Below are 56,405 nucleotides of genomic sequence, written 5' to 3'. Positions count from 1 at the left end.
CACACCTGCCATGCTTTACGATAGCCGCGTTAAAATATAAACAAAAAAGATTAACACCCGGCGTACCTGCCCCTGGTGATAAAAAAAACCTATCCCCGACGCGTCATTCTCATCCTAAAGAACGATGGATTTCTGTTTTTTTTCACTTATACCCTTAACAGGATGCAATTAATTTTCGCCGCGGCGTAATCATGTGATGACGCCTGACCCGCTGTTGCCGAAATAATGAGAACGGCGCCCTGTGAGAGAGATCCATTAACCGCCACGGCTATCGTTCTTCCGGACGATAGCCGGGACCTGACGCGCTTTTTAAGGTAATCGAAGACCCCATAACAGGAGAGAGCGAATGGCGAGAGTCGTGGTGATCACCGGCGGTGGAACCGGAATTGGCGCCGCCTGCGCGCGGCTGATGTGCGCCGCGGGCGACCGGGTGTTTATTACCGGACGGCGCAAAGCGCCATTGCAGGCTGTCGCCGATGAGACCGGCGCCACGGCGCTGGTGGGCGATGCCGCCGACGGCGAGGTCTGGGGTCAGCGGCTGCTGCCGGCGATCCTCGACCAGGCTGGCGGTATTGATGTCCTCATCTGCAGCGCCGGCGGGATGGGCAACAGCCCCGCCGCCGAGACCAGCGACAGCCAGTGGCGCGAGGCGCTGGACGGCAATCTCACCAGCGCGTTCGCCAGCGTTCGCGCCTGTCTGCCCTCGCTCATTGCCCGCCGAGGCAATGTCCTGTTTGTCGCCTCCATCGCCTCACTCGCCGCCGGGCCGCAGGCCTGCGGCTACGTCACCGCCAAACACGCCTTAATTGGCCTGATGCGTTCCGTCGCCCGCGATTACGGCCCACAGGGGGTACGCGCCAACGCCATCTGTCCCGGCTGGGTCACGACGCCGATGGCGGATGAAGAGATGTGCCCGCTGATGGAGGCAGAAGGGCTATCACTGACGGAGGCTTATCAGCGGGTCTGTCGCGATGTTCCGCTGCGCCGCCCCGCCAGCCCCGAGGAGATAGCCGAGGCCTGTCAGTTTCTCTGTTCGCCGCAGGCCGCCATCATCAGCGGCGCCACGCTGGTCGCCGACGGCGGCGCCAGTATCGTCGATGTTCCCACTCTGGCGTTTGCCTAACGCCCTACTCTGTTCAGGAGCCCCTATGACTTCAGAAGCCGTATTTATCCAGGTCGGCGCGCTGGCCGATGGTTTTGCGCCACACGGTAATTTACTCGCCACCACCAGCCTGCCCGCCGGCGAAACCTTTACTTTTTATGTCGCGGGCAGTAAGCCGCAGCAGTTGGTTATCGAAGATGACCAGACGCTCAGCTGGAACGGCAAGCGCGCGCCCTGGCGGGCAACCGCCCTGCGCCCGGACATTCTGTTTATCGACTTCCTTGACCCGGAGCGGGATAACGCCAGCATTAGCGCGGTATGCAACCTGACACAGCGCAACGCCACCCTGGTCTACGGCCAGCTGCCGGACGAAGCCGCCGCGCGGCTGGACGCCTTCAGCCGGGTGGAGCAAGGCCTGCCGCTGACCGCGGTAGAGGCACGGTTTGTTTTTGCCCGCCTGGATGAGCAGTCGGGGCCGCTGCCGGACTTTACCGATGCGCTTATTGGCATGCGCAATCAGTACACCTACAGCCCGACCGAGCGCTATGAGCACATCTATCTCAACGACAATTTTTACACCTGGCAGTGTCTGGACGGTGTGGAAAAGGGGCTGGCGGATGTCGATCGCTGCCACTATGTGCAGGTGGCTGAGGATCTCTATCTGTTCGTCTGGCGGGAGAAAATCATTCCCACGCTGGGGGTGATCCTGATCGATCTGCAGCAGATGCGCACCGACGGCAAGATCATGGGCTATCAGGGCAGCGATTTCGGCGCCCTCAGCAATTTCCCGGTCGGCGCCAGCGCGAAGATCCTCAACGTCACCCGCCATCAGGAATAAAGGGGCGCCGCCGGGCACGCTTTCAGGCACCACATCCGTCATTTCGCCGGGTGGCGGCTGCGCCTGACCCGGCCTACGGTCCGAGCAGCCAGTCATTAATTTACCCACTTGTGCGACTGAAACTGCCGGTGCTGACGGCCTCAAAATCGCTGAGACGTTCCCGGAAGGCCGCATGGATGCGGGCTGAGGGCCGTGTTTTGCACGGACGCTGCCTCGGCCCGACCCGAAGCCTGCAGGGAAAAGTCGAAGGTACCACGCAGTGGCGATTTTGCTGGCCGGAGCCCGGGGGTACAGGGGGCGGCGGCGACTGGCCGCCCCCTGTGCGCTCCCTGTGCCATGAGTGACATAACGCAGAAAAAATATCGGGAGCGCAATCAGCCCGGAAATAGCACAGGAGTGGTAGCCCTGCTAAGCGCAGAGCGAGCAGGGGCATTTCCGGTTGCGCCGTCATTTCGCCGGGTGGCGGCTGGCGCCTTAACCGGCCTACGGTCCGCGTCATGTATAGCCCTTCTCCTTCTCCCCGCCGGGGAGAGGGAGTGACTCAGGCGCTGGCGCTGTCCAGTCGCGCCACCTGCTCCGCGCTCAGGCTCAGCGCCGCCGCGCGGGCAAAACTCTCCACCTGAGCCACGCTGGTGGCGCTGGCGATCGGCGCGGTCACGCCTTCGCGGCCGATCAGCCACGCCAGGGCCACCTCAGCCGGCTTCGCCCCCTGCTCGTCCGCGACCGCCACCAGGGTATCGATAATCCGCATCCCGCGCGGATTCAGGTACTTACCAATCCCCCCTCCGCGCTGGCTCTGGGCCAGATCCGACGGCTGGCGGTACTTACCGGTTAAGAACCCGGAGGCAAGGCTGTAGTAGGTCACCACCCCGATATCGCGGCTGACGCAGAGATCGCACAGCGCGCCTTCAAACGCGGATCGGTGGTAGAGGTTATATTCCGGCTGCAGCACCTGCCAGGCAGGCAAGCCGCCTTTACGCGCTACCTCCAGCGCCCCCGCCAGCTGCATCGCATCCAGGTTAGAGGCCCCCATGGCGCGGATTTTTCCAGCCTGCTGCAGGCTGTGGAAAGCCTCCAGCGTTTCCTCCACCGGGGTTTGCGGATCCGGCCAGTGGGAGAAGTAGAGATCAATGTAGTCGGTATTCAGGCGGCGTAAGGAGTCATCTACCGCCTGTTGGATCCAGGCTTTGCTGAGCCCTTTATGGCCGGGGAGGCCTAAATCGGAGCCGACTTTGGTGAAGATTTTGACCTTATCGCGCATGCCGGGGCGCGCCTGCAGCCAACGACCGATGATGGTTTCGGATTCGCCGCCCTGGTTGCCTTCCGCCCAGCGGGAATAAACATCCGCCGTATCGATAGCGTCAAAACCGTGGTCAACAAAAGCATCAAGAAGAGCAAAACTGGTTTTTTCATCGATGGTCCAGCCAAAGACGTTGCCGCCAAAGACTAATGGGGCGATGGAAAATCCGGTTTTACCCAATGGACGTGTCATCATGCCGAGTACTCCTTAGCTTATATTCTGCTTCCCTCAGGTAACCGCAGGGGTCAGGAGAGGAGGTGATTGGATAATCAGAAAAGGAATCTTACGGCGGGCGCTCCACGCCCGCAGGTACACTCAGACATTATGTCCCGGAATAAACATCAAAGCTAAAATATTTGCCGGCTAATTTTTTATAGGTGCCGTCGGCCAGAATCTTCGCAATGGCACCGTTAATTTCCTGACGCAGTGCCTCATCGTCTTTACGCAAGCCGATCGCCGCCCCGGCGCCAAACAGCGTATCGTCCTGCAGATGGCCGCCGACAAAGGCGAATTCCTTACCCTGCGGCTGCTGCAGGAAGCTGTAGTCGGCCATCATCCCGGAGAGCACTGCGCCGTCGATGCGCCCGGACTCCAGGTCACGCACCACGCTATCGGCCCCCTGGTAGGCCACAATGTTAATCCCCTGCGGCCGCCAGTGCTGGTTAACATAAGTCTCCTGCGCCGAGCCCTGCTCCACGCCGATGGTTTTGCCCTTCAGCTGTTCCGGCGTATTGCCCTGCAGGGTATTTTTACGCGCCACGAGGAACACCGGCCCGTTATATAGCTTGTCGCTAAAGGCAATCTGCGCTTTGCGCTTCTCGGTCATGTACATCCCGGAAAGGATCGCGTCGAATTTACGCGCCTTCAGCGCCGGGATAATGCCGTCGAAATTGCTTTCCACCCACACGCATTTCGCCTGCAGCTGCTGGCAAATGGCGTTGCCTAAATCGATATCAAACCCCGCCAGCTTGCCCTGCGGATCTTTCCATTCAAACGGCGCGAAAGTCGGGTCGACGCCGAAGCGGATCTCCTTTCCCCCTTCGGCCAGCGCCGACGTCGACGCCATTAATGCCAGCCATAGCAACAGTGATTTTTTCATTCGCGTTCTTCTCCAGAGATTAGCGACAGTGCTTTTCCACCAGGCGGGCGAACAGCGTCGCGCCGGTGGTGATAATGTCATCGTTAAAGTCGTAGCCGGGGTTGTGCACCATGCAACCGCCCTTCTCCCCTTTCTCACCGTTGCCGAGCAGGAAGTAGCTCCCTGGGCGTTCGCGCAGCATAAAAGCGAAATCCTCGCTGGCGTTCATCGGCGAGACCGACTCCAGTACCCCTTCGCGGCCAAACACTTCCAGAGCCAGCGCCCGGGCGAAATCGGTCTCTTCAGGGCTGTTGGTTAATACCGGGTAGGAGTCGTACACCTCCACTACGCTGCTGGCGCCATAGCTTTTGGCGGTAAAATCAGCGAGCTCGTGAATACGCTTGATCAGCAGATCGCGAATGTCCGGCTTCATCGCCCGCACGCTCAGCTCCATCACCACGCTCTCCGGAATGACGTTGGAGGCGATACCGGCCTGGAAGGTGCCGACGCTGACCACTGCCGTTTCCCCCGGCGGCACGTTGCGCGCCACGATGCTCTGCAGGGCCATCACCAGCGCCGCACCGGCGACGATCGGGTCGACGGTTCGCTCCGGATGGGCGCCGTGGCCGCCGTAGCCGGTAATCGTAATTTTGACGGTGTCCGCCGAGGCCATAAAGTTGCCGGCATAGAAGCCCAGCTTGCCCACCGGTAGCCCCGGCATGTTGTGCAAGCCAAAGATGCGTTCGCAGGGGAACTGCTCGAACAGCCCGTCTTTAATCATTAAATCGGCGCCGCCGATAGCCTCTTCCGCCGGCTGAAAAATCAGATGCACCGTGCCGTTAAACTGGCAGGCCGGCGAGGCGATGTATTTCGCCGCCGCCAGCAGAATGGTGGTATGGCCGTCATGGCCGCAGGCGTGCATTTTTCCGGGTACCGTACTGGCCCAGGGCAAATCAGTAGTTTCATGGATCGGCAGCGCGTCCATATCGGCGCGCAGGCCAATAGTACGCGGCGAGTCGCCCTTGCTCAGGCTGCCGACGACGCCGGTTTTACCGAGGCCGCGGGTGACCTGATAGCCCCACTCCGCCAGTTTGCCAGCCACCAGCTCACTGGTATTAAACTCTTCCAGACTTAATTCCGGATTGGCATGTAAATAATGACGGATAGAAATCATTTCATCTTCCGTCGCTTTAATTTCGGGGATTACATAATCACTCATGCCGTTCTCCGGGAAATAAATTAAGGACTTAACACGGTAACGTGGTGGAAACTTTATGCAAGCAGCATTTCTAATACCTGGAATGAACTCATCTTATTTAATAATCCGCACATTACAGAGTAATAAATAATCAAAATAGTGAAATTTAAAAATAAACGTTTATTTTATGGAGGATTTACCGTTATTTAACCTACCATTCCCGACCATATTCAGATTTAAATAAAATAAACGTATATGAAATTACAGACGCTTTCCCTCGCCGCCATCGTCATGCTAGCGGGCTGCAGCGCGCAGGGCGATACCGCCAGCCAGCAGCGGGCCAGCATCCAGAAGATGCGCAGCGAAACCCTCAACAAGCTTTACGCCCTGCAGCCTGAGGCCCGCAGTGATATTCAGCATGCGAAGGGGTATGCGGTGTTTGCCAATAACAGCAGCAAGATCCTGCTGTTCGGGTTTGGCAGCGGTTACGGCGTGGTGCGGAATAAGGCCACCGGGAAGGATACCTATATGAAAATGGCCCAGGGCGGCGCCGGCCTGGGGATGGGGATGGGGATTAAGCAGCAGCGCACGGTGCTGGTTTTCCATGATAAAGCAGCCCTGGAGACCTTTATCCGCCAGGGATACATGGTTGGCGCCGATGCGAATGCCGCCGCAAAATATGATGACAAAGGCATCGCGCCGATCGCCGCCTCCACCAGCGGCGTGGCGTCAGATACCGCCTCCCTGCCCTCGAAGGTCAACGTCTACGACCTGACCGAAAAAGGGCTGGCCGCCCAGGCAATGATCAATGGTTATAAATACTGGCCGGATGCTGCGCTGAACCCGTAGCTTTCCGCGAGTGCGCCATCGCCGGTTCAGGCTTTCCCTGACCCGGCGTCGCGGAGCAGCGCATTTAGTGGCCGAGGGCGCCGCTCACCAGAATCGAGGTGATGATCCCGGTCGCCGCAGCGATCAGCACATAGTTACCGTCGATATAGGACCAGTGATGGCCTTCCGGCGGGGGCGGCAGGCCGCGGTCGCTCCAGTCGCGGACGCGATATTCATCGCCACGGAACGGCGCCGGAGCCGGGTGTCCTTTGCGGAAATCGTTCCCGCGCCAGGCGAAATGGTCCTGCTCATGACGTGCCTGATCGCGTTTGCCATGACCGTCGCGATCCGGGCCACGCTGGTCATGGTCGCCCTGATGATGCGCGTCAGGTCCGCCCTGCGGCGCATGCCCATCATGGTCCGGACCGTTCTGCCACACCGTTGGCTGCCCCGGGCGATGGCCGTCGTTCGGGCCATCGGCAAAGGCCGGGACGCTCAGCACACACGATAAAATTACTGCCAGAGAAATCATCTTTTTCATGGTACACCTCCTGATTCAGCTCCTTTGTACCGGGCAAATGTGAAGAAAGAGTGAGTAACTGGTTAACCAGGACGATTCTGGCATCGGCTGTCGGGAAGAGGTTGTGCTGATGGCGGGGCAATAAAAAAGGCCGCTTTCGCGACCTTGATTCAGACAGGTAAAAGGACTTATTCAGTCACTTTATTTTTTAACTCTTCGGCGCCGGTTTTGGTTTTATCCCAGCCCTTTTCCGCACCGGATTTGGTGGCATTCCAGCCTTTTTCACTGACCTCTTTGGTCTTATCCCACCCCTTCTCGGTGCCTTCTTTGGTCTTGTTCCAGGTTTTCTGCGCGCCTTCGCTCACCTGGCTGCCAACGCTGTCCTGCTTGCCTTCGGCAGCATGTTTCGCCTTCAGCTGCTGCTCTTCGCCCTCATGCTGGGCCTGGTGCAGCTTCTCTTTGGCGGTGTTGGCATTGGCATTCGCCGCCGCGACGGTATCATCTGTTGCATGTGTTGTCGCAGCAAAAACCGGAGCTGCAACCAGAATAGCCGATAACGCAATCATTGCTTTTTTCATAATATCCTCTCTCACGTGTCGTGTTATGAGTCGCATTCAGGATGGCACAACGAACCGGGGATGACATTAGGAATTAGCCTGAAAAACGTCTTCGACCTCCAGCCATGGCAGAAAATGCTGCCGCCGTGCGCGCCCTGTCGGCGTTGGCATAATTTCCAACATGTTTGTTACATTTTATGAAATTTGTCCTTGATATACTTGCCGTTGATGTTTGTTCGAGAATAATTCTCAGAATCATTATATTTATAAATTGGCAAACGGAACTCCTTTTATGGCAAGAAAATCAGTAAGATCGCTGTTACTTACTGCGCTGATCGCGACGCCCCTCTTCAGCTATGCAACCCAATATCCCCTGACGGTCACTGACCTCGACGGCCGGCAGGTCACCCTGGCCAAAGAGCCGCAGCGTATTATTTTGCAGGATGGCCGCGACATTATGACCCTCGCCCTGCTGGATCGGGACAATCCGTTTAAACGGCTGGTGGCATGGAATAATCTGGCGAAAAAGCAGGATGTTGCCACCTGGCAGATGCTGAAAACGACGTGGCCGCAGTCGGCCACGATCCTTGACATGGGCTTCAGCGACAAAGGGAACGTCGATCTTGAAAGCGTCATCGCCCGTCAGCCGGATCTGATGATCGCCCAGCTGCGCGCCAGGCCAGCGCTGATGGAGAGCGGCGTCATCGACAAGCTCAGCGCCCTGCACGTTCCGGTGCTGTTTGTCGACTATGAGATAGACCCGGCGAAAGATACCGCCCCCAGCATCGACCTGCTGGGCAAAGTCCTTAACCGCGAGAGCCAGGCCAAAGCCTTTACCGATTACTATCGTCAACAGCTGCAGACGATTCGCCAGAAAACCGCGGCCATCACGCCGAAGGCCAACGTCTTCGTGGAAGCGCTGGCCGGCAACAGCGACGCCTGCTGCTTTACCCACGGCCACAGCGGCTGGGGCGGGCTGGTGGAGGCGGTCGGGGCGAACAATATCGGTTCGCAGCTGCTGCCGGGCGCCTCCGGGTTCGTCTCGCTAGAGAAAATCATCAGCATGAAGCCCGACGCCTGGATCATGACCGGCTCGAAGCGCGGCAACAGCCAGGTGCTGCCCCTGGGTTATGAGGTTAAGCCGGAGGCGGTGAAGGCCCAGGCACAGATCCTGCTGGCGCGACCTGGGGTCAGCCAGATCCCGGCGGTACAGGAAAAGCGGGCCTATGGCGTCTATCACCACTTCTATAACCACCCGTGGAATATTGTCGGCATGGAATACCTGGCGAAAGATATCTACCCGCAGGCCTTCGGCGATCTCAACCCGGATGAGACTTACCATTATATCGTGCGCCATTTCACCGACCTGCCGGACCAGCCGTTCGTCTTCTCCTGGCAGCAGAGCGAGTAATCCGGCATGCGTTTAACCTCCGACTCCGTGCTCGACGGGCTGCCCGCCGGGACCTCTGGCGTGATAGATGACTATCGCCGTATCGTGCGTCGCCGTCTGCTGCTGATGCTCCTGCTGGCGCTGTTGATTGTCGCGTCGCTGCTGCTCGATTTTATGCTCGGCCCCTCCGGTCTGCCGCTGCAGAGCCTGTGGCAGACGTTAACCGATCCGGCCAGCGCCGATCCGGGCACGCGCGCCATCGTCTGGGATATCCGTCTGCCCTATGCGGTGATGGCGATTATCGTCGGCCTGGCGCTGGGACTGGCCGGCGCCGAAATGCAGACCATCCTCAATAACCCGCTGGCCAGTCCGTTTACCCTTGGCGTCTCCTCGGCTGCGGCGTTTGGCGCCGCGCTGGCGATTGTGCTGGGTATTGGCCTGCCCGGTATTCCCGGCCAGTGGTTTATCTCGGCCAACGCCTTTATCTTCGCCCTGCTGGCGGCCCTGCTGCTGGACGGCATCACCCGCTGGACCCAGGTGGCCACCTCCGGGGTCATCCTGTTCGGCATCGCGCTGGTCTTTACCTTTAACGCCCTGGTCTCGATGCTGCAGTTCATCGCCAACGAAGACACGCTGCAGGGGCTGGTGTTCTGGACCATGGGCAGCATCGACCGCGCCTCCTGGAGCAAAGTCGCCATCCTGCTGGTCGCCCTGGCGCTGGTGATGCCCCTGTCGCTGCGCAGCGCGTGGAAGCTGACCGCCCTGCGGCTGGGCGAGGACCGGGCCATCAGTTTTGGCATTAACGTTCGCCGCCTGCGCCTGACCACGCTGCTGCGGATCAGCATACTGTCGGCGCTTTCGGTGGCCTTTGTCGGGCCAATCGGCTTTATCGGCCTGGTGGCGCCGCATATTGCGCGGATGCTCTTCGGCGAAGACCATCGCTTTTATCTGCCCGCAAGCGCGCTGAACGGCGCTCTGGTGCTCTCCCTGGCCTCCATCGCCTCGAAGAACCTGATCCCGGGGGCCATTATTCCGGTGGGGATCGTCACTTCCCTGGTCGGGGTCCCGTTCTTTTTGAGCATTATTTTACGTCATCGGGGGCAGGCATGAGCGACCAGACGTTATCCGGGCTGTCGCTGTCTTACTTCAGCGCCGGCTACCCCAGACGCAAGGTGATCGAGAACCTGACGGTTCCCCATCTGCCGCGAGGGAAAATCACCGCGCTGCTGGGGCCAAACGGCAGCGGTAAATCAACGTTAATGCGGGCGATGGCGGGTCTGGGACCCTGCCGCGGCGAGCTGCTGCTGGAGGGGGAAAATCTGCTGACGCAGCCGTTCTCACGTCGCGCAGAGCAGGTGGTCTATCTTCCGCAGACGCTGCCCGCCGGCGTGCATCTGCATGTGCTGGAGTCGATTATCGTTGCCCAGCGCGCCGCCGGAGGACGCCACAGTCCGCAGCACCAGGAGGAGGTGATGGCGCTGCTGCGGCAGCTGGGGATTGCCCATCTGGCGATGAGCTACCTCGATCAGCTCTCCGGCGGGCAAAAGCAGCTGGTGGGTCTCGCCCAGTCGCTGATCCGCCAGCCGCGCCTGCTGCTGCTCGACGAACCGCTCAGCGCCCTTGACCTCAACTACCAGTTTCACGTGATGGATCTGGTACGCCGGGAGACCCGACGGCGCAACATCGTGACCCTGGTGGTGGTGCACGATATCAATATTGCCCTGCGTCACGCCGACCACGTGCTGATGCTCAAGGCGGGCCAGTTGCTCGGCGACGGCACCCCGGCCGCGGTCATCACCCCCGAGACCCTGGCGGCCGTCTATGGGGTGCGCGGGCGTATTGAACCCTGTTCGCAGGGGGTGCGGCAGGTCATTATTGACGGCCTGGTGGACAGCGAGACCTGACTGCGGCGCGGGGCGGCACGTCCGCCCCGCACCCGCCGGCTTAGTGATCGAGATAGAGGTAGTTTTCCCAGCTTTTCATGCGGATCAGGATCTTCCGGATCAGCGACAGCTCTTTCAGATGATCCGAGTAGACCGCCGCCTCGAGGGTAGCCCCCTGCGGCAGAGCGTATTCGGCAAAACGCGGATCGGTCACCTTCAGCACCACCAGCGCCCGGCCATGGGTATTGAGCGCGTCTGTGGTCAGCAGTTTGCCCTGCCCCTGGAACTGGCTCTCGCCAATCGCCGGCAGCACGTCGGCCACTTCTCCGCGAAAGACGGTGCCCGGGATAGCCGGAAACATCAGCTCCGCGGGCTCGCCTTTGTGCAGACGCTGCAGGGCGTTCTGGCGAAATGCCGCGACGTACTCCCGCGAGGCGACGCCCTCCACCGGCACAAAGGTCATCAGCGGGATCATCCCCAGGGCAGTGGACATGGTACCCGGCCGTAAGCCGACGGTACTGACATAGCCATCCTCCGGGGCACGGACGACGGTGTTCTCCAGCTGAAACTGCGCCTTTTGCAGCTGCGCCAGCAGGGAGGCCACGGTGGTATTTTTGCCCTTCACCACCGAGTCCAGCGCGTTGCGCGCCTGCACCACCTTTGCCTGAGCCGCGCTGACGCTGGCTTCATCGGCCTTCCACGTCTGCAAACGGGTATCAACCATTTGATCGGAGAAGGCGCCCTGGGCATGACCCTCCCGATAGCGGGCATATTCCCGCCGCGACTGGTCGCGCTGGGCCACCGTTCTGCTCAGCTCGGCCTGCGCCTGGCTTAACGCCGCGTTTAAGGAGAGCGCATCCTGACTGGCCGCTTTTATCTGCGCCTGCAGATCGTCTACTTTTGCCTGGAACGGCGTCGGGTCGAGGGTAAACAGCACATCGCCCTTATGCAGCATCTGGTTAGGCTTCACCGGTACGCTCTGCACCCGGCCGCGCACCTGCGACACAATCGGCACGGTACGAAATACCTGGTTACCAACGTCGGTATACGGGAAGTTGTAGTTCATCCCGAAGATCACCGCGCCAATCAGGGCGATACCGCCGAGCACCGCCGTCGGTACGGTCCACTTATTGAGCGGGATGCGGAATACTTTAAACACCACGATGCACAGCGCGGCGTAGGTCAGTAACATTAACGTTTCCATTAGTTTGCCTCCTCCGCTTTCAGCGCAGCCACCTCGCGCTGGACCTGTTCCAGTTGCTGGACCACCGTTTCCAGACGCTGATGCAGCGCCTGCTGATCGTCGGCAATGTGGCGCATTCCCCACCCGCGATCTTCGCGCCACAGCGTTGCCCAGATCCATAACAAAGGCCACAGGGCGTGCAAGGTAAATAAGCTAACCCAGCCGGCATAATGAATCGCATCCTGATGAGGATGGCGCCGCTCTTTGGCAATTTCATAAGGAATATCGTGAATAACAATCACGCCATAAAACAGTATTAAGGCCACGGCGATCAGAATGGCCAGCGCAACATAATCCAGGGTCATAAAATAACTCCAGAGTGAAAGGTTAACTTAATAAAACAGCCAGATTCAGACGTAACGGGGCCGGGGAAAAAGCGCGCTTAGCGCTTTCCCTGGCGGTGATAGCAACGTGATGGCGTGAATCTGCCGAATCGGGTTCAGAATTTCTCAGGAATATGACGGTCGATGGAGATCAGCTTGCCTTTTTTCACCGTGATATATCCCCCCTCGCGCAGCGCGGCCAGCACCTGGTACACATAGCTGCGCGAGAGATTGGTTCGTTTAATAATAAATGCCGACAGGCTCTCATGCTGACCACCATCGATTTCGCTGCGATATAGATAGCGCGACAGCATCGATTTAATGGTCTGAAAACTGGTCTGGCTGCCACGTTCATAGTGGGCATCAAGGGCAAATATGCCCATATAGGCCAGGATCGTGGTCAGCTCTTGCATATAGCCCGGCGACGAATGAAAGAATATTCGCTCAAAATCGCTGGCGGTTATTTTCGCCAGCTGGCACTCGCCCAGACACCGATAATAGAGCGCGACCGACGGACAATAATGTTCCAGTAATCCTAACGGCATATGCGCGATAACAATCCCGACCAGGTTCTGCTCATCGCCAAAGGCCAACGTCATTTGCCCCTGCAGCAGAAAGTAGAGATAGCCCGGCTGCGGAATAAAGCCCTGGTCTTTGCCCAAACTCAGCGTTTCACTGCAGGCGATCACCGCCGGCAGATGCGTGGTCAGCGTCAGATTCTGGTACCGATCGTAAATATCGCCAAAACTGGGGTTCATCGCGCTGCGCACTCCTTTACCTTTGGCCACCGCGGCGGGGCTAACCGCGACCTGTTGAACTATACCTAAGCGGGTGGGGAAGGAAAAGTCCAGATCTGGAGTGGCGAAATATTCCGCCTGGCTCACATTTTTTACCCTCGCCTCCCTGTTTCGTGACCCGATCGTTCCGCTTACCGGTGGGCTATGCTTTAATTAGCTAAACCGGTTTAACATAGTTTAGCTAAGAGGAATTTGTCGAATGAATGGAAAAATCTGGGTACTCGGCGATGCGGTCGTTGATCTCCTGCCCGATGGCGAGGGCCGCCTGCTGCAATGCCCCGGCGGCGCACCGGCCAACGTCGCGGTCGGCGTGGCGCGGCTCGGCGGCGACAGCGGGTTTATTGGCCGCGTCGGCGACGATCCCTTCGGCCGCTTTATGCGTCACACCCTGGCGCAGGAGCAGGTCGATGTGAATTATATGCGCCTCGACGCCGCGCAGCGCACCTCCACGGTGGTGGTCGATCTCGATCAGCACGGGGAGCGCACCTTTACCTTTATGGTCCGTCCGAGCGCCGACCTGTTCCTTCAGCCCGAGGATCTCCCGCCGTTTGCCGCCGGCCAGTGGCTGCACGTCTGCTCCATCGCTCTCAGCGCCGAGCCGAGCCGCAGCACGGCATTCGCGGCAATGGAGGCGATAAAACGCGCCGGGGGCTATGTCAGCTTCGACCCCAATATCCGCAGCGACCTGTGGCAGGATCCGCAGGACCTGCGTGACTGTCTCGACCGGGCGCTGGCCCTCGCCGACGCCATAAAACTCTCGGAAGAGGAGCTGGCCTTTGTCAGCGGCAGCGACGACATCGTCAGCGGCATCGCCCGGCTGAACGCCCGCTTCCAGCCGACGCTGCTGCTGGTGACCCAGGGCAAAGCGGGGGTCCAGGCCGCCCTGCGCGGGCAGGTTAGCCACTTCCCCGCTCGCCCGGTGGTGGCCGTTGATACCACCGGCGCCGGCGATGCCTTTGTCGCCGGGCTGCTCGCCGGCCTCGCCGCTCACGGTATCCCTGACAACCTCGCCGCGCTGGCTCCCGACCTTACGCTGGCGCAAACCTGCGGCGCGCTGGCCACCACCGCCAAAGGCGCCATGACCGCCCTGCCCTACAGGGACGATCTTCAGCGCTCGCTGTGATCCCGTTGGGCCGGCTAACGGCCCACTTTGCTGGCGACATCACAATTCTTAAACCGGTTTAGCAATTTTTATTTTCACCGCGTTACTGACATGTTTACCATATCAACTAAACCGGTTTAGCAAAAGTTAGCACACTCACTGATTTTCACCTTTGGATGTCAACAGCATGTATAAAAAACGGAAGTTAGCCATTCTTATTGCTTTGCTAACCGGCACCGCCGCCGCCCATGGGCAGACAGACCTGAACAGCATTGAAGCGCGTCTCGCCGCCCTGGAAAAACGCCTGCAGGACGCCGAAACCCGCGCCAGCACTGCCGAAAGCCGTGCCGCCTCGGCGGAGCAGAAAGTTCAGCAGTTAACCCAGCAGCAGCAGCAAACCCAGGTCACCACCCAGCAGGTGGCCAAGCGCACCACTCAGCTGGAAGAAAAAGCCGAACGGCCTGGCGGCTTTGAGTTCCACGGCTATGCCCGTTCCGGCGTGATCATGAACGACTCGGCCGCCAGCACCAAATCCGGCGCTTATATGACCCCCGCTGGGGAGACCGGTGGCGCCATTGGTCGTCTGGGCAACCAGGCCGACACCTATGTGGAAATGAACCTCGAACATAAACAGACGCTGGACAACGGGGCGACCACCCGTTTCAAAGTGATGGTGGCCGACGGGCAAACCACCTATAACGACTGGACGGCAAGCAGCAGCGACCTGAACGTGCGCCAGGCGTTTGTCGAGCTGGGCAACCTGCCCACCTTCGAAGGCCCGTTCAAAGGCGCAACCCTGTGGGCCGGGAAACGCTTTGACCGTGACAACTTCGACATCCACTGGATTGACTCGGATGTGGTGTTCCTCGCCGGGACCGGCGGCGGGATCTACGACGTGAAATGGAACGACAGCCTGCGCAGCAACTTCTCGTTATACGGCCGCAACTTTGGCGATATCGCTGACAGCAGTAACAGCGTGCAGAACTATATCGTCAGCATGAATAACTTTGCCGGCCCGGTGCAGATGATGGTCAGCGGGATGCGGGCGAAAGATAATGACGAACGCCAGGACACGAACGGCAATCTGGTGAAAGGCGATGCCGCTAACACCGGGGTCCATGCTCTGCTGGGCCTGCACAATGAGAGCTTCTATGGCCTGCGCGACGGGACCAGCAAAACGGCCCTGCTGTACGGCCACGGGCTGGGCGCCGAGGTTAAAGGCATCGGCTCCGACGGTGCGCTGCGCCCGGGGGCCAATACCTGGCGCTTCGCCAGCTACGGCACGACGCCGCTGAGCGATCGCTGGTTTATTGCCCCGGCCGTGCTGGCGCAGAGCAGTAAAGATCGTTATGTCGATGGCGACAGCTATCAGTGGGCCACTCTCAACCTGCGTCTGATTCAGGAAGTGACGCAGAATTTCGCCCTAGCCTGGGAGGGCAGCTATCAGTACATGGATCTGCAGCCTGAAGGCTACAACGATCGCCACGCGGTGAACGGCAGCTTCTACAAGCTGACCTTCGCCCCAACCTTCAAGGTGGGCAGCATCGGCGACTTCTTCTCGCGTCCGGAGATCCGCTTCTATACATCGTGGATGGACTGGAGCAAAAAACTGGATAACTACGCCAACGATGATGCATTAGGCAGCAACGGGTTCAAATCGGGCGGCGAATGGTCGTTCGGTATGCAAATGGAGACCTGGTTCTGACGGTAACCCGGACGACAGGGTAAGTAACACATAAATATAAGGTTCGCGGTGCCTGCCACGGCCGGCACCGCCCACGCCATATCATCATGCATTCAGAGGGTACTATGGATTTTGATCAGATTTCCCGCTCACTGCTTCCCCTGTTGGGCGGCAAGGAAAATATCGCCAGCGCCGCGCACTGCGCCACCCGCCTGCGGCTGGTGCTGGTCGACGACGCGCTCGCCGACCAACAGGCCATTGGCAAAATCGACGGGGTGAAAGGCTGCTTTCGCAATGCCGGACAGATGCAGATCATCTTCGGCACCGGGGTGGTCAATAAAGTCTATGCCGCCTTTATCCAGGCCGCAGGCATCAGCGAATCAAGCAAATCCGAAGCCGCCGACCTGGCCGCGAAAAAGCTGAACCCGTTCCAGCGCATCGCCCGCCTGCTGTCCAACATTTTCGTACCGATCATTCCCGCCATCGTCGCCTCCGGCCTGCTGATGGGCCTGCTGGGGATGGTGAAAACCTACGGCTGGGTCGACCCGAGCAATGCTATCTATATCATGCTGGATATGTGCAGCTCGGCAGCGTTTATCATTCTGCCGATCCTGATCGGCTTTACCGCCGCCCGCGAATTTGGCGGTAACCCTTATCTGGGCGCGACCCTTGGCGGGATCCTCACCCACCCGGCGCTGACCAACGCCTGGGGCGTCGCCGCCGGCTTCCACACCATGAATTTCTTCGGCATCGAAGTGGCGATGATCGGCTACCAGGGTACCGTCTTCCCGGTGCTGCTGGCGGTGTGGTTTATGAGCATGGTCGAGAAACGGCTGCGCCGCGTTATCCCTGACGCGCTGGACCTGATCCTCACCCCGTTCCTGACGGTGATTATCTCCGGCTTTATCGCCCTGCTGCTGATCGGCCCGGCCGGTCGCGCGCTCGGCGACGGTATTTCGTTTATCCTCAGCACGCTTATCAGCCACGCCGGCTGGCTGGCGGGCCTGCTGTTCGGCGGCCTCTACTCGGTGATCGTCATTACCGGTATCCATCACAGCTTCCATGCCATCGAGGCGGGTCTGCTGGGCAACCCATCGATTGGCGTCAACTTCCTGTTGCCGATCTGGGCGATGGCCAACGTCGCTCAGGGCGGCGCCTGCTTTGCGGTGTGGTTTAAAACCAAAGATGCCAAAATCAAAGCCATCACCCTGCCGTCGGCGTTTTCGGCGATGCTGGGGATCACGGAAGCGGCAATCTTCGGGATTAACCTGCGCTTTGTGAAGCCGTTCATCGCCGCGCTGGTCGGTGGTGCCGCCGGCGGCGCCTGGGTGGTGTCAATGCACGTCTATATGACCGCGGTGGGCCTGACGGCGATCCCGGGGATGGCCATCGTGCAGGCCAGCTCGCTGCTGAACTACATTATCGGAATGGCGATCGCCTTCGCCGTGGCCTTCATGCTCTCTCTGACGCTGAAATACAAAACGGACGCTGAATAATGTCATTACCGTCACGCCTGCCTGCGATCCTGCAGGCCGTTATGCAGGGCCAGCCGCAGGCGCTGGCCGACAGCCATTATCCGCAATGGCATCTGGCGCCGGTCAGCGGACTGCTGAACGATCCCAACGGCTTTTGCCAGGTCGCCGGGCGTTACCACCTGTTTTATCAGTGGAACCCGCTCGCCTGTGACCATACCTATAAGTGCTGGGGACACTGGAGTTCAGCCGATCTGCTGCACTGGCGGCATGAACCTATCGCCCTGATGCCGGACGAAGAGTATGACCGCAACGGCTGCTACTCCGGCAGCGCGGTCGAGTTCGAGGGCGCCCTGACCCTGTGCTACACCGGCAACGTGAAATTCCCCGACGGCGGGCGCACCGCCTGGCAGTGCCTGGCGACGGAAAATGCCGATGGCACCTTCCGCAAGCTGGGGCCGGTGCTACCGCTACCTGACGGTTACACCGGCCATGTACGCGACCCCAAGGTGTGGCAGCAGGACGGGCGCTGGTACATGGTCCTCGGGGCGCAGGATGTGCAACAGCGCGGTAAAGTACTGCTGTTTACCGCCAGCGATCTGCGGGAGTGGCGCCTGGTGGGCGAGATCGCCGGACATGGCGTTAACGGTCTGGCGAACGGCGGCTATATGTGGGAGTGCCCGGATCTCTTTCCGCTGGCGGATACCCACCTGCTGATCTGCTGCCCGCAGGGGCTGGCCCGTGAAGCGCAGCGCTTTCTCAATACCTATCCTGCGGTGTGGATGGCAGGCCGCTTCGACGCCGAGCGCGGCACCTTCGACCACGGCCCGCTGCACGAGCTGGACAGCGGGTTTGAGTTCTACGCGCCGCAGACCATGCTGGCCGAGGATGGCCGCCGTCTGCTGGTCGGCTGGATGGGCGTCCCGGACGGGGAAGAGATGCATCAACCCACCCGCGCACAGGGATGGATCCACCAGATGACCTGCGTGCGCGAGCTGGAGTGGCAGGCGGGCACCCTGTATCAGCGCCCGCTGCGCGAGCTGGCCGCTCTGCGCGAGGAAGCCCAGGGCTGGCGCGGGCAGACCCTGCCCCTCGCCCCGATGGAGCTGGCCTTTGACATCGCCCCCAACAGTACGCTGGGGCTGGACTTTGCCGGCGCCCTGCAGCTCACCGTCAACCGCGACGGCCTGCGTCTGTCGCGCCGCGGGCTGCAGACCGCCGAGATGCATCACCGCTACTGGCGCGGCGAAGCGCGGCGCCTGCGGATCTTTATCGACCGCTCCAGCGTGGAAATTTTCATCAACGATGGCGAAGGGGTGATGAGCAGCCGCTTCTTCCCGGGCTATCCGGGGCAGTTAATCTTCAGCGGTGCGACGCCGGTGGCATTCTGCCGCTGGCTGCTGCAGCCATGCATGGTAGTATAAGCGTTTTGCTTTCAGGCTCCTGAGTGGTGATGAAAACCAAACGCGTAACTATCAAAGATATCGCCGAACTGGCGGGCGTCTCCAAAGCGACCGCCAGTCTGGTGCTCAACGGCCGTGGCAAAGAGCTGCGCGTGGCGCAGGAGACGCGCGAGCGCGTGCTGGCGATCGCCCGCGAGCAGCACTATCAGCCCAGCATTCATGCGCGCTCGCTGCGCGATAACCGCAGCCATACCATTGGCCTGGTGGTACCGGAGATCACCAACTACGGGTTTGCCGTTTTCTCCCATGAGCTTGAGACGCTCTGCCGGGAAGCTGGCGTGCAGCTGCTTATCTCCTGCACCGACGAAAACCCCGGCCAGGAGAGCGTGGTGGTCAATAATATGATTGCCCGCCAGGTCGACGGGCTGATCGTCGCCTCGTGCATGCACAGCGATGCCGACTACCTGAAGCTCAGCGAACAGCTGCCGGTGGTGCTGTTTGACCGCTCCCCCAGCGACAGCGCCCTGCCGCTGGTGATGACCGACTCGGTGACGCCAACCGCCGAGCTGATCTCCCGCATTGCGCCTCAGCATGCGGACGAGTTCTGGTTTCTCGGCGGCCAGCCGCGGCTGTCGCCGTCGCGCGACCGGCTGGCGGGATTCACGCAAGGCCTGGCTCAGGCGGGGGTCACGCTGCGCCCTGAGTGGGTGATCAACGGTAACTACCACCCCAGCTCCGGGTATGAGATGTTCGCGGCGCTCTGCGCGCGGCTGGGACGTCCGCCGAAGGCCTTATTTACCGCGGCCTGCGGACTGCTCGAAGGGGTCCTGCGCTACATGAGCCAGCATCATCTGCTGGACTCCAATATTCATCTCGCCAGCTTCGACGATCACTACCTGTATGATTCGCTTTCCCTGCGCATTGATACCGTGCAGCAGGATAATCGCCAGCTGGCCTGGCACTGCTACGATCTGCTCAGCCAGCTGATCGACGGCCAGGCGCCGGAGCCGCTCCAGCGCTACCTCCCCGCCACCCTGCAGTTTCGCCATCCCTGACGGTGCCGTCGGCAATTAGCGTTTTCGCCGGGCGCGCGCTGCCTGCCTCACCGCCAGCAGCGCACCGGCAAACAGCATGCCCAGGCCGATCGTCACCGGCCAGCGGTAAGCCATCAGTAACGAGGGCAATCCGCCGTCCGGCGCCAGCACCACCAGATTCCAGCCCGTTAGCCCCGCCTCGCCGTTCAGCGCGCGGGTTAACATCCGCTGGTGCGGGGCGAAAGGCTGGATAGTCTGGTAGTTGCTGCCGAACAGCGGCGGCTGCATCTCCCTGGGGAACTGCGCCTGCACCTGGGCCAGTACGCTGGCCGGCAGCGCATGCGACGCCGCCAGCAGATGCCCGTCGCCATTCACCAGCAGCAGTTGATAATGCCGCTGCCGGGCGAGGGTATGGAGTTCGGCGCGCATCGCCGCCAACGGCCAGGCGGCTTCCCGCTGCGGCGCCGGCGTGTTCATTCGCCGCTCAAGGCGTTGCGCCACCCACTGCGCATCTTCCTCCAGCTGGCGGGTCTGCATCTCACGGTAAACCTCTCTGGCCGGCAAATTCACGCCCCGACCGAGCGCCAGGATCGCCAGTCCGGCGATCAGCGTGACGATAATGCCCCTGCTTGCCGGTCGCCAGAGCGGCGAGGATTTGACGACGGATGGTGTATTCATACGACTCCAGAAACCGGAGGCCACGCATGGGCCCCCTGACGAATAGACAACGGAAGTGGCAAAACTGTACAGGATGAGCCGCGTGGGCAAAACAGACAGGCCGCGCCTGGCGGGGCGTATTTTGTTTATTTCTGGACAGGACGGGCGGCAACGACATCCTTCGCCGCTGCCGCCCGTTGATAAGATTAGTGTTTTTTCCGGTTGCGACGCATGTCGATGGTCACCGCGGCGACAATAATGATGCCCTTAATAATATCCTGCACGTAGGCATCGACGCCGACAAAGGTAAAACCGCTTTTGATCAGACCAAGGATCATCGCGCCAATCAGGGTGCCGGTAATGCGCCCCACCCCGCCCATTAAGCTGCTGCCGCCGATCACCGCGGCGGCAATCGCGTCCAGCTCGTAGGACATCCCCATGCTCGACTGGCCGCTGCTGACGCGCGCCGCCAGCACCACCCCCGCCAGCCCGGAGAGCGCCCCGGCGATGGTGTAGACAATCACCAGGTACTTATTCACGTTGATGCCGGACACTTTGGCCGAGGTCATGTTGCCGCCGATGGCATACACATATTTGCCATAACGGGTATGCTTCAGCGCAATGTGAAACACGGCGGCGATCACGAAGAAGATAATCACCGGCATCGCCCCCTGACCTATCGCCGTAAAGCTGTCGGAGAGGAAGCTGATCGGGTTGCCCTGGGTGTAATACTGCGCCAGACCGCGCGCCGAAACCATCATCCCGAGGGTGGCAATAAACGGCGGAATACCGGTCCGCGTCACCAGAAAACCGTTGGTCAGGCCGCACAGCAGGCCGACGCCGATCCCCGCGCAAATGGGGATCACCGCCGGCAGGTTGACCAGCGCCGGGAACATCGGCGACAGGCTGTCGGAAGTTTGCGCCAGGCTCGCCGCCACCACCGCCGCAAGGGCGATAACCGAGCCGGAGGAGAGGTCAATCCCGGTGGTGATGATCACCTGGGTGACGCCGACGGCGATGATGCCGATGATCGCCACCTGCAGCACAATCAGCACCAGGCGGTTGGTATTGAGCAGGAACGACTGGTCGCGAACATACCAGCCGGCAATTTCAAAAGTCAGGGCAATCACCAGCATCACCACAAAGATGCCGGTATCTTTCGGCATTTTATGCCGCAAATTAGCGAAGAAGGAGGAACCCTCGCTGGCCGGAGCCGCCGTTAATTTCATATTACTCATTCTCTGTGCCTCAATGGGATGCCAACGACAAAATGGTTTCCTGGTCGGCTTCGTCTTTTTCCAGGATGCCGGTGATACGGCCTTCATGCATCACCATAACCCGATCACTCATGCCAAGGATTTCCGGCAGCTCAGAGGAGACCATAATGACCGCCACCCCCCGATTCGCCAGTTCACTGATCAGATGATAAATCTCCGCCTTCGCCCCGACGTCGATACCGCGGGTCGGCTCATCGAGAATTAAGATTTTCGGTTGCGCTAACAGCCAGCGCGCAATCAGGACTTTTTGCTGATTCCCCCCGCTGAGGTTATTAATAATTTGATCCATCGTCGGCGTTTTAATATTGAGCCGGCGAATTTGCTCCATGCAGTCTTCGGCCATTTTCACGTGCTGGACAAAACCGCTCTTGCCGATATATTCCGGCATTTTGACGATACTCATATTTTCCAGCACCGACAGCACCAGAAACAGGCCCGACTTTTTGCGGTCTTCGGTTAATAACGCCATCCCCTTTTCAATCGCCACGGAGGGGGAATCAATGGTCACCGGCGCCCCGTCGATCAGCACTTCGCCGCTGTCGAAGCGCTCCATACCGAACAGGCTTTCCATCACCTCGCTGCGCCCGGCGCCCACCAGCCCGGCCACGCCAAGGATTTCACCGCGGCGTACAGTAAAGCTGACGTCATGGAACACGCCCTGGCGCGTCAGGTTGCGCACCGTCAGCACCTCTTCGCCGATGGTGTTATTAAATTTCGGAAACAGCTGGGTTAATTCGCGGCCCACCATCTGGGTGATCAGCGACTGGCGGGTAAATTCGGTGGTGTTTTTGCTCCCCACCCAGGTGCCGTCGCGAAACACGCTGATCTCATCGGTAATGGCAAAGATCTCATCCATTTTGTGGCTGATATAGATGATCGCCTTACCCTGGGCGCGCAGGTCGCGGATGATGGTGAACAGGTGAGCCACCTCGCCTTCGGTCAGCGCCGAGGTGGGCTCATCCATGATCACGATATCCGCGTTCCACGAGACCGCTTTGGCAATCTCCACCATCTGCTGAGCGGCGATGCTCAGGTCGCCCACCAGTCGGTCGGCGGTTAAGCGGATATTAAGCTTGTCCAGCAGCGCCTGGGTCTGGCGGGTCAGCTGGCCGTGATCGACAAAGCCGTACTTCATCGGCTCGCGCCCCAGCCAGATATTCTCCGCCACCGTCATATGCGGCACCAGATTGAGCTCCTGGTGGATCATCGAGATCCCCGAGCGCAACGCATCCATGGTGTCGGTAAACTCCACCGGCTCCCCTTTCACGCGAATCGACCCTTTATCGGGGCGATAGATACCGATCAGGCACTTCATCAGCGTGGATTTACCGGCGCCGTTCTCGCCCATCAGGGCATGCACCGTTCCCGGACGCACGCGCAATGAGACATTATCGAGCGCCTTCACGCCGGGGAAGAACTTACTGATACCTTCGGCTTCAAGTGCAAAAGCGTTCATACATCCACCTCCGTACCACGGGTTGGCCAGGACTATTTCTGATTACGGTTGGTAAATTCAGCCATGTTCTCTTTGGTGATCAGCTGATACGGCACGTCGATGATTTTTTCCACTTTCTCGCCATTCGCCAGCTTGATGGCCGCGTCGACTGCGCCTTCACCCTGGCCTTTCGCATCCTGGAAGATGGTGGCGATCATTTTGCCGCTCTTCAGCATCTGCAGGGCATCCGGAGTGCCATCCACGCCAGCGATGAGAATATGGTTCGGGTTTTTGCCCAGTGCCTGCAGGGCGCCGATCGCCATTTCATCGTTGTTGGAGGCGATGGCCTGGATATCCTCACCGCTGGTCATCCAGTTGCTGACCACGTCCACGGCGTCATTGCGGGTAAATTTCGCGGTCTGCTTCTGGACGATTTTGATGTTCGGGTATTTCGCCACCACCTCTTCCACCCCTTTGGTACGATCGCGGGTGGACTCATTCGCCAGGTCGCCGAGCAGGATCGCCACATTGCCCTTACCGTTCATCGCTTTCGCCAGCGCTTCCATCTGCAGACGGCCGGCGAGAATGGAATCCGACCCCACATAGGCCATCTTGTCGGTCAGCTCCGCCTGCGGACGGCGGTTCACAAACACCAGCGGGATCCCGGCTTTGGTGGCCTGATCCATAATCGGTTTCACCGCATTGGTATCCACCGGGTTGACGATAATGGCGTCCACCCCCTGACCGATAAAGTTTTGCACCTGCTGCAGCTGCTGGGAGACATCCCCTTTTGCGTCCTCGATCTGCGATTTAACGCCGTCTTTTTTCATCTCTTTTTGCATCGAGGTCCGCAGGATCGTCAGGAAGTTATCGTCAAACAGCGCCATGGAGACGCCAATAGAGACGTCTTTTGCCATAACCACCGCAGGCAGCATGCAGGCTAACAAAGAGGCAACAATCGTTTTCTTAATATTCATAGTTGATCCTTGATTTTGTAGGTACGCCGGTGAATGAAACAAAATGAAAAATTAATTTCAGTTACGTTGCGGCAAATGTCTGCTGTGATATCGACGACGCTGCGGCACCTCTCGCACGCCATCGTGATCTAAATCACAAATTACGGCTGTTTTTTCATCACTTTTTTGAAACGTTAGTCCATTTACGCCGCAACCTGGATTTCAGACCATTTATTTCATTAACAAGACATTTGAAACTTTTATAAGTAAATAACTGAAATGAAAATTTTAAAACTATGCAGTAACAGAATTTTGACAGACATCTAACATTGCCGCATAAATGAGCGAAAAATGAGAGGCAGACAACGCTTTGACGCGATCGCTTCCCCGCCAGGCGGGTATTTACCCGCCAGGGATAGTCATGCGGTCAGGAGGGGATACGCCGACCGACTCAGTCGACGTTTTCGGCGCTGTAGAGGATAAAGTCGACTTTACCGTCGGCATAGGTTTGCGGCTGGTAGCCGGACTCCAGATGGCGCAGCATCAGGTCGATCGCCAGCTGGGCGTGTTGGCGGGTGTTCTGATCGAGCGTTAACGCCAGACTCCCCTTCGCCAGCTGCTGCCGGGTGGTGTTGTAACGCTCATGGGTGATCCAGCAGACGTCGCCTTCGCGGCGGTGGCGGGCCAGCGCCTCGGCAATCTGGGTATTGCCAAGCCCGGTGTTATAGATCCCAACAATATTCCGGCTGCGGCACAGGGCTTGTTCCAGCAGGCGGGTGATCTGCTCCCGCCGCTCCTCACCCGCCAGCACGTCGCTGAGCTGCAGGTGGGGAAAGCGCTGGCTCAGCACCTCGCGAAACCCCTGAATGCGCAGGCGATGCGCGCTGTAATCTTGCCGGCCGCTGACCATCAGCACCTCGCCGGGCCGCGGCGTCATCCTCCCCAGCATTAACCCCGCCGTGCGGCCAGCCTGCAGCTGATTGATCCCCACGTGGCAGAGTCGGTCGGCGCCGGGCAGGTCCGTCGCCAGGGTGATCGCCGGGACGCCCGCCTCCCGGCAGCGGCGCAGCGCGTCGTGCACTGCGGGATGGTCATTGCCGAAGACGATGATCCCCTGACGCTGCTGGCAGCTGCGCACAATGCGCCGGGCCAGGGTCGTCGGCTGCGACTCCGGGACAAAGGTGCGGTGCAGGGTCAGACGGCGATAGCCGAGGCTATCCGCCACGGCGGCAAAATCCTGCGCCAGCTGGGGAAAGAAGAACGAGTCATTGCTGCTGAGAAAGACCTCAACCTGCCAGGGAAAGCGGTGCTCCTCCGGCAGGATCCGCTTCAGCCCCGCCTCGCGCGCCGCCTGCAGCACTTTGCGGGTGGTCTGCGGCGATACGCCGCCGCGTTCGTTCAGCACCCGGTCAACGGTGGCCACGCCGACGCCAATCTGTCTGGCCAGCATCGCCAGTGAAATGTTTTTCATCGCCCCTCTCTTCATGATGGAAATCCATCAAAACGGCAGTGTCAGTGAGTTTAGCAAACCGATTATGGTGGCAACGTCCCCTCGCCATTCTGGAGAAAAAAATGATCTGCAAACGTTTTGCCCTGGTAGGCAGTGGTTTTATCGGTCAGGTTCATGCCGCCAGTCTTGCCCGTCATGAAGGAAGTGCGCTGACGATGGTGGCCGATGCCGCCCCGGAGCGCGCCCAGGCGCTGGCCGCCCGCTATGGCGCCCGGGCGGTGACAGTGAGCGAGGCGATCCATAGCGACGCCATCGACGCGGTGCTGATCGCCAGTTCAACCCCGTCGCATGCCGAACTGCTGGAAGCCGCCGCCCGGGCGGGCAAGGCGGTCTATTGCGAAAAACCGATCGACCTCTCCCTGGCGCGCGCCCGTGAGGTGGTGGAGCGGGTGCTCCCCCTGAACGTGCCGGTGACTGTCGGCTTTAACCGGCGCTTCGACAGCAGCCATCAGCAGCTCCGCCGCCAGCTGGAGCAAGGGCTGATCGGCCGGGTCGAGCTGGTGCAGATGGTCTGCCGCGCCTCCACCATGCCGCCGCTCGACTATCTGCGCAGCTCCGGCGGCCAGATGCGCGATCAGGCGATCCACTTCTTCGATCTCCTGCGCTTTCTCACTGGCGATGAAGTGCGTACCGTGGCGGCGATGGGCGCGGCGCTGGCCCTGCCGGACATTGCCGAATTTGGCGATGTCGACACCTCCATCCTGATGATGCAGATGCGCGGCGGCGCGCTGGCGCAGCTGGACAACACCCGCCGCACCGGCCACGGGTATGATGAACGGATCACGCTGCTGGGCGCCGAAGGCGCGCTGGAGTCCGGTAGCCAGTCGCCGGCGGGCCCTACCCTGTGGCGCGGCAATCAGCGCATTGAGCCGGGCCTGTGGCCGGACTGGTTCAGCCGGGTACAGGGATCTTATTACCAGCATCTTGACGCCTTTATTCGCGCCCTGAATGGTGAAACCGTGGCCGATCTGCCCGGCCTGCTGGACGGCCTGCAGGCGCAGGCCATTGCCGAAGCGGCGGTTCAGTCCCTGCAGCATGGCCAGTTTGTCGCCGTCGACGACTGTCGCTGAGTGGTTGCGTGGCAACCGCCATCAGGCGCTGTACCAGCCTTTATGCCGGGCGGCGGCGATGCCTTGCCCGGCCTACATAACACTGGCATTAATATGCTTTAATATCAAACGGTTGCAGTAAAATCGTAGGCCCGCGCAAGCGCAGAGCCGCCGGGCAACAGACATCCGGCATCGTACGCGTCCTGGTGCCGGGCAATGGCAGACACGCTCGCGCTATCTGCAAACCAAAGCCCGGCCGGCTCCTTAGCGTTCTTCGTTAAACACCGCGCCCACCTGGCGCCGCACTTCATCCATCACCTGCAGATTCTGCAGCACCCGACTGAGCGGCCGCAGCGGCGAGTCCTGCAACCCCTGCCCGATGCACCAGGCAAAATGCTCCGCCTGCCAGAACAGCTGGTCGTAGCGATTGCGCGGCTCTTCCCAGCGCAGCACCTGCCCGCCCTGGCTGGCGGCGAGCGTAAAGCCGCCGGGGGCGTAAAACTGACCGTCGATCGTCAGGGTCGCCTGGCGTCCGGCCACCACCGCCCCGCCCGGCGTGTTGCTGAACAACGTCGTGTTTAACAACCCCTGCATCCCGTTCTGCCAGCTAAACAGCATCGACGTCTGACCGTTAAGCCCCTCCGCCGTGGCGCTGCCGCGGGCGACAATCTCCTTCGGCATGCCGCCCACCATCAGCGCAAACGAGGTCAAATAGCTGCCGAGGTCCATCATCGGCCCGCCGGCAAGGTCGGCATTGAAGATGCGGTGGTCGGGGGTGAAATACTCGCCGTGATCGGCCAGCAGGGTATGCAGGTCGCCGAGCGCCCCATCCTCCAGCAGCTGGCGGATCACATCATATTTCGGCGCGTAATCGCACCACATTGCCTCCAGCGCCAGCTTCCCCTGGCGGGCGGCTTCGGCCTGCAGCTCACGCCCTTCGCCGAGGTTGAGCGCGAAGGGCTTCTCAATCAGCACGTGTTTACCCGCCTTCAGCGCCTGCATGCCGTCGGGAAAGTGATGGTTGTGCGGCGTCGCAATGTACACCGCATCAATATCCGGGCGCGCCAGCATCTCCTCCACCTGGCCGTAAGCCTGGGGGATCCCCCATTCCGCGGCCACCCGCTCGGCCTTCGCCTGGCTGCGGGAGGCCACCGCCACCACCTGCTGCCGGCTGTAGGTTTTCAATGAGTGCACAAAGCGCTCGGCGATCCAGCCGGGACCGATAATGCCCCAGCGCAGGGAGGGAATGCTCTGCGCCGCCGGGCGGCGCGGGATCGGTAAGTGTGAGGGAAACATAGCGGCTCCTTAGTCTTTAACCACGTTCACCCAGCGGCGGCTGATCATCGAGGCTTCAATCGCCGACAGCACGCGCTGATTCTGCAAACCAAATTCGAAGTTGGGATAGCAGTCGCCCTCCCCGCAAATCCCCTGCACCAGGTCATGCACTTCGATCACCTTGACGTCAAAATAGCCCAGCCCACCGCCGCCAAAATCGAAGCCGAAGAAGCCGGCATAGGCCGGGATCTGGCTCCCGGCATACAGCGTCTTAAAGCCGCGGTCGTGTTTATCATCGTTGAAGCGATATACCTGCAGTTCGTTAAAGCGCTCCCCGTCCATATACAGCGTTCCTTCGGTGCCGGAAACCTCCCAGAACACGCCGAAGATCCGCCCGGCGGCGATGCGCGAGGCCTCAATCACTCCCGCCGCGCCGCTGTCGAAATTGACCAGGCACTGAACCTGATCGTCATTTTCTACTTCCCGCCACTCGGCATCGGCCGCGACCCGGCTGGCATACCCGGCATCGAGCTGCGGCACCGGACGCTGACGCAGGCAGGTTTGCGCGCTGGCGGTCACTTCGCGGATCCCGCCCAGCAAAAACTGGGCGACCGACAGGGTATGGGCGCCAAGGTCGCCAAGCGCCCCGCTGCCGCCGAGGGTTTTCGAGCAGCGCCAGGACCAGGGCAGGTTCGGGTCGTTATAAAACCCCTGATCAAAGGTGCCGCGAAAGCGCACCGGTTCGCCAATATCGCCCCGGGCGATAATCTGCTTTGCCAGCAGTGCCGCCGGCGTTTTGATGTTGTTAAAGGCCACCATGGTCTTCACCCCCGCGCGCCGTGCCGCCTGCGCCATCTCCTGCGCCTGCTGCTCGTTGACCGCCAGCGGCTTCTCGCAATAGACATGTTTACCCGCCGCGATCGCCGCCATCGCCATTGTGTAGTGCAGATGGTTCGGCGAGGTGATATCCACCACATCAACCTGCGGATCGTTTACCAGCTCGCGCCAGTCGCCGTAGGCCTTTTCCGCCCCCAGTTTCGCCGCATGGCGTTCAGCCAGCGCCTGATCCTGATCCGCCAGCGCGTAGAGATGCGGGCGCTTCGGCAGATCGGGATAGAACATGGCCGCGCGACGGTACGCGTCAGCGTGTGCCTGACCCATAAAACCCGAGCCGATAAGACCGATATTTAACCGCGCGCTCATGCTGCGTGCTCCTCTGACGGTGAAGGGGAAGATAAATGGTGCGCCAGCCAGGCATAGGCGCGGCGGGCGGTGGCCAGCGGCGGCGCCATCGCCGGGTCCTGCTCGGCTTCGATAATCAGCCAGCCGCGGTAGTCACTGCGCCGGACGAAGTCGAGGATCGGCGCATAGTCGATGCAGCCGTCGCCGGGGATGGTAAACAGCCCGGCGCGCACCGCCTCGTTAAAGCTCAGGTTTTCACGATACAGACGCCCCAGCACCTGCGGACGGACGTCTTTCAGATGCAGATGGCGGATACGGTGGCCATATTTTTGCAGCACGCGCGGGATCTCGACCCCGGCGACAAAGGCGTGTCCGGTATCAAACGCCAGCCCGACGTTGTCATGGGTATGGGACAGAAACCGCTCCAGCTCGTCATCGTGCTCCACCAGCATCATCAGATGATGGTGATAGGCCAGCTGGAGGCCATAGTCGCGCAGCAGCAGGTCGGCAAAGGTATTTAGCTTGTGGCAATACGCCGCCAGGCTGACACGGCTTAACGGCGGCGAGAGTGAAATAGGCTCATCAAGCGGGGTTTCACCCGGCAGTTGCCCGCACTCGCCGTAAACCATCACCCTCGCGCCGAGCTGCCGGAGGAGCTGCGCGTGCTCCCGCACCGCCTCCAGCTCCGCTTCCACGCTGCGCTCGGCCAGCAAGCCGCTGTACCAGCCGGACGCCAGGCGCAGGTCAGCCGCCGCCAGCAGCGGGCCCAGCGTCTCTGCCTGGCGGGGAAATTTCCGTCCTAACTCAATGCCCTGATAGCCCGCCTCCCGCGCCTCGCGCAGGCAGGTATCCAGGGGGATATCGCCGCCTAAATCCTCCAGCACATCGTTGGTCCAGCACAGGGGGCTCACGCCCCACTGCAGATGCTCTGTCGCCATCTTGTTCTCCTTTTCACCCTGTGGTCTTGTCTGGCGTCACTATAAGCAGGCGACGACCGACGATGAAAACGGAGAAATGATGGAAATCCATCATTGCGCTGGCGATATATCCGCTATTTCAGGTAACCCTGAAAAATAAATGGAAATAATGCTTGCCGCCGGCTTATTTTGCGGCTAAAAATTACTGGCTTAATAACCCGCTTCAGAGGTTATCCCTTTCATTCGAAATATGATGATAGCAATATGAAAAAAACTCAACACCGCACCGGCGCGGGCTTTAGCCGCGCGCCCAGGCCGGGCCTGCTGTTATTTGCGTAAGTGACAAATAGTCACTTTTAAAACATCAATTACTTAACATTCTCTCTGCAATAATATGACATGCAGCGGGAAGGTACAGTGATAAATAAAATCAGGGTAATGATGTTTTACCAATAAATAACCCATCTCCTTCCTGCTAGTTATTTATCAGGAATGGCTGCGGTTATATTTATTCTGACGCCACCGGGAGAATGCACCAATGTGTATCAACCTTTATGACCATGCACGCCGCTATCGCGATGAGAAACAATAAGATGAATAAGACCTGGCTTTTCACCACCCTCACCCTGGCGCTGGTCGCCGCCGCGCCGGCCCACGCCATTAGCGCGAAATACCGGGAACAGCTTGAACGTTCCGGCTGCACGCAGATGACCGACGGGACCACCTGCGATATTCATAAAACCAAAGCCGAGAATGCCGCCGCCGCGCAGCAGGCCAGCAGCGGCTTCGGCCCCTGGGTGGGCACCTGGTATGTTTATACGGAGTATGGCGATAAAATTGATGAGATTACCGTCACCGCTAAAACGGTGAAAACCCATGGTCATCTGGTCGAGGCGGCGAAAGCCAGCCAGGGCAAACTGACTTTCCGGGTGAAAAGCTCAGCCTTTACCCTCAACAACGCCTTTAACGGCAGCTGGACAAACGGCAGCCAGCGCGGCTCCCTGCAAAAAGTGCAGTAATCTCCCCGCCCCTGCCATCCGGCGGGGGCGGAAAGCCGGGTGCGCTAAGGCTTAAAATCCAGTAGCGGATGGTTAAAGATCTGGTAGACCCCTTCGCTGGCAAAGGGCGGGAAGGTCGTGCGCAGTACCGCATCGGTCACTACCGCGCAGAACGCCGGATCGCCCCCCTCCTGCTGCAGTCCGGTCAGTTTTGCACTGCGGTTAAGCGACAGCCGCACGGAGCATATTTTCCCCTGGTAGCGCGCGCTGTTGGGCAATTGAACCATAACCGCCTCTCTGAGCGTGAAGGCGTAGCGCATCAGTTGGTCCTGCGTGGCTTTGCCCGGCGGCAGTGTGTGCGTATCCGGGGCCGCGGCCCGCTGCTGCATCTGGCGGATCAGTTCCTCCTGCGTCGGATGCTTCTCCTTCGCCGCCTGGCAGCCGCTCAGCAGGCTAATAGCCGCCGCGGTCATGAGGGCAATACCAAATTTGCTCATAGCGTCTCCTTGCGAAATGGTCACTATTGTCGCGCGTCTGGCCACGGCAAAACATCCCGATAAATAGCGGTTAGCGGTTCATAAAGCAGGGCAAAAGACAGGATGGGGATAATGCAGGGAGGACCTCCCGGCGCAGGCCGGGAGGGAGTGCAACGGATTACTTCTGCGGACGCATGGCCGGGAAGAGGATCACGTCGCGGATGGTATGGCTGTTGGTAAACAGCATCACCATGCGGTCGATACCGATACCCAGACCCGCGGTCGGCGGTAAACCATACTCCAGGGCGGTGACGTAGTCTTCGTCATAGAACATCGCTTCGTCATCGCCCGCCGCTTTGGCGTTCACCTGATCCTGGAAGCGCTGCGCCTGATCTTCGGCATCGTTCAGCTCACTGAAACCGTTACCGATTTCGCGGCCGCCAATGAAGAATTCAAAGCGGTCAGTGATTTCCGGGTTGACGTCGTTACGGCGCGCCAGCGGGGAAACTTCCGCCGGGTATTCGGTGATGAAGGTTGGCTGAATCAGATGCGCTTCCGCCACTTCGTCAAAGATTTCGGTGACGATACGTCCCAGACCCCAGCTTTTCTCTACCTGAATACCGAGAGATTCCGCCAGCGCTTTCGCCGCGTCGAAGTTATCCAGATCCGCCATGTTGGTTTCCGGACGGTGTTTCTTGATTGCTTCGCGCATGGTCAGTTTTTCAAACGGCTTACCGAAATCAAACACCTGGTCGCCATATGGCACTTCGGTTTTGCCCAGCACCGTCTGCGCCAGGGTGCGGAACAACGACTCGGTCAGTTCGATCAGGTCTTTGTAGTCCGCATACGCCATATACAGTTCCATCATGGTGAACTCTGGGTTATGGCGTACCGAGATCCCTTCATTACGGAAGTTGCGGTTGATTTCAAACACGCGTTCAAAACCGCCGACCACCAGACGTTTCAGATACAGTTCCGGCGCGATGCGCAGGTACATATCCAGATCCAGCGCGTTGTGATGGGTGATGAACGGACGGGCGGACGCCCCGCCAGGGATCACCTGCATCATCGGGGTTTCGACTTCCATAAAGCCACGAGCCACCATGAACTGGCGCATGGTCGCGAGGATCTGCGAACGGATACGGAACGTATGACGTGACTCTTCGTTGGCGATCAGATCCAGATAGCGCTGGCGATAGCGGACTTCCTGATCCTGCAGGCCGTGGAATTTATCCGGCAGCGGGCGCAGGGCTTTGGTCAGCAGACGCAGCTCGGTGCAGTGAATAGAGAGTTCGCCGGTTTGCGTTTTGAACAGCTTGCCGCGGGCGGCGATGATATCGCCGAGGTCCCATTTTTTAAACTGTTCGTTGTAGACGCCTTCCGGCAGGTCATCGCGCGCCACGTACAGCTGAATGCGGCCGCCGACGTCCTGAAGAGTGACGAAAGAGGCTTTGCCCATCACGCGGCGGGTCATCATCCGGCCAGCCACCGCAACTTCAACGTTCAGGGAAGCGAGTTCATCGTTATCCTTCGCATCGAATTCAGCATGCAATTGGTCAGAGGTATGATCGCGACGGAAGTCGTTGGGGAAGGCTACGCCCTGCTCACGCAGTGCAGCCAGTTTTTCGCGACGAGTTTTCAGTTCATTATTAAGGTCAATGGCCTCATCGGCACCTTGTGCTTGTTGTTCAGACATATGGATTCCTCATAACCTTGCTTTCAAACTAGCTTCGATAAATTGAACCAGGTCACCCTTCCGCGCGGCCTGTCTCTGGGAAGACACCAGAGCACAATCTTAACGATCCTGGATTCACTCCAAGCTGATCTCACTCAGCTATGGCTTCACTAACGGTATTTTTTATCGTTGGCTTCCGCGCCTGCCAGAATATCCACCTCCTGATCACTTGGCTGTTGAGTTAATGTCCCCGGTCGCGCTGCGCTGGCCGGTGCTGCAAATCGCGGCAAAGGCGACAATGACAATCACCGCCACGCAGCCGATAGTCCACTCGCCCATCTGCGAGAAGAAATGCTGATAGGCGGCAATCGCCGTGTCGCTGATTTGCGATTCGGTGGTTTGCTGCGCCACCACCCCGGCCAGCCAGTTGGCGACCGCGCCGGTGGCCAACATATAAATGCCGGTTAATACGCCGGTGACGCCGGGCATGTTCAGACGGGTGATTTGCGCCATCGCCACCGGGTCGATAAACAGTTCGGCAAAGCCCATCATCGCCAGCCCGGCGACCATCATGCCCATCGAGGCCTGGCCGTCAGCCGCGCCGTGGCGGGCATTGAGCGCCAGCAGCATAAAGCCGCCGCCCATCAGCAGCAGGCCGAAAGCGAATTTCAGCCAGACGCGCAGCACCGAACGCACGCTGCCTTCCGGGCGCATCAGCCACGCCAGCACCACGCCGGCCGCCATCACCGCCACCGCGTTGACCGACTGGAACAGCGCGGTTGGCACGTCCCAGTTCAGCAGGCGACGATTGACGAAGTGGTCGATAAACAGGCTAATCGAGCTCCCGCCCTGCTGCGCCAGCACCCAGAACAGCGTTCCGGCGAGCATCAGCAGGACGATCTGCCACAGCGCGCGACGATGCTCCGGGGCTTTGATCATGATCCGCGCCACCATCTGGGCGGCGAACAGGCAGACGAGCGCCAGCAGATAGCCGGACCAGTTGTTTTGCAGCAGCAGCGTGAAGAACACCGGCGCCAGGCACAGCATCACCAGCAGCCAGCCCCAGGTCGGCAGCACAAATTTCACTGCCCGCAGCGCCGGTTTATCGACGCCGCGGGTATGCCGGAAATGGCGGCTGCCGCTTAAGAAAATCATCAGGCCGATAAACATGCCGATCCCCGCCAGCGCAAAGCCGATATGCCAGCCGTACCACTGCGCCGCCAGTCCGCAGGCGATGGGCGCGGCGATCGACCCGACGTTGCCGGCGGCGTACAGCAGCGAGAAACCGCCGTCGCGACGCGGGTCGTCGTGAGCGTACAGTTCGCCGAGCAGGCAGCTGATATTGGATTTGAACAGGCCGTAGCCGCAGATGATGATCGCCAGCGCGACGTACAGACTCCATGCGGAGGTCGACTCGACGCCCAGCACCACGTGGCCGAGGGTCATTAACAGCGCCCCGGCAATCACCGCCGTGCGGTTGCCGAGCAGGCGGTCGGCAAGCCAGCCGCCGAGAATAGGGGTAACGTAAACTAAAGATGCGTAGGCGCTGAACAGACTGATGGCATGGCTGTCGTCAAAGCCAAGCTGGTGGGTGAGATAAAGGATGAGTAAGGCACGCATGCCGTAAAAGCTGAAGTACTCCCAGATCTGGATCGCAACGATGTAGTAAATCGCGCGCGGCTGTGAGGGTGTTTTCATAGGTTCTCCTTGCAGCGTGAAAAAAGGGAAGTGGCAAGCCACTTCCCTGGTGTGCGTCTATTACTTGTTGTTTTCTTCTTTCAGCACTTTAACGGTGTAACGACCATCCGCCTGACGATAGGCCCCGTGGATATCGGTTTCGAAGCCCGGGTAGTGGGCGCCGATTTCGCACAGCATCTGCAGGAATTCCAGCACCGGGCGGCTTTCTTCGGTGATCATTTCACCCGGCATCACCAGCGGCACTCCCGGAGGATACGGCAGGATCATGTTGGCGTTGACGCGGCCGACCATCTCTTCGAGATAAACCTCTTCAGTCTGACCGTGCAGCTCTTTCTGGAACGCGGCATACGGGGTCATCACCATCGATGGCAGCACTTCAAACGCGCGGAACATCAGGTCCGGCAGGTTGTGATGCTCAATCAGTTTGTGAATGTTCTGCGCCAGGTCCTGAATACGCATGTTTTCATAGAATTCAGGATCTTCACGGTACAGCGACGGCAGCATGTTTTTCACCCGCAGGTTCAGGTCGAACGCGCGTTTGAAGTCGGTCAGCGCACGCAGCAGGCTCAGCGCTTTGGTTTTGTCGATACCGATGCTGAACAGGAACAGCAGGTTGTACGGACCGGTTTTCTCAACCACGATGCCGTGTTCGTCGAGATATTTCGCCACGATGCTCGCCGGAATACCGAAGTCATCCATGGTGCCGTCTTTCTTCATCCCCGGCGTCAGCAGCGTGACTTTGATCGGGTCGAGGTACATGTGCTCGTTATCGATGTTTTTGAAACCGTGCCATGCGCTGTCGGAACGCAGCGGCCAGCATTCAGGACCATCGATATGCTCCGGCTGCCAAACGTCGAAGAACCAGCCGTCAGACTCGCCTTTCAGACGTTTGATCTCTTTACGGAACTTGATGGAACGTTCAATAGAGCCGTCGATCAGACGCTTACCGGCGTTACCCTTCATCATCGCCGCCGCGGTTTCGGTGGACGCCACGATCCCGTAGTGCGGGGAAGTGGTGGTGTGCATCATGTAGGCTTCGTTGAAGGTCTCTTCGTTTACGTCGCCTTTCACGTGGATCATCGACGCCTGGGAGAATGCCGCCAGCAGTTTGTGCGTGGACTGGGTTTCGTAGATCACTTTCCCTTCGACGCGGCCGCCGCTCATCCCGCATTTGCCTTCATAGATCGGCGAGAAGTTGGTGTAAGGGACCCATGCGGAGTCAAAGTGGATGGATTTCACATCCAGGGTTTTCTTGATGAAGTCGGTGTTATACAGCAGACCATCATAGGTTGAGTTGGTGATCACCGCGTGTACCGGCCAGGTCGCATTCGGCGTCTCTTTCACACGCTTGGCGATAGTCGCGTGCTGAAATTCGCTCTGCGGAATACCGCCGAGGATACCGTAGGCGTTACGGGTCGGACGGAAGTAGATCGGCGTAATGTCGCTCATCATCATCAGGTGAGTCAGCGATTTGTGGCAGTTACGGTCAATCAGCACGGTGCTGCCGGCCGGCGCGGAGTACATGCCGACGATTTTGTTAGCAGTAGAGGTACCGTTGGTCACCATGTAGCTGCGTTCTGCGTTAAACACACGAGCGATATACTCTTCCGCTTCTTTGTGCGGGCCGCTGTGGTCCAGCAGGGAACCCAGTTCAGAAACCGAAATGGAGATATCGGATTTCATGGTGTTGGAACCAAAGAAATCATAGAAGATGCTGCCTACCGGGCTTTTCTGGAACGCGGTACCGCCCATGTGGCCAGGGGTACAGAAGGTGTATTTGCCTTCACGTACATATTTGAACAGCGCTTTGGTCAGCGGCGGCAGAATGGTGTCGATGTATTCGTCAGTGTTCTGTTTGATTTTGTTCGCGATATCTTCCGCAGCGCCCAGCGCATATTCGAAGAAGCGAACCTGCATGCGCAGATCGTTCAGGCTAACGTCCAGAGTCGAGTAGGTGTTAGCGAACGCGTACAGCGGCATGTACTCGTTCATTTTGCTGATTTCTTCGCACAGTTCGAGATTGTATTTATCCCAGTCGAAGATCACGCCGCACAGACGAGAGTTGTTTTCGATAAGTTTTAATAAGTCGTCACGGTCGTTCGGGTAGACAATACGGAAGTCCAGGCGTTCGAGAGCACGATGCAGTTCACGGATGGGTTCTTCTTTGAAGTAAACACCCATGTGATTCATGATTGCAATAACGTTCATAGTCAAATCTCCAGATGTAGAAAGCCCCTCCCGTCGCGTGATGACAGGTGATGGAAGGAGCCTCAGGAAAAAGGGTTACTGATTAGTGCGCGTTAGCGGGGCTGTTGTTATCCGTTGCGTTGTTCTGGCGCTGGTGCATTTTGCGACCGTAGAACATCAGGATAATCAGGCTAACGATAAAGGTGCCGGCCAGTTCGAAGGAGCTTGCGCCCATCAGCGCGATGAAGCAGAACACGCAACCCAGTACCGAACAAATCAGGCTAACGAAGTTACGAATGTTGATGCCTTCGAAACGAATCAGGTCAACACAGGAGTAGAAGTAAGGCAGCATGGTCAGCAGTACCGCGATACCGGTCAGTTCGCCGAACAGGTCAGAAGCTTTACCACCGGCGGAGTTCATCAGGGTGATCAGCACCATCAGCGCGGTCATTTTCACCGCCGCCAGCAGCAGGCCTTTTTTCGGGATACCGTTGCTATCGACTTCGCCATACACTTTCGGGAAGTTACCGTCGTTGGCGGCACGTACACCGGCCTGGCCAACCAGCATCATCCACGAGCCCAGAGAAGTCAGGCAAGCGAAGGCAGTGAAAGCGGAAACCATCGGAGCAGCCCAGCCGCCGAGAATGGTAGAGGCGCTAATCGCGAACGGCGCACCGGACGCGGCCATCTGAGAAGCAGGATACATACCGGCGATAACCTGAGTCGCGGCGATATAGACGATACCGGCCATCGCAGTACCCAGCATGGTTGCCAGCGGTACGGTACGTTTCGGGTTTTTCACCATCCCGGTACTCACGGCGGCGGATTCGACGCCAACAAAGGCCCACAGGCAGAGCAGGATACTTTTAATGACCGCGTGGCTATCGGTGGTGCTGGAGGTGTTCCAGTTCGCCTGATAGGTGGCGACATCAAACCAGTGCCAGCCGACAACCGCGGTCATCACCACTGGAATAAGCACCAGTACCAGACCAATAGTGGTCAGACGGCTGACCCAGGTCCCGCCGAGCATATTAACGAAAGTAAAGATCCACACGATGGCAATACAGGCAATACCTGCTGGCACCGGGTTATTTAAAATTGGGAAGAACGTTGAGAGATAAGAAACTGCGGTAATCCCGATGGCCAGGTTACCAATCCAGTTTGCATGATAATAAAGCACACCGGTCTGGAAACCGAATGCGGGAGATATTTCCCCGGCGTAGGCAATTGGACCACCCTGTTGCGGGTTCTTAGTGGCCAGTCGGGCATAAACATAAGCCAGAGACATCGCACCAATAATTGAAATTACCCAGCCCCAAATGGCAATACCACCGATGCTGGCCAGGTTCGCAGGTAATAATGCAATACCGCTCCCCATCATATTACCGGCGACGACACCGGTACAGGCAAATAGCCCGATCTTCTTGGCAGAACTCATGGTTGTTTTTCTCCTAAGTTTATTTGGGAGGTACAGATCATGATACAGAACCATTAATTGACCCGACCAACTACCAACAAGATTACTGATTTGTACGAGATAAGTCCTAAAGATAAAGTGAAATAACAACAAACATCAGACAAATGATATTTTGACCTTTTTCGCTTAACATATAAACATGACAACAGGGTGTCAGAAAAAGATAAACATCGTTTAATTACATGGAGTTAGAGAGGGAGGTAAGTGTTACTGAAGTGTTATTCAAAGCCTCCTGAATGCTAAATACAAATAACAACAGGAGACTTCATGAGAAACATAAATTTAACCTCATCATGCCCAAAACCTTGCGCATGATGAGGGTTTACTTATTCTGAAGAGAGGAAATTGTCGAGATACGGTACCACACGATTAACTGATGTCTGGAAAACACCGTTTTCAATCCAGTACAGGGTATCCCCGCCGGGCCGTAAATTAAACGCGGTGATGTAAGAATCGGCAGCCAGTCGGTTCTCTCCTTTCATCTCATAGACTTTGCCTAACAGCACATAATTCAGCCACGACATCTCTAAATCAATCGCACTGTTAATCGCGGTATTCGCTTCGTCGACTTTACCCTTACCCAACGAATCTACCGCTTTTATTTGATAATAAATCGCCATGTCTTTAATACCCGGCATCTCCCCTACCCGCTCAACCTCACTGTAGAGGGCAGCTAGCTGTTTATCGTCCAGCGGCTGCTGCGAATGGCGTAATACATCCACCAGCGTTTTTTCGGCATAGGCGTAAATAAAATCCGGCGCCCGCTTAATCACATCATCCAGCAGGCTACTGGCTTTACTTAATGAATCAACATCGCCCTTCATTAACAGCTGATGCGACTGGTAGAAATAGGTTAACGCCACGCTCTGCGAGGGCTGATATTGCCTGAGCATCGCCTGCATCCGCGCCGGCCACGGTTGCGTCAGGGCATCCGACAGGCTGTTCATCAGATCGTTCTGAATGGTCAGCTGGTTGTCGTTGGTCACAAAGTAGCGTTTATCCAGCATCGTCGAGCTGTCAGCGTTATCCACCAGCTGGACCGACATAAAGCACTGCTGCGCCCGATAGTGGCGCTGATTGACGAACTCAATGGTCAGCGTTTTCCCGGAGCTGCTCGGCTCATTGATGTTGTAGTCCGTTTTGTCATGCACCATAAAGGTCGAGAAGGTGTTCAGCGAGGTGGTGATCAGGCTGGCCAGGCCGACCGCGTAAGAGTGCTGCGACGACCAGTTGGCGCAGGAGTTACCATTGACCAGGTGGATATCGATATCGCGCGGATTGAGCAGCAGGCGCGCCTTGTTGACCGGCGGCCGCGACTCCATGCTCGACAGCGCCACCAGCGCCACACAGGTGCCCAGCGCTAACAGGAACAGCCCCCACACCAGGGCGGTGGTGAGGCGTTTGCGGGCCGATGGCGCGCTGGCGACAGCGGGAGCCGCCGCCGGCGCTGTCACCGGCGCGGTAAGATCGGCGGAGGAGTCGGGGGCTTCTGGCGGCCCACCGGCAGCCGGTGGCACGGGAATAGCGGTCGACGACGAAGGCGTCAGCGCCTCCACCTGCGGGGCGAGTTCCTCCCCCTCCTCGGTGCACCAGATCACCGGCACCGTGAGCTTATACCCCCGTTTGGGTACCGTCGCGATGTACTCAAGGCTAACGTCGTCGCCGTCTTTGAGCGACTTGCGCAGTTCGGAAATACTCTGCGTGACGACGTGGCTGGTCACAACGTTCCGGGTCCAGACGTTTTCGATAAGCTCGTCCCGGCTAAGCACTTCCCCCGGATGGCGGGCAAAAAAGACCAGAAGATCGATTAAACGCGGTTCAAGGGTAAGCTGGCGCCCCTTCCTGCTGATTTGGTTTACAGAGGGGGTTACCAGCCATTCACCGACGCGAACAACAGGTTGTAGCATACAAGAAAGCCCCAGACAAAAAGGGAAAGGCGCGATGATAACACATTTGTCCTACCTATTTTTGCCAGGGGTCACTCCCTCAGGCATTAGGTCAGAATTGGCTTTTTATCAACAATAAAAAGCAATAATTCATTAACATCGTGATCATGAAATTTATATATAGCGATAAAAACGCATTTCCGCTGCCGCAATTGCCTAAGGCAATTCCGATGGCAGAAAAAAAATGAGCCCGGAGGCTTAACGCGCTCCAGGCTCAATGCGTCGCGCGCCGCTACGGCACGCTTTTAAAAAGGTTATTTATACACTTCCGCTGTGGCTTCGAAGTTTGGACCATGCTCGCGCGCGGCGGTAATCACGTAATATTTTCCGCCTTTCTCATCGGCCAGCTTAGAGAGCTGATCGTGCAGATCGGAAGGTGAAGAGAACTCGCCACCGGACGGCCCTACCGAGATCGGTCCGACCTTGGTCAGTTTGAAGTGTTTCACTTCTTCTTTGGTGATCAACTGTGCGGCGGACGCGCCAAATGCAACGGCGGAAAGGGCTAACGCGACTATCACTTTTTTCATCCTGCAATCTCCTTGGAATTAGCCTTCAGTCAGGCTCTTTCAGTATAGACGGCGATTTACTGAGCGTGCTACCGATGCGCTTATTTTTCGGCCGAAGCGTTCAGTAACGCGGCGGTACCCCTTCCGGGCGAGTCTTAAAACGCCGGTGCAGCCACATATATTGCTCGGGCGCCATCAGGATGCACTGTTCGATAATCTGATTCATCCAGGCCGCCGTGACCTCGGCGCTCGCCAGCGGCGGCGTGCGCTCTGGCGTCAGAGAGATCAATTCATACCCCATGCCGTTGGGCTTGCGCCGCGGAACAAACGGCACAATCGTCGCCCCGGACATTTTCGCCAGCATCCAGGTGCCGGTGGTGGTCGCCGCCTGCTCGACGGCAAACAGCGGGGCAAAAACGCTGCTGGCCGGGCCGTAATCGTGATCTGGCGCGTACCAGAGGATCTCCCCCTCTTTCAGCGCCCTGACCATCCCTTTCAGATTTTTTCGATCCAGCATGGTCTTGTTCGAACGCAAGCGTCCCCAGGTCTGCAGCCAGTCAATCAGCGGATTATCATTGGGCCGGTAGACGCCAATGCCCGGGGTAAACATGCCATACATTCGCGCCCCCATTTCGAGGGTCAGAAAATGAATACCGATCAGTAAGATGCCCTGCTTTTGTTCCAGAAGCTCCACCACCTCGTTAACGCCGCTGGTCTCGGTCCAGCGCGCCACCCGGTGCGTCGGCCAGAACCAGGCCATGCCGGTCTCCATCAGCCCCATGCCCAGCGATTCAAAGTTTTTCACCAGCAGCGCCTCGCGGTCGGCGGCGCTCATCTCGGGAAAGCAGAGTTCGAGATTACGTCTGGCAATCCGCGCGCGGCTTTTCATCACCCGCATTGCCAGCCGCCCAAGCGCCGTTCCCAGACGGTAGATCACCGGATACGGTAATTGCACCAGCAGCCACAAAAAGCCAATTCCCAGCCACAACAGCCAGTAACGCGGGTGCAAAAGCGCGCGGGAAAATTTGGGTAAATTTGACATAGTAATCCTGTTAATTCACTCAATAATAGCTGAGCAAAAACCGCGAAATAAAGTAGCGGATCCTGCATGTTATATTTTTCCAATTCGTGCGGTAATACTCAGACACAAAGGGCGTTATTATACGTCGCTCCTTGAGTAATTTCAGCCCTTGCGATGACGGCTACTCTATTATTAGGCAGATCGCGTAAAATTTCCTGTTTAATGCATAAATAAATAAACCTAACCTCTACGGCGCGGCCGATTGTCGATAAAATCGCCAGTACATTTGCCTCAGCCTCTCGACCAGTGCCTCGTTTACTCACGCTCTATTATGGCGATAGCAAACGCAAACAGGCCGTTCAGCCCGGTCTGATATGGCCAGCATGCGGTTATTTGTGACTGGGGCAAAGGTTAAGCATCGACATTGCGGATCCTTTTCCCAGATATGCTACGTTTACAGCGCTCATTCGACGCAAGTGCCTTTGCCGACGTCGCCGCTTTCAGAAGCCATAGTGAGAAGGAACTATGACAATGAATTATCAATTAGTGAAGCAAGTCAGAGAAAATAGCCCATTAAGAAAAAGCTTCATTGACCTTGCCGTTAAGACTTTTGATCTGTCTTTTGAAGAGTGGTATCAGCAAGGTTACTGGACCGACGCCTATATCCCCTACGCCTTTGTCGAACGCAATAAAGTTATCGCTAACGCCTCGGCCAATATCATCGACCTGCGCTGGCAGGGCGAGCCCCGGCGTTATATTCAGATTGGCACCGTGATGACCGAACCGGACCACCGTAATAAGGGATTAGCCGGCCAGCTTATCCATCACATCCTGCAGGACTGGCAGCAGGAGGCGGACGCCTTCTTTTTATTCGCCAATCCCACCACGGTGGATTTTTACCCCAAATTTGGCTTCACCCGCAGCGAAGAGCATCAATATATTATGCCGGTTTCCCCGCGAGCCGGTGATTTTCGTAAACTGGATATGGACAGCGCTGACGATGTCGCCCTGCTCCGCCATTACTATGAAAAATCCAACCCGTTCTCACCGCTGCGGGTGGAGCATAACTTTGGCCTGCTGATGTTTTACTGCTCAGCCTTTATGAAGCATTTTGTTTATTACTCGGCAAAAAATGAGGCAGTGGTCATCGCCATGCAAAACGGTCCGGTGCTGATCTGCTTTGACCTCTTCTGCGAGGAGGGTAAGAGCCTGTCGACGCTGGTCAACGAACTGGCCGATGACCATGTTTACCAGGCCATCCTCGGTTTTACCCCTAATGAAGACCGGCTCGGCGAGTATGAGAAAATAGAGGGAGAAGATATCCTCTTCGTCTATGACCAGAAGGAAAACCTGTTTAAAGACAGGAAGTTGATGTTTCCTTTACTGGCGCATGCCTGACGACGCCACGCCGTCAGGCCGATCAGTTATAAGTCACCACGAAGGTCGCGCTGGCGTTCGCCTCGCCCGCAGTCACTGCGGGCTGCGTCTGGATATAGCGGGCCTGATAGGATAAACGATAGTTCGTCTGACTGCCTTTATTCCCGGACCAGACCTGGCTCACCTGGTTTAGCGGCACCAGCGCGCCGCCGGCGCTGAGGATTTGCACGCCAAGTCCGGATGCGCCTTCAGGTTGGTCATCGATTTTAATCACCTCGTTGGCGGCGACAGCGCTGTCCACCGTCGCGTTAAACTGCATAAACACGCTGCCGACATTTTCACAGTTCGTCAGGTTGATGTTAAAAGGAACCGGGGCGGTGGTGCTGTTGAGCCCGGTAAACGCGGTTTTGTTATGCCGCCCGAGGAAGACGTTAATGTTTTTACTGTCGTCAGTAATCTTGCAGGTGGGTGATTTGACCTGAATACAGAGCCCACTGACGCTAAAGCGCATCGCCTGTACTCCGCCAAGATAAATATCGCCAAGGTAATCGTTAAGGCAATACTCGCCCGGCGGCGGTAGACCGCCGTTATCGGCAATCCGCCAGAAATAGATGGTCGGTTTTTTATTTTCCGCCTGAAATGCGCGCTGGCCGGAAAATACCGGCGCTGAGGGCCAGGCCGTGAACAGGGGATCGAAATTAATGCCATCCTGTTCCCCCATCTGGAAGCTGTAACCAATGCCCGGCAGGCGGTCGATGCTGTAGATATCCCCGGGCTTGCCGTCTCCCGCCGGGCCGACCCGTGAGCCGCCGATGCTCTGAAACCCGCCGGGCTCGCTGCCGCTGCAGGCGATCTCCCAGCGTTCGTTATTAGTGATAATCATCCCTCCGTAGCTGTATAGCAGGGAGCCGATGGGGCGATTGCTGACGTCAAGGTTGATACTGGCCTGGCTGACGTTCACTGAATACTCGATAGTTTTGCCACTGACCATCTGGCACGCTGCCGACAGCGAGGCGCAGTATCCGCCGGCCAGCAGAAGCGGTACCCCTGATGCGATGATTTTTTTCATATTACTTCTCCTTTATTCCCGGCCGGCAGACCTGATGCGGCGTACCGCGGCTAACCTGTTGCGCCGCGTCGCCGCGGATGGCATAGGCCAACCGGCAGCGTTGCCCGCTGCGTTCGCCCCATACTACCGAGACGCTGCCGTCGGCCTGCGGCACCCGGGCATACAGCAGCCCGCCCTGACCGACGGCGCCAACCGCCCGACCGCTGTCGTCAAACACCTCCGCGCCCAGCGGGGGCGCCGCGCCATCCGGCAGCGTGACATGGGCAAACCAGGGATAGCCGGTACGCGTGACAAATTTGACCTTCACCGCCGCGCCCGAATCGGGCACCACCGTCGTGCTGCTGGAGACAATCTCCACATGGTCGTTCAGACCCTGCGGATCGAGATCCAGCCAGTTATCGGTAAAGGGATCGAGGTAAGGGATGATCGTAAAACCCTGGCGGTTTATCGGCTGTCCGAGGCGGTTTGCCACCCGAGCGCCCGCCGCGCCGGGCGCTTCCACAATGGCGAAGGTTTCCCCCAGTTCGGGGGTGGCGGTCATTCCGCCCTGATGCGCCACCAGGGCGCCCGATGCCCCCAGCGAGTACTGCTGCTGGTGGCGACCGGCGCTGGCGCTGGCATTCAGGTACGCATAATCCGTACGCAGGCTACCGTTGCCCCCAACGCTGGCCTCGTGCGGGTTCTCCCGCGGCATGTCGTAGCTGGCGGTCAGGCCATAGCTAAAGGCATTTTTCTCGCCAGCGCTGCCGGTATAGCTGGACTGCAGCTGGCTGCCGTAGTTCTTATCATGGTTAAAGCGGGTAGTCAGGCTGCCCGCCAGCCCGAACGGCAGCGAAAAGGAGACGCCCACCACCTGATTATTGCGGTGATGAATATCCTGACTCTGCTGGGCGTACAGGTAGTAATTGAGCTGACCATAGCGGTTGGCGTACCCCAGCTGATAGGAGCGCCAGCGGTGGTGGCGGACATCCTCACTCCAGATTCCGTTAAACGACAGGCTGCCGCTGCCGGCCTGCTGAGACAACGTCGCGCTGTAGCGGGTCATCTCCCGCCAGTCGTTGGGGTGACGGTCGTGCTCCTGGACGGCGTCGCGAATGGAACGATAGTTGCCGTCGTTGCTGTGGCTCATCGAGACCAGCATCCGCGTATCGGACGCGAAGGATTTTGATGCGGATACCCGCCAGCGATACCCCTCCTGCCAGCCGCGTTCCCTGCCCTTCGCCGCAGAACGGGAAAGATCGACCGCCAGCGCCCCCCAGTAGGTATTGAAGGCGCTGCCGACCAGCGTCGAGTAATAATCCGTCGTCGCGTTGGCGCCGGTATAGCCGCTGACATAGTCATTGAAGCCGTACTGCACCGTGGCTTCGCCAAATCCCGGCCGCCCGGCGATCCCGTCCTCATCCAGATAGCCCAGCGACAGGTCATAGTAGACCGCGCCTGCCCGCACCAGGCCAGGCAGCGCGGCGTACGGCACGGTAAAGGTCTCCTGACTGCCGTCCGCCTCATGGATCGTTACCTGTAAATCGCCGCCGGCGTTGGTGGGATAGAGATCGTCAAAGGTGAATTTGCCCGGCGGAACCGTGGCCTCGTACAACAGGGCGCCGTTCTGGGTGACCGTCACGCGGGCATTGGTGCGCGCCACGCCGCTAACCGACGGCGCAAAGCCGCGGCGGGAGCCCGGCAGCATGCGCACATCGGTAGCCAGCCTGCCGCCGATAAAACTGACGCTGTCAAAGAAGGTTCCGTCGGTCCATCCCTGACCCAGCCGTAACGTGGACGCCCAGTTCACTACACTTCTCTCAGCCCAGGTGGCAATGCTATCCCAGTGTGTATTCCCCTCCTGCGCCTGGTAGCTGGACTGGTGATGTAAACGCCAGCCAAAGGCGCGCAGGCTGGCATCCAGCCCGAGATAATGATGGCTGCTGCTATCCCCGTCGACGATGCTCTGATAGCTGTTGGCCTGATAGCGCAGCACTGCGGCGGGCACGCCGCTATCCACCTTCTTCAGGTTCACCGCCCCCCGATAATGGGGTTGCAGCAGCGCCTGGGGCATATTCACCCGCAGGACGTTTTCCCCGCTGTCATACTCCCAGCCGATCGCCTTATTGATCTGCGAAAAGCGCAGGCAGGTGGCCGCCGCCGGCCACTGGGCGTCCTTCAGCTGCAGGGCGTCGAACAGCGAGGGCGAGATGCAGGGCTCAAGCTGGCCATCGCGTTCCTGGATAACAAACGTTTCTTCCGCCAGGTCCCGGCCATTCACCGAGAGCGTGCTGCGATACTGTCCGGCGTGCAGCGGATTACCGTATTGATATTTCTGGAGATCAACCTGCGCGGCGCCGTGCAAATGGGCGCGGTTAAAACTAAACGCCTCTGCCGCCCATGCCTCCTGCCAGGGAAGGAGCAGCATCAACCCAAACTTGATCTCCCTGAGTTTCATAATAATGTCCTTACTGAGGATAATTATGATTCACTACCGCGCCGTAATCATTGATGGTGGTGAAGCTGAATTTCTCCGGCAGCGTACGCAGCGCGACCCCTTTAAGCGCGATTTCCAGCGAGGAAAAAGGGGCGACCATGCCAGCGGACTGTTTTTGTCCGTTAAGGGTGATGCTGTCGATGGTGATATAGCGCGATGAGGCATTGCTCACCCGCAGCCCATTGCCCGTGGGAGCCAGCGCCCAGCGCAGGGCATTCTCCGGCGCCATTTTTTCCGCCGCCACGCCTGCCGGACGGTAAAACAGCTTGATACGCGACCGTATCGCGAGCTGGAGGTAATTGATTGCCGTGCCGTTTTTCGGCTCAGGTGGGATGTCCAGCAGATTAAACCAGAACAGCGACTCCCGATCCTGCGGCAGACGGCTGCCGTTGAACACCAGGCGCCAGCTTTGGCCCTTTCCCGGCTCGATACGCACAATCGGCGGCAGCACAATAAACGGCGCCGAATCTTTTTCCGGTTGATTTTGCACGCGGCCATCGTCGACCCAGACCTGCGTCAGAGAGGGGGTCTCCCCCATATTGGTGGCCCGGACGGCGATCTCTTTTTTGTCGCCGGGAAAAATAATCCGTGTGCCGTCAATAACCATGCTGGCGTCCGCCGAGGGTAAAATGCAGGACAGCAGCCATGCCAGAACCATACGCCGCATATTCACCTCCTCCTTGCCGGGTGGATAAACGGCCCCTGAGCGGGGCCGTGGACAGGGTTTACGGATAGACCACCGTAAAGTTGACGTAGGTAGCGACTTTTCCAGCCGTAGCGGCGTCGGTCGCATAGTAGCGGGCATAGAAAGGCAGCGAGGCGGAACCATCCTGCTCAGCCACCGCCACCGGGATCACGTCCGGGCGAGCAATGGTGCCGTCTGCAGCGACCGCCGGGCTCTCCGCGAGGTTAATCGGCGTAAACCGGGTGTTCAGCAGTTCCACATCGACGTTTTCTGCTTCCGTGCCGTCAGACAGGGTATTTTTTAGTCGGCCCTCCGTGGAAACGTATTGATCTTTCTCGAAGTACACCGAGACATCAGCCCCTGGGGTGCAGCTCGTCAGATCGATGGTGAAGGGAACCACGCCCGCCGTCTCACCCGCGCTGCTGAGCGCTGAACGCTGGACCGTCGGCAGGGTCACCGTCTTATCTTTATTCACTACCGTACAAGTATTTTCGATGACTTCACCATTAAAGGTGACTTTGCCATCAGCAGCCTGTGCCGCTACCGGAGAAAGCATCATCATCACCACGAAAGATGCCATTCCTCTGCTGTATTTTTTCATATTCACTCCTCATCACCACGCTTATGGAGAATCGTTCAGGAAATACCCCTGGCGTACTTTATACGTACAATTTATTAATGCTCATTCCATTGGATTAACCAGTTATCTTTTAACCCCTTCCCTGCACTGACATCCTACTCACTTCATTGTTTATTATTCAAATTCGCCACCAGGACCATTTCTACTTTTTATAGAAAAGTCTTAACACCACTCTGAAAAAGAAATAAAACAAATGCACAATAAAAGCACAACTTATTGTAAATAAATGATAATTTTTATTATATGTTTTCCATAAAATATTCGCAAAATGCGATCTAAATATCTCACCCTCATTATTAACCACCTCCTCCCACGTTCTCCCCCCTCGATTGAAAGCGCAGGGAGTATGTTATTTCAGACGGGTATTCTCTACAGTAAATTGTCGAATCAGGCAGGACAGCATGCACAGCGTATTTATGCCAGGAGGTCATTATGTTGATCTGCATTGCGGATTCAGAATATTTTAATATTGCGCTGAAGGCGTATATTAATGAACCAAACAGCAAGCCTCTGGATATTAAAGAAATGCTCTGTTACCCGTTTAGCGGACAGAGTGAGATGTTCTATACTTTTTTTGCGACCGATGCCGGAGCCCGGTTAAGCACCATCCTTATTGATTACAGCAGCGTCAGCATCGAAGTACTGCAGGTCGCGCTCAGTTTAAAATCGTTTAATCCCCTGATCCGGATCTTTATTTTTGCCAAATCAGGCTACCCGTTGAGCGATCTCGAAAGCAGCCTCGCCATTGTGCTCGGCGCAGAGTTCATCACCAGTTTTGCCGGGCTCAGTACAGCGCTTGCCCGCGCTCCGCGCTGGACGTCGCCCCCCGCCGACAAGCTCTATATCGCCATACCTGACAGCTATAACCTGACCCGTAAGGAAACTTTTTTAATCAGCCTGTTGATGGGGGGAATGCCGTTGTGTCACGTGGCCAGCACCATGCAGCTCACGATCAAACGGGTCTACTACTACCGTTCACGCGTCCTTAGCAAGCTGGCGGTGAAAAATAACGTGGAACTGATGAACAAAGTTCAGGGGATGGTGTTGCGCCACTACCGACAGGAGACAGGCCATGAAATCGTATCTCTACGCTAAAAATCGCCTTATGTTGATTATCCTGAGCTGGCTAAGCGCAGACGAGGCGTTGCCATCTCGTCACGATTTCCAGCAGACTGAAGCCATCCTCAGCACCCTGCATATACCGTATGTGCTGAAGTCTGACCTTGATCAACTGAGAGCTACGCTACAGCCATTACTCGCCACACCCGGACCTCAAGCCTGTGAGGTAGGCGCTTTTCTCAGCGCCCTGTTGGCGCTGTATACCCGGTTAACCGAATATACCGCCGTCGAGCACTATCTGCTCTCCCGGCATCTCTAAGTAGCAACCCGCCTGGGCAGGAGGCGCCGCGCGCCTCCTGCCCGTACGCATTACCTTGGGTCAACAGACTGCTCGCCGCGTCGGGAGACGTAATCCCGATAGCCCTCGCCAACGTAAATCTGCCGTGGCCGGTAGATGGTCAGCGGCGCCTGGTGCATCTCGTTCCAGTGCGCCACCCAACCGACCGTCCGACCGACCGCGGTGACCACCGCAAACATCGACGAAGGCAGATTCATCGCCTTGAGGATCACCGCGGTATAGAAATCCACGCTTGGCGACAGGCCATTGTCCACAAAATAGGGGTCGGTCAGCGCCACGTCCTCAAGGGCCATCGCCACCTGCAGCAAACGGTCGGACATGCCTACCTCCGCCAGTACCCGATGGCTGGTTTCACGCAGGATCCCGGCGCGCGGATCGCGGTGACGGTAGCGCGAGTTGCCAAAACCCAGCCGGCGAAATGCCTGCGGATCGCGCTTCGCCTGGCGCAGAAACGCCGGAACCTGATCGACGCTTTCAATCTCCTCCAGCATTCGCATGCTCGATTCATTGGCGCCACCGTGCATTGGCCCCCACAGCGACGCCAGCCCGGCGGCGATGCAGGCGAATAAATTCGCCCCGGAGGAGCCCGCCGCACGCACCGTGGTGGTCGAGGCGCACTGCCCGTGATCGGCATGGAGCACCAGGATCTGGTTCATCGCCTGCTCGATGACCGGATTCAGAACATATTTCTCCGCCGGGATAGCAAACAGCATCTGCAGGAAATTTCCGGCATAGGAGAGATCGTTGCGCGGATACGCGGCGGGTTGTTCAATGGTGTACTTGTAGCTCATGGCGGCGATAGTGGGCATTTTCGACAGCAGCCGGGTGGCGGCCAGCGCCCGGTGCTGCGGATTTTCCACATCCAGGACATCATGATAGAACGCCGCCAGCGCCCCCACCAGGGCGCACATCAGCGCCATCGGGTGCGAATCGCGACGAAAGCCGCTGCACATGCGGGCTATCTGCTCGTGGACCAGAGTATGGCGGGTGATGGTCTCGCGAAAGGTTTGATAGCTGGCCTCATCCGGCGCGTCACCGTTCAGCATGATGTAGGCCACTTCGAGAAAATCGCACTGGCGAGCCAGCTGATCTACCGGATAGCCGCGGTGCAGCAGCACGCTGTTTTCCGTATCGATCCACGAGATCGCCGACTGGCATCCGGCGGTATTGGCGAAGCCGGGGTCATAGCTGCAGAATCCGGACTGATTTAGCCCGCGCATGTCGACTCCCACCGGCCCCCGCGTTCCCGGCACCTGCGGCAGGGCGATGGGCGGTTGTTGCCCGGCAAAAGAAAGCGTTAACGGTGTAGTGCTCATCCTGTTAGTCCCCCAGCAAGCTTATCAGCGACCTGAAGTCATTCTTCAGGCGGAAAGACCAACATAACCAATGTGATGCCGCTTATTCATTGATGTCATCACTATAACCCTGACAAAGAGGATATTTTACTGGCCTTCACGGGGAAACAGGCCGTCTTTCCCCAGCCCACCGCCGGATAGCGGCACAAATCGCCAAGGATAAAGGCGATCATCGCTGTCAAAATTTACGCTGAGTAAAGAAAGGATGAAGAAGAGCTACCATGAATTTTGTGCTGTCGATGACCCTCATCTGCATTACCATCGCCTGGCTGATGATGAGCCTGCTGCCGGTGTAGATGTACCGCTAACCGCCACGCCAGTGGTCTGGATAACCCCTCCTTCAATTGATTTCCGCCGAGGTCTTCGCCTCTGAGGTTTCACAAGAGCCATATAAGAAGTACTGGTTGCATATCAGGCTGTTGCGTTTTCCCGCCGAGGGGTAGGCTAAAAGCCCACTGTTAAGGAGGTGATATGTCTGGACTGATCAATCCACATGCGGCCCCGGAAGAAGCAGCCTATGCGCTGCTGATTGAGCTCGTTCGCGCCCAGCGCGTGCCGCAATATGAAGGCGAAATTTCCGGCCTGCTGGCGATGTACGACGAAGCTGTTAAACACTTTAAAGAGAAAGAGACCGAGCGTTAGGCGTGGACATCGTGGTGTGAGGAAAACGTGACGCCTGCGGGAGACGCGCAGGCGTTGGCTGGATAGCGGCTTGCGTCATCAGCTGCCGCGGTAGGTAGAGTATCCGTACTGACTGAGCAGCAGCGGGATATGCAGTTTTTGATTTTGCTTTGTGACATTGAAAATAACCGGGACCACCGGGAAGAACGTATTCATGTTTTGGCTTTTAAAATAGTCACCGGTTTTAAACGTCACTTTATAAACCCCCGGCTCCATATTCTCCGCCTGCGGATAGAGCGATTTAATCCGCCCATCGGCATCCGTTTTACCGGTGGCGATATGCTGCCAGCTCTCCCCCTGCTGTTTATCCAGCTCAATCTGCACCCCCGGTGAAGGGAGCCCGGTTTGCTGATTAAGAATGTGTACGCTGAGCGTCCCCTCTGGCGCCGCCAGCGCGCTGAAGCTGAGCAGGGAAATTACGGAGGCGATAACTAATTTCATAATCGTGACCTTATTGGGCAAGTGAAAGTGCCCTAACTATAGTCAGCGCGGCGGGGAAAAAAATTAAACTTTTTGTTATCAGATTGCGGTTATTTGGTCTGCCCCCTTCCCGTAGGCCGACGAGCTGGCCTCATCATAGAGAGAGGATATGTCTGCTGAGAAGGCTATCCGCAAGCAAAAGATTTGCGGCCAGAGCCTGGCACTCTCGCACGCCTCACAGCGCATGGTCGTGTTTCTGACTACGTTGCCTACTTATTTTCATGCAGCATGATTAGCGTGTTACGCTCAAGCTCACCTCTCTTCCTGAAACTGATAAGAATGGTGAGCGACTTGACGCCTGATATATTCCGGCTTTTAAAAGACATCCTTGTTTTTAGGGTATCGTGCTTCTGCAGTATCGGATTGCTTTATTCCAGCCATCGATCAAGATGTTATCTCTGTTATCAAAACGAACCCGTAAGCCTGTACCGTTTAAACTTTCCGTGACCATAATCGAAATGGCTGAGTTCATATTTTGTTTCGTTAAGAAAAGCTTACCCTCATCAGTTAACTGGCTATCATCAAGAATAAAACCGTTAATTTTCGCACCGGTTTTAAGGCATCGAACGGTTGTCTGCGGGTTTGAAACAAAACTGACATTCATCGTTTGCAAGTTTCCAATACTCGTCATAAACACAGAGCAACCAGCGATAAGTGTTCCTGAAAAAAAGAGGCAAATTACCTTTAAAAAATAAGATGGTTTTTTCATAAAACACCCTAAATTTGAGATATTCCATTTTTACCATGCCAGCCTTAAAGCGTAGCTGGCATTAGGTATTTATGTTATTAACTATTAAAATTAGCGCGGGGATACTGTCGTTTGCCCACCTACGGATGAAATGGCAACTCGTTGCCCTACCGAGAATCGCGTTGGCCCCTGACGTTGTACGACCATGAACGTTCTTCCATCATCTAAGCGTATTTCAAGCTCGACCCCTTGAACAAGATTCATTCTTGCCTGAACCGCCTGACCAGCTAAACCTCCCGCAACAGCGCCAGTCGCCGTCGCCAGTCTTTGGCCTGAACCGCCACCGACGGCACTTCCCGCTACACCACCAATGACACCTCCGGCGACAGCGCCAAGCGCATTGCTGTTATCACCCGCCTGAATTTGCACCGCTCTGACTGACACCAGCTGGCCATAAAAAACTTGTTGTACGCGTCCAGCCGTGGCTGAAGAATGGACATCACCTGAAAGATGACTGGTATTGGTACATCCAGCAATAACTAATGTAAAAGCAATTAAGCACATTTTTTTAAGCATGTTAACCTCTCCATTTGCTGCATATTAACGTCATCATTTCATAAATAATCAGCTGGACAATAATGATAAAAGTTTACTGGTATAATATGTATTATAGGCTTTAATCATTACGTCATCCTGAAAAAATTTGAAGATGAAGGGCAAGGGCTCACCAACCCCATTTGACGCCAGCAATAATCTACTAAGCTCTGATAATTGGGCATATCATGCAACGTCTCCCCCACCGCTGCCGGGTCCCAGGTCACAACCAACTATTTCAATGACCTCAATCCCGTCGTTTCATAACCGCGTATTTGTTTTGATATTTCTGTCGCGGGCCAGATCAATGGGCGGTGATAATGATCATGTTATTCCGGCTATTGTAGCCGGGATCAATCACCACGCTGTCGCCTGTACTTCCCGTCGTGGAAGCACTCTGGCTCTGAGTGGGGTCCGCTTCACACAGGTCGTGCGGTAACTGGCTGGCAGAAGCGGGATTCAGCACTGACACGCCGGTGATGGTCAGCATGGAACAGGAACGGCTGTGATTGAGCCGGTCAGGTGCTGACGGCTAAAAAGAAGATCCAGGTGCGATTGCCGGGATGCTTACATCGCAAGCATGCCGCCTGCGCATCTTCACTACCGCCAAGTAAATTATTCTCTACAACAACTCACTCGGGTAGCGTTATTTGCGTCTGTTTTTCCTATAGTGCTGGTAGTACACAAACCAGCAACCTATAGCTCCAATAACGCCACCAACAACGCTGCCTTTCAAAATTTTCACATAATCGATGGATAATAAATCCACAGTCAATCCGCTAGTACTAAAATAAAATAATTTTATTAAAATTTGAGTGGCAACCGTTGCAATAAATATTCCAATAGGTAAAGCAATCACTAAGTAGAGCAGGCTCAAAAGCCATTTTGAGAGTGAAAATTTCATTTCTGCCCCTCCGTTGTTTTTCCTGCTTGATCATTGCCATATTCTGTTGTGACTGAACCAGTTATGTTGCCAGCAACGCCGGGCACTGGATTAATCGGCAGAGGTTTGGATATCCCCATTCCAACATCTGTCCAGATCCAATCTTTCCATGGCTTCATTGGATTAAGGACTTTATCAAACGGTAATTCAACCAGTTTACCTGCACCATAACCCAGCCCGGAAGCAGCCCCGCTGATCAATCCACCTTTCAGAGGATCATCACCTTTGAGATAATTTGATGTGGCACCACTACCAGCATTAACTGCCATCGTTCCCCACACTCCGGTTCCTGCTGTGAATGCGCCGGTCCAGTATCCCAGAATAACGTCATTTGGATTTACTTCACCGTTAATCAGAAGGCCCACTCCAGCATTAGCTCCAGCACCTATCAGGCTGGTTGTAGCTGCTGCTCCCGGTAATAATGGCCATGCCATTGCACTACCTATTGCGGCTACTGCCGTTTCGCATGACACCGGCGTTCCACCACTGCACGCTTCCCTGATTTGCTCCTGCTGCTCTTTTGTCCATGACTCAACTGTTCCCGGCTTGTTGGCCTCTATCGCTGCCAGCACATGCGCCAGCGAGTTATTCTCAACCGCGTTCTTCCCGGCCTGAGCGCCCGCCACGGCTGACGCCGTACTGTTCCCGGCCAGACCGCCTGCCATCCCCGCTGAAATAGTGGCCAGCGTACTCACAGTCTGCATCTGTGCTTCTGTCAGTGTGGACAAATCCGTCACATCCGGGTACAGCATGCCCGCTATTGCCTTCGCGGCCAGTTCACCTGCTGCCGAACCTGCTGCGCCCGCCGCCGCACTGTTGCCCTGCAGCGCCGCCACCGCACCGCCCAGGATAGCGTGCGCCACCATCGCGGCACCGTCACTCAGCCCTGAACCGTGACCGATAAGATTCGCCAGCTCCGGCGCCGATGCCCCTGCCAGCGCCCCGGCGATATCACCGCCCGCCAGTCCCTGCAGCGCTGCCGTGGCTGCCTGGATACCCCGCTGGATATCGCTGCCCGTGCCGTATTTCGCCTGTTCATCTTTGTACGTCTGCGTCTCTTTAAGCTGCTCCGCTGACATTGCCGGATGAACCTCGGTTAATCCAAGGAATTACCGTAGGGGCTTAGCAACGTCAACGGGTTGCAGAAAAAATGACGGTTAAAAAGAAGATCCGGAATTCGTCGGGATCTTCTTTTTACTCTTTTCTTATGTATATCAGTAAACCATTTTTATTTTTTATCGGTTGTGGGGGATCAAGACGCTTAACCGTCGTGTCAACAGTAAAATCTTCATCAAAATCAGCAATAATTTCAGTTTCTATTACTGACACTAGCTCTTTATCATCATCATCAATTTGTCCATCAAAATAAAATAGTAAGCTAATGTTCTTACCTGATAATTCAGCAACAACAGCTCTGATATTAGGAGTCACATTTCCAAATAAAGCTCTTTGCACTGAAAGTTTTAAATACACATTTGAATCATATAAAACCATTATATATTCCTTAGTTACTCTGATGGTCTTGCAGGAACAATATGCACACCATTTTTACCATAGTGAACTATGCCGTTTGTTGTCGGTGTGGACACTCCAGTCTGAGGGTCAATATAGTTTCCAATATTTTGACCATAGTTTATTCGTTCCTTAGAACCAGGGGTACCGACTGGGGTATTACCTACCTGCTGACCAGTTCCCAATTTGGGTAAAAATAAATCAGGTGAGACAGTAAGAATACTTTTATTCAAACCTGCTTCCGATGCTATTTTATACTCATTAGTTCCAGGTAAGTGTTTGTTCTGTTGTCCTTTATTAATCGTAAACTTACCAATCCCACCACCGCCTTTCAGCGGATCGCCATCAGCCCCTTCAATACCTATCTTCAGCATCGGGTTGATATCGAAGATCTTATCTTTCTTACTCAGCGAGTTATTCTCCGCCGCGTTCTTCCCGGCCTGCGCGCCCGCCACGGCTGACGCCGTACTGTCCCCGGCCAGACCGCCTGCCAT

At 57.4% G+C, this 56,405-nt stretch carries 53 protein-coding genes and 2 pseudogenes; 18 read left to right on the top strand and 37 right to left on the bottom strand.

Annotated features, from left to right (window positions below; all coding sequences use genetic code 11):
• The first annotated feature begins 346 nt into the window (after nt 1-346).
• Together NKJ21_RS24085 and NKJ21_RS24080 are read left to right on the top strand one after the other, a co-directional pair.
• The gene (locus tag NKJ21_RS24085; RefSeq protein ID WP_040973761.1) at nt 347-1,123 is read left to right on the top strand and encodes an SDR family NAD(P)-dependent oxidoreductase; all 777 of its coding nucleotides are present in this window, start codon (nt 347-349) and stop codon (nt 1,121-1,123) included.
• Nucleotides 1,124-1,148: 25 nt separating this feature from the next.
• Nucleotides 1,149-1,940, top strand: a complete 792-nt coding sequence (locus tag NKJ21_RS24080) for a MoaF C-terminal domain-containing protein (RefSeq protein WP_023322181.1) — start codon at nt 1,149-1,151, stop codon at nt 1,938-1,940.
• 541 nt (nt 1,941-2,481) lie between these two features.
• Here the strand turns inward: NKJ21_RS24080 and NKJ21_RS24075 are convergent.
• The 3 genes from NKJ21_RS24075 to NKJ21_RS24065 all read right to left on the bottom strand — a co-directional run bounded on the left by NKJ21_RS24075 (nt 2,482) and on the right by NKJ21_RS24065 (nt 5,537).
• Nucleotides 2,482-3,435: an aldo/keto reductase gene (locus NKJ21_RS24075; protein WP_012968772.1), complete on the bottom strand. Its 954-nt coding sequence runs from the start codon at nt 3,433-3,435 to the stop codon at nt 2,482-2,484.
• A gap of 127 nt (nt 3,436-3,562) precedes the next feature.
• Nucleotides 3,563-4,339, bottom strand: coding sequence for an ABC transporter substrate-binding protein (locus NKJ21_RS24070; protein WP_002892707.1), 777 nt, complete (start codon nt 4,337-4,339; stop codon nt 3,563-3,565).
• Nucleotides 4,340-4,358: 19 nt separating this feature from the next.
• Nucleotides 4,359-5,537, bottom strand: coding sequence for a M20 aminoacylase family protein (locus NKJ21_RS24065; protein ID WP_012542544.1), 1,179 nt, complete (start codon nt 5,535-5,537; stop codon nt 4,359-4,361).
• Nucleotides 5,538-5,771: 234 nt separating this feature from the next.
• Here NKJ21_RS24065 and NKJ21_RS27795 point away from each other — a divergent pair, with 234 nt between their 5' ends.
• The gene (locus tag NKJ21_RS27795) at nt 5,772-6,365 is read left to right on the top strand and encodes a YSC84-related protein (RefSeq protein ID WP_309242293.1); all 594 of its coding nucleotides are present in this window, start codon (nt 5,772-5,774) and stop codon (nt 6,363-6,365) included.
• Nucleotides 6,366-6,429: 64 nt separating this feature from the next.
• On the opposite strand, the gene NKJ21_RS24055 is transcribed toward NKJ21_RS27795, so the two are convergent.
• Together NKJ21_RS24055 and NKJ21_RS24050 are read right to left on the bottom strand one after the other, a co-directional pair.
• The gene (locus NKJ21_RS24055) at nt 6,430-6,885 is read right to left on the bottom strand and encodes an RcnB family protein (RefSeq protein ID WP_008805507.1); all 456 of its coding nucleotides are present in this window, start codon (nt 6,883-6,885) and stop codon (nt 6,430-6,432) included.
• A gap of 167 nt (nt 6,886-7,052) precedes the next feature.
• Nucleotides 7,053-7,442, bottom strand: a complete 390-nt coding sequence (locus NKJ21_RS24050; RefSeq protein ID WP_002892699.1) for a hypothetical protein — start codon at nt 7,440-7,442, stop codon at nt 7,053-7,055.
• A 271-nt stretch (nt 7,443-7,713) separates the two neighbouring features.
• Between NKJ21_RS24050 and NKJ21_RS24045 the strand changes: the two genes are divergently transcribed.
• Genes NKJ21_RS24045 through NKJ21_RS24035 form a run of 3 tightly spaced genes read left to right on the top strand, consistent with a single transcriptional unit; the run spans nt 7,714 to nt 10,715 of the window.
• Nucleotides 7,714-8,832 (top strand): ABC transporter substrate-binding protein, encoded by a 1,119-nt coding sequence (locus NKJ21_RS24045; RefSeq protein ID WP_008805505.1) that lies wholly within the window; start codon nt 7,714-7,716, stop codon nt 8,830-8,832.
• A 60-nt stretch (nt 8,833-8,892) separates the two neighbouring features.
• Nucleotides 8,893-9,921 (top strand): iron ABC transporter permease, encoded by a 1,029-nt coding sequence (locus NKJ21_RS24040; RefSeq protein ID WP_218809725.1) that lies wholly within the window; start codon nt 8,893-8,895, stop codon nt 9,919-9,921.
• Nucleotides 9,918-10,715: an ABC transporter ATP-binding protein gene (locus tag NKJ21_RS24035; protein ID WP_063266814.1), complete on the top strand. Its 798-nt coding sequence runs from the start codon at nt 9,918-9,920 to the stop codon at nt 10,713-10,715. Before NKJ21_RS24040 ends, NKJ21_RS24035 begins: the two co-directional genes overlap by 4 nt.
• Nucleotides 10,716-10,755: 40 nt before the next feature.
• Here NKJ21_RS24035 and NKJ21_RS24030 read toward each other — a convergent pair whose 3' ends face one another.
• From NKJ21_RS24030 to NKJ21_RS24020, 3 genes are all read right to left on the bottom strand, one after another.
• On the bottom strand, nt 10,756-11,898 hold the full coding sequence (locus NKJ21_RS24030; RefSeq protein ID WP_224229441.1) for an HlyD family secretion protein: 1,143 nt from the start codon (nt 11,896-11,898) through the stop codon (nt 10,756-10,758).
• Nucleotides 11,898-12,242 (bottom strand): DUF3302 domain-containing protein, encoded by a 345-nt coding sequence (locus NKJ21_RS24025; RefSeq protein WP_008805501.1) that lies wholly within the window; start codon nt 12,240-12,242, stop codon nt 11,898-11,900. The genes NKJ21_RS24030 and NKJ21_RS24025 overlap by 1 nt, the downstream gene beginning before the upstream one ends.
• A gap of 134 nt (nt 12,243-12,376) precedes the next feature.
• Nucleotides 12,377-13,018 (bottom strand): helix-turn-helix domain-containing protein, encoded by a 642-nt coding sequence (locus tag NKJ21_RS24020; protein ID WP_072121882.1) that lies wholly within the window; start codon nt 13,016-13,018, stop codon nt 12,377-12,379.
• Between the two features lie 238 nt (nt 13,019-13,256).
• On the opposite strand from NKJ21_RS24020, the gene NKJ21_RS24015 reads away from it, so the two are divergent.
• The 5 genes from NKJ21_RS24015 (at nt 13,257) to NKJ21_RS23995 (ending at nt 19,773) form a co-directional block, all read left to right on the top strand.
• Nucleotides 13,257-14,180: an aminoimidazole riboside kinase gene (locus tag NKJ21_RS24015; protein ID WP_008805499.1), complete on the top strand. Its 924-nt coding sequence runs from the start codon at nt 13,257-13,259 to the stop codon at nt 14,178-14,180.
• Between the two features lie 166 nt (nt 14,181-14,346).
• The gene (locus NKJ21_RS24010) at nt 14,347-15,864 is read left to right on the top strand and encodes a carbohydrate porin (RefSeq protein ID WP_012968775.1); all 1,518 of its coding nucleotides are present in this window, start codon (nt 14,347-14,349) and stop codon (nt 15,862-15,864) included.
• 104 nt (nt 15,865-15,968) lie between these two features.
• Nucleotides 15,969-17,339: a sucrose-specific PTS transporter subunit IIBC gene (locus NKJ21_RS24005; protein WP_008805497.1), complete on the top strand. Its 1,371-nt coding sequence runs from the start codon at nt 15,969-15,971 to the stop codon at nt 17,337-17,339.
• A complete protein-coding gene (locus tag NKJ21_RS24000; RefSeq protein ID WP_239270571.1) occupies nt 17,339-18,739 on the top strand; it encodes a sucrose-6-phosphate hydrolase in 1,401 nt (466 codons plus the stop codon). The genes NKJ21_RS24005 and NKJ21_RS24000 overlap by 1 nt, the downstream gene beginning before the upstream one ends.
• 23 nt (nt 18,740-18,762) lie before the next feature.
• On the top strand, nt 18,763-19,773 hold the full coding sequence (locus NKJ21_RS23995) for a LacI family DNA-binding transcriptional regulator (RefSeq protein ID WP_162494424.1): 1,011 nt from the start codon (nt 18,763-18,765) through the stop codon (nt 19,771-19,773).
• 47 nt (nt 19,774-19,820) lie between these two features.
• On the opposite strand, the pseudogene NKJ21_RS23990 reads toward NKJ21_RS23995, so the two are convergent.
• From NKJ21_RS23990 to NKJ21_RS23970, 5 genes and pseudogenes are all read right to left on the bottom strand, one after another.
• Nucleotides 19,821-20,430, bottom strand: a pseudogene (locus NKJ21_RS23990) (hypothetical protein).
• 185 nt (nt 20,431-20,615) lie between these two features.
• Nucleotides 20,616-21,638, bottom strand: coding sequence for an ABC transporter permease (locus NKJ21_RS23985; RefSeq protein WP_004152946.1), 1,023 nt, complete (start codon nt 21,636-21,638; stop codon nt 20,616-20,618).
• 19 nt (nt 21,639-21,657) lie between these two features.
• Nucleotides 21,658-23,142: a sugar ABC transporter ATP-binding protein gene (locus tag NKJ21_RS23980; RefSeq protein ID WP_004202401.1), complete on the bottom strand. Its 1,485-nt coding sequence runs from the start codon at nt 23,140-23,142 to the stop codon at nt 21,658-21,660.
• A gap of 32 nt (nt 23,143-23,174) precedes the next feature.
• Nucleotides 23,175-24,098: a sugar ABC transporter substrate-binding protein gene (locus tag NKJ21_RS23975; protein WP_002892597.1), complete on the bottom strand. Its 924-nt coding sequence runs from the start codon at nt 24,096-24,098 to the stop codon at nt 23,175-23,177.
• 430 nt (nt 24,099-24,528) lie between these two features.
• Entirely contained in the window at nt 24,529-25,548 is a 1,020-nt protein-coding gene (locus tag NKJ21_RS23970) for a LacI family DNA-binding transcriptional regulator (protein ID WP_032701031.1), read from the bottom strand.
• A 101-nt stretch (nt 25,549-25,649) separates the two neighbouring features.
• On the opposite strand from NKJ21_RS23970, the gene NKJ21_RS23965 reads away from it, so the two are divergent.
• Nucleotides 25,650-26,657 (top strand): Gfo/Idh/MocA family oxidoreductase, encoded by a 1,008-nt coding sequence (locus tag NKJ21_RS23965; RefSeq protein ID WP_012542555.1) that lies wholly within the window; start codon nt 25,650-25,652, stop codon nt 26,655-26,657.
• A gap of 243 nt (nt 26,658-26,900) precedes the next feature.
• Here the strand turns inward: NKJ21_RS23965 and NKJ21_RS23960 are convergent, their stop codons facing one another.
• Genes NKJ21_RS23960 through iolE form a run of 3 tightly spaced genes read right to left on the bottom strand, consistent with a single transcriptional unit; the run spans nt 26,901 to nt 30,031 of the window.
• Entirely contained in the window at nt 26,901-27,932 is a 1,032-nt protein-coding gene (locus tag NKJ21_RS23960; RefSeq protein ID WP_239270570.1) for a Gfo/Idh/MocA family protein, read from the bottom strand.
• A gap of 9 nt (nt 27,933-27,941) precedes the next feature.
• A complete protein-coding gene (locus NKJ21_RS23955; RefSeq protein ID WP_048267614.1) occupies nt 27,942-29,114 on the bottom strand; it encodes a Gfo/Idh/MocA family protein in 1,173 nt (390 codons plus the stop codon).
• Nucleotides 29,111-30,031: a myo-inosose-2 dehydratase gene (gene iolE, locus NKJ21_RS23950; RefSeq protein WP_008805488.1), complete on the bottom strand. Its 921-nt coding sequence runs from the start codon at nt 30,029-30,031 to the stop codon at nt 29,111-29,113. Before iolE ends, NKJ21_RS23955 begins: the two co-directional genes overlap by 4 nt.
• Nucleotides 30,032-30,603: 572 nt before the next feature.
• On the opposite strand from iolE, the gene NKJ21_RS23945 reads away from it, so the two are divergent.
• The gene (locus NKJ21_RS23945; protein WP_032691343.1) at nt 30,604-31,029 is read left to right on the top strand and encodes a hypothetical protein; all 426 of its coding nucleotides are present in this window, start codon (nt 30,604-30,606) and stop codon (nt 31,027-31,029) included.
• Nucleotides 31,030-31,073: 44 nt separating this feature from the next.
• Here the strand turns inward: NKJ21_RS23945 and NKJ21_RS23940 are convergent, their stop codons facing one another.
• The 8 genes from NKJ21_RS23940 to NKJ21_RS23905 all read right to left on the bottom strand — a co-directional run bounded on the left by NKJ21_RS23940 (nt 31,074) and on the right by NKJ21_RS23905 (nt 42,015).
• On the bottom strand, nt 31,074-31,505 hold the full coding sequence (locus tag NKJ21_RS23940; protein ID WP_012968783.1) for a cell envelope integrity TolA C-terminal domain-containing protein: 432 nt from the start codon (nt 31,503-31,505) through the stop codon (nt 31,074-31,076).
• A 157-nt stretch (nt 31,506-31,662) separates the two neighbouring features.
• Nucleotides 31,663-33,180, bottom strand: coding sequence for a lysine--tRNA ligase (gene lysS / locus NKJ21_RS23935; RefSeq protein ID WP_004202393.1), 1,518 nt, complete (start codon nt 33,178-33,180; stop codon nt 31,663-31,665).
• Nucleotides 33,181-33,384: 204 nt separating this feature from the next.
• Nucleotides 33,385-34,857: a dipeptide permease DtpD gene (gene dtpD / locus NKJ21_RS23930; RefSeq protein ID WP_239270569.1), complete on the bottom strand. Its 1,473-nt coding sequence runs from the start codon at nt 34,855-34,857 to the stop codon at nt 33,385-33,387.
• A gap of 60 nt (nt 34,858-34,917) precedes the next feature.
• Nucleotides 34,918-37,065 carry a lysine decarboxylase CadA gene (gene cadA / locus NKJ21_RS23925; RefSeq protein ID WP_002892486.1) on the bottom strand — a complete coding sequence of 716 codons (2,148 nt, stop codon included), beginning with the start codon at nt 37,063-37,065 and terminating at the stop codon, nt 34,918-34,920.
• A gap of 82 nt (nt 37,066-37,147) precedes the next feature.
• Nucleotides 37,148-38,482 carry a cadaverine/lysine antiporter gene (gene cadB / locus NKJ21_RS23920; protein ID WP_008805484.1) on the bottom strand — a complete coding sequence of 445 codons (1,335 nt, stop codon included), beginning with the start codon at nt 38,480-38,482 and terminating at the stop codon, nt 37,148-37,150.
• Between the two features lie 365 nt (nt 38,483-38,847).
• Nucleotides 38,848-40,428 (bottom strand): lysine decarboxylation/transport transcriptional activator CadC, encoded by a 1,581-nt coding sequence (gene cadC, locus NKJ21_RS23915; protein ID WP_008805483.1) that lies wholly within the window; start codon nt 40,426-40,428, stop codon nt 38,848-38,850.
• 293 nt (nt 40,429-40,721) lie between these two features.
• On the bottom strand, nt 40,722-40,994 hold the full coding sequence (locus NKJ21_RS23910) for a DUF1471 domain-containing protein (RefSeq protein ID WP_002892402.1): 273 nt from the start codon (nt 40,992-40,994) through the stop codon (nt 40,722-40,724).
• A 100-nt stretch (nt 40,995-41,094) separates the two neighbouring features.
• On the bottom strand, nt 41,095-42,015 hold the full coding sequence (locus NKJ21_RS23905) for a Kdo(2)-lipid IV(A) acyltransferase (RefSeq protein WP_008805482.1): 921 nt from the start codon (nt 42,013-42,015) through the stop codon (nt 41,095-41,097).
• A gap of 510 nt (nt 42,016-42,525) precedes the next feature.
• Between NKJ21_RS23905 and NKJ21_RS23900 the strand changes: the two genes are divergently transcribed.
• The gene (locus NKJ21_RS23900; RefSeq protein WP_012542565.1) at nt 42,526-43,392 is read left to right on the top strand and encodes a GNAT family N-acetyltransferase; all 867 of its coding nucleotides are present in this window, start codon (nt 42,526-42,528) and stop codon (nt 43,390-43,392) included.
• Nucleotides 43,393-43,414: 22 nt separating this feature from the next.
• Here the strand turns inward: NKJ21_RS23900 and NKJ21_RS23895 are convergent, their stop codons facing one another.
• From NKJ21_RS23895 to NKJ21_RS23880, 4 genes are read right to left on the bottom strand one after another with little or no spacing between them, the layout of a single operon-like run.
• Entirely contained in the window at nt 43,415-44,440 is a 1,026-nt protein-coding gene (locus tag NKJ21_RS23895) for a fimbrial protein (protein ID WP_008805480.1), read from the bottom strand.
• A gap of 1 nt (nt 44,441) precedes the next feature.
• Entirely contained in the window at nt 44,442-46,877 is a 2,436-nt protein-coding gene (locus NKJ21_RS23890; protein ID WP_239270568.1) for a fimbria/pilus outer membrane usher protein, read from the bottom strand.
• A gap of 10 nt (nt 46,878-46,887) precedes the next feature.
• Complete coding sequence (locus tag NKJ21_RS23885; RefSeq protein ID WP_008805478.1) at nt 46,888-47,583, bottom strand: molecular chaperone; 696 nt, start codon at nt 47,581-47,583, stop codon at nt 46,888-46,890.
• Nucleotides 47,584-47,641: 58 nt separating this feature from the next.
• A complete protein-coding gene (locus NKJ21_RS23880; protein ID WP_012542568.1) occupies nt 47,642-48,202 on the bottom strand; it encodes a fimbrial protein in 561 nt (186 codons plus the stop codon).
• 471 nt (nt 48,203-48,673) lie between these two features.
• Between NKJ21_RS23880 and NKJ21_RS23875 the strand changes: the two genes are divergently transcribed.
• The gene (locus tag NKJ21_RS23875) at nt 48,674-49,336 is read left to right on the top strand and encodes a LuxR C-terminal-related transcriptional regulator (RefSeq protein WP_012968790.1); all 663 of its coding nucleotides are present in this window, start codon (nt 48,674-48,676) and stop codon (nt 49,334-49,336) included.
• Entirely contained in the window at nt 49,314-49,619 is a 306-nt protein-coding gene (locus NKJ21_RS23870) for a hypothetical protein (protein ID WP_022064705.1), read from the top strand. Before NKJ21_RS23875 ends, NKJ21_RS23870 begins: the two co-directional genes overlap by 23 nt.
• A gap of 50 nt (nt 49,620-49,669) precedes the next feature.
• Here the strand turns inward: NKJ21_RS23870 and NKJ21_RS23865 are convergent, their stop codons facing one another.
• A complete protein-coding gene (locus NKJ21_RS23865; RefSeq protein ID WP_038422199.1) occupies nt 49,670-50,974 on the bottom strand; it encodes a citrate synthase in 1,305 nt (434 codons plus the stop codon).
• 45 nt (nt 50,975-51,019) lie between these two features.
• Nucleotides 51,020-51,160: pseudogene (locus NKJ21_RS23860) on the bottom strand (hypothetical protein).
• 324 nt (nt 51,161-51,484) lie between these two features.
• On the opposite strand from NKJ21_RS23860, the gene NKJ21_RS23855 reads away from it, so the two are divergent.
• A complete protein-coding gene (locus NKJ21_RS23855; protein WP_002892370.1) occupies nt 51,485-51,655 on the top strand; it encodes a hypothetical protein in 171 nt (56 codons plus the stop codon).
• 78 nt (nt 51,656-51,733) lie between these two features.
• Here the strand turns inward: NKJ21_RS23855 and uraH are convergent, their stop codons facing one another.
• From uraH to NKJ21_RS23840, 3 genes are all read right to left on the bottom strand, one after another.
• A complete protein-coding gene (gene uraH, locus NKJ21_RS23850) occupies nt 51,734-52,135 on the bottom strand; it encodes a hydroxyisourate hydrolase (protein ID WP_008805473.1) in 402 nt (133 codons plus the stop codon).
• A gap of 373 nt (nt 52,136-52,508) precedes the next feature.
• On the bottom strand, nt 52,509-52,883 hold the full coding sequence (locus NKJ21_RS23845; RefSeq protein WP_139788730.1) for a hypothetical protein: 375 nt from the start codon (nt 52,881-52,883) through the stop codon (nt 52,509-52,511).
• Between the two features lie 90 nt (nt 52,884-52,973).
• A complete protein-coding gene (locus tag NKJ21_RS23840) occupies nt 52,974-53,438 on the bottom strand; it encodes a glycine zipper 2TM domain-containing protein (protein WP_071787335.1) in 465 nt (154 codons plus the stop codon).
• A gap of 425 nt (nt 53,439-53,863) precedes the next feature.
• Between NKJ21_RS23840 and NKJ21_RS27885 the strand changes: the two genes are divergently transcribed.
• On the top strand, nt 53,864-53,965 hold the full coding sequence (locus tag NKJ21_RS27885; protein WP_071787500.1) for a SymE family type I addiction module toxin: 102 nt from the start codon (nt 53,864-53,866) through the stop codon (nt 53,963-53,965).
• A gap of 137 nt (nt 53,966-54,102) precedes the next feature.
• Here the strand turns inward: NKJ21_RS27885 and NKJ21_RS23830 are convergent, their stop codons facing one another.
• The 4 genes from NKJ21_RS23830 to NKJ21_RS23815 form a co-directional block, all read right to left on the bottom strand.
• Nucleotides 54,103-54,360, bottom strand: a complete 258-nt coding sequence (locus tag NKJ21_RS23830) for a hypothetical protein (RefSeq protein ID WP_023297152.1) — start codon at nt 54,358-54,360, stop codon at nt 54,103-54,105.
• Nucleotides 54,357-55,478 (bottom strand): VENN motif pre-toxin domain-containing protein, encoded by a 1,122-nt coding sequence (locus NKJ21_RS27710; protein ID WP_239270567.1) that lies wholly within the window; start codon nt 55,476-55,478, stop codon nt 54,357-54,359. Before NKJ21_RS27710 ends, NKJ21_RS23830 begins: the two co-directional genes overlap by 4 nt.
• A gap of 115 nt (nt 55,479-55,593) precedes the next feature.
• Nucleotides 55,594-55,893 carry a hypothetical protein gene (locus NKJ21_RS23820; protein ID WP_032105472.1) on the bottom strand — a complete coding sequence of 100 codons (300 nt, stop codon included), beginning with the start codon at nt 55,891-55,893 and terminating at the stop codon, nt 55,594-55,596.
• A gap of 14 nt (nt 55,894-55,907) precedes the next feature.
• Nucleotides 55,908-56,405: polymorphic toxin type 50 domain-containing protein (locus NKJ21_RS23815; RefSeq protein WP_254733255.1), on the bottom strand; the 498-nt coding region annotated here is incomplete at its 5' end.

This window comes from Klebsiella sp. SWET4 (assembly GCF_024296565.1).
Lineage (GTDB): Bacteria > Pseudomonadota > Gammaproteobacteria > Enterobacterales > Enterobacteriaceae > Klebsiella > Klebsiella variicola.
This window is presented reverse-complemented; position numbering and strand designations above follow the sequence as displayed.

Excerpts from the sequence above, each read along its gene's own strand:
- NKJ21_RS23820 (WP_032105472.1), bottom strand. The coding sequence starts at position 55,893 with ATGGTTTTATATGATTCAAATGTGTATTTAAAACTTTCAGTGCAAAGA.
- NKJ21_RS24085 (WP_040973761.1), top strand. The coding sequence starts at position 347 with ATGGCGAGAGTCGTGGTGATCACCGGCGGTGGAACCGGAATTGGCGCC.
- NKJ21_RS23880 (WP_012542568.1), bottom strand. The coding sequence starts at position 48,202 with ATGAAAAAATACAGCAGAGGAATGGCATCTTTCGTGGTGATGATGATG.
- uraH (WP_008805473.1), bottom strand. The coding sequence starts at position 52,135 with ATGAAATTAGTTATCGCCTCCGTAATTTCCCTGCTCAGCTTCAGCGCG.
- NKJ21_RS24010 (WP_012968775.1), top strand. The coding sequence starts at position 14,347 with ATGTATAAAAAACGGAAGTTAGCCATTCTTATTGCTTTGCTAACCGGC.
- NKJ21_RS23830 (WP_023297152.1), bottom strand. The coding sequence starts at position 54,360 with ATGAAATTTTCACTCTCAAAATGGCTTTTGAGCCTGCTCTACTTAGTG.
- NKJ21_RS23910 (WP_002892402.1), bottom strand. The coding sequence starts at position 40,994 with ATGAAAAAAGTGATAGTCGCGTTAGCCCTTTCCGCCGTTGCATTTGGC.
- NKJ21_RS23875 (WP_012968790.1), top strand. The coding sequence starts at position 48,674 with ATGTTGATCTGCATTGCGGATTCAGAATATTTTAATATTGCGCTGAAG.
- NKJ21_RS23970 (WP_032701031.1), bottom strand. The coding sequence starts at position 25,548 with ATGAAAAACATTTCACTGGCGATGCTGGCCAGACAGATTGGCGTCGGC.
- NKJ21_RS24030 (WP_224229441.1), bottom strand. The coding sequence starts at position 11,898 with ATGGAAACGTTAATGTTACTGACCTACGCCGCGCTGTGCATCGTGGTG.
- NKJ21_RS24005 (WP_008805497.1), top strand. The coding sequence starts at position 15,969 with ATGGATTTTGATCAGATTTCCCGCTCACTGCTTCCCCTGTTGGGCGGC.
- NKJ21_RS23940 (WP_012968783.1), bottom strand. The coding sequence starts at position 31,505 with ATGAGCAAATTTGGTATTGCCCTCATGACCGCGGCGGCTATTAGCCTG.
- NKJ21_RS23890 (WP_239270568.1), bottom strand. The coding sequence starts at position 46,877 with ATGAAACTCAGGGAGATCAAGTTTGGGTTGATGCTGCTCCTTCCCTGG.
- NKJ21_RS23985 (WP_004152946.1), bottom strand. The coding sequence starts at position 21,638 with ATGAAATTAACGGCGGCTCCGGCCAGCGAGGGTTCCTCCTTCTTCGCT.
- NKJ21_RS24045 (WP_008805505.1), top strand. The coding sequence starts at position 7,714 with ATGGCAAGAAAATCAGTAAGATCGCTGTTACTTACTGCGCTGATCGCG.
- NKJ21_RS27795 (WP_309242293.1), top strand. The coding sequence starts at position 5,772 with ATGAAATTACAGACGCTTTCCCTCGCCGCCATCGTCATGCTAGCGGGC.
- NKJ21_RS24015 (WP_008805499.1), top strand. The coding sequence starts at position 13,257 with ATGAATGGAAAAATCTGGGTACTCGGCGATGCGGTCGTTGATCTCCTG.
- NKJ21_RS24035 (WP_063266814.1), top strand. The coding sequence starts at position 9,918 with ATGAGCGACCAGACGTTATCCGGGCTGTCGCTGTCTTACTTCAGCGCC.
- NKJ21_RS27710 (WP_239270567.1), bottom strand. The coding sequence starts at position 55,478 with ATGTCAGCGGAGCAGCTTAAAGAGACGCAGACGTACAAAGATGAACAG.
- NKJ21_RS23975 (WP_002892597.1), bottom strand. The coding sequence starts at position 24,098 with ATGAATATTAAGAAAACGATTGTTGCCTCTTTGTTAGCCTGCATGCTG.
- dtpD (WP_239270569.1), bottom strand. The coding sequence starts at position 34,857 with ATGAAAACACCCTCACAGCCGCGCGCGATTTACTACATCGTTGCGATC.
- cadA (WP_002892486.1), bottom strand. The coding sequence starts at position 37,065 with ATGAACGTTATTGCAATCATGAATCACATGGGTGTTTACTTCAAAGAA.
- cadB (WP_008805484.1), bottom strand. The coding sequence starts at position 38,482 with ATGAGTTCTGCCAAGAAGATCGGGCTATTTGCCTGTACCGGTGTCGTC.
- NKJ21_RS24070 (WP_002892707.1), bottom strand. The coding sequence starts at position 4,339 with ATGAAAAAATCACTGTTGCTATGGCTGGCATTAATGGCGTCGACGTCG.
- NKJ21_RS23980 (WP_004202401.1), bottom strand. The coding sequence starts at position 23,142 with ATGAACGCTTTTGCACTTGAAGCCGAAGGTATCAGTAAGTTCTTCCCC.
- NKJ21_RS24025 (WP_008805501.1), bottom strand. The coding sequence starts at position 12,242 with ATGACCCTGGATTATGTTGCGCTGGCCATTCTGATCGCCGTGGCCTTA.
- iolE (WP_008805488.1), bottom strand. The coding sequence starts at position 30,031 with ATGGCGACAGAGCATCTGCAGTGGGGCGTGAGCCCCCTGTGCTGGACC.
- NKJ21_RS23900 (WP_012542565.1), top strand. The coding sequence starts at position 42,526 with ATGAATTATCAATTAGTGAAGCAAGTCAGAGAAAATAGCCCATTAAGA.
- NKJ21_RS24020 (WP_072121882.1), bottom strand. The coding sequence starts at position 13,018 with ATGAACCCCAGTTTTGGCGATATTTACGATCGGTACCAGAATCTGACG.
- NKJ21_RS24065 (WP_012542544.1), bottom strand. The coding sequence starts at position 5,537 with ATGAGTGATTATGTAATCCCCGAAATTAAAGCGACGGAAGATGAAATG.
- NKJ21_RS23845 (WP_139788730.1), bottom strand. The coding sequence starts at position 52,883 with ATGAAAAAACCATCTTATTTTTTAAAGGTAATTTGCCTCTTTTTTTCA.
- NKJ21_RS23855 (WP_002892370.1), top strand. The coding sequence starts at position 51,485 with ATGTCTGGACTGATCAATCCACATGCGGCCCCGGAAGAAGCAGCCTAT.
- NKJ21_RS24050 (WP_002892699.1), bottom strand. The coding sequence starts at position 7,442 with ATGAAAAAAGCAATGATTGCGTTATCGGCTATTCTGGTTGCAGCTCCG.
- NKJ21_RS23945 (WP_032691343.1), top strand. The coding sequence starts at position 30,604 with ATGAATAAGACCTGGCTTTTCACCACCCTCACCCTGGCGCTGGTCGCC.
- NKJ21_RS24055 (WP_008805507.1), bottom strand. The coding sequence starts at position 6,885 with ATGAAAAAGATGATTTCTCTGGCAGTAATTTTATCGTGTGTGCTGAGC.
- NKJ21_RS23870 (WP_022064705.1), top strand. The coding sequence starts at position 49,314 with ATGAAATCGTATCTCTACGCTAAAAATCGCCTTATGTTGATTATCCTG.
- NKJ21_RS23955 (WP_048267614.1), bottom strand. The coding sequence starts at position 29,114 with ATGAGCGCGCGGTTAAATATCGGTCTTATCGGCTCGGGTTTTATGGGT.
- NKJ21_RS23965 (WP_012542555.1), top strand. The coding sequence starts at position 25,650 with ATGATCTGCAAACGTTTTGCCCTGGTAGGCAGTGGTTTTATCGGTCAG.
- cadC (WP_008805483.1), bottom strand. The coding sequence starts at position 40,428 with ATGCTACAACCTGTTGTTCGCGTCGGTGAATGGCTGGTAACCCCCTCT.
- lysS (WP_004202393.1), bottom strand. The coding sequence starts at position 33,180 with ATGTCTGAACAACAAGCACAAGGTGCCGATGAGGCCATTGACCTTAAT.
- NKJ21_RS23905 (WP_008805482.1), bottom strand. The coding sequence starts at position 42,015 with ATGTCAAATTTACCCAAATTTTCCCGCGCGCTTTTGCACCCGCGTTAC.
- NKJ21_RS23840 (WP_071787335.1), bottom strand. The coding sequence starts at position 53,438 with ATGCTTAAAAAAATGTGCTTAATTGCTTTTACATTAGTTATTGCTGGA.
- NKJ21_RS24075 (WP_012968772.1), bottom strand. The coding sequence starts at position 3,435 with ATGATGACACGTCCATTGGGTAAAACCGGATTTTCCATCGCCCCATTA.
- NKJ21_RS23885 (WP_008805478.1), bottom strand. The coding sequence starts at position 47,583 with ATGCGGCGTATGGTTCTGGCATGGCTGCTGTCCTGCATTTTACCCTCG.
- NKJ21_RS24000 (WP_239270571.1), top strand. The coding sequence starts at position 17,339 with ATGTCATTACCGTCACGCCTGCCTGCGATCCTGCAGGCCGTTATGCAG.
- NKJ21_RS23895 (WP_008805480.1), bottom strand. The coding sequence starts at position 44,440 with ATGAAAAAAATCATCGCATCAGGGGTACCGCTTCTGCTGGCCGGCGGA.
- NKJ21_RS23865 (WP_038422199.1), bottom strand. The coding sequence starts at position 50,974 with ATGAGCACTACACCGTTAACGCTTTCTTTTGCCGGGCAACAACCGCCC.
- NKJ21_RS24080 (WP_023322181.1), top strand. The coding sequence starts at position 1,149 with ATGACTTCAGAAGCCGTATTTATCCAGGTCGGCGCGCTGGCCGATGGT.
- NKJ21_RS23960 (WP_239270570.1), bottom strand. The coding sequence starts at position 27,932 with ATGTTTCCCTCACACTTACCGATCCCGCGCCGCCCGGCGGCGCAGAGC.